General features: G+C 71.5%; 46 protein-coding genes, 5 pseudogenes and 1 riboswitch. Of the genes and pseudogenes, 20 read left to right on the forward strand and 31 right to left on the reverse strand.

Going from position 1 to position 55,268, the window contains the following annotated elements:
• The coding region (locus AOQ53_RS04645; RefSeq protein ID WP_148640288.1) for an amidohydrolase family protein at nt 1–329 on the forward strand (329 nt) is incomplete at its 5' end.
• A gap of 222 nt (nt 330–551) precedes the next feature.
• Nucleotides 552–1,940: a nucleobase:cation symporter-2 family protein gene (locus AOQ53_RS04650; protein ID WP_059415208.1), complete on the forward strand. Its 1,389-nt coding sequence runs from the start codon at nt 552–554 to the stop codon at nt 1,938–1,940.
• 137 nt (nt 1,941–2,077) lie between these two features.
• On the opposite strand, the pseudogene AOQ53_RS04655 reads toward AOQ53_RS04650, so the two are convergent.
• Nucleotides 2,078–2,293 (reverse strand): annotated as a pseudogene (locus tag AOQ53_RS04655) (MFS transporter); the annotation flags it as partial.
• A 31-nt stretch (nt 2,294–2,324) separates the two neighbouring features.
• Between AOQ53_RS04655 and AOQ53_RS04660 the strand changes: the two are divergent.
• Entirely contained in the window at nt 2,325–2,684 is a 360-nt protein-coding gene (locus AOQ53_RS04660; RefSeq protein ID WP_059415211.1) for a winged helix-turn-helix transcriptional regulator, read from the forward strand.
• 1 nt (nt 2,685) lies between these two features.
• On the opposite strand, the gene AOQ53_RS04665 is transcribed toward AOQ53_RS04660, so the two are convergent.
• The 3 genes from AOQ53_RS04665 to AOQ53_RS04675 all read right to left on the reverse strand — a co-directional run bounded on the left by AOQ53_RS04665 (nt 2,686) and on the right by AOQ53_RS04675 (nt 5,109).
• Nucleotides 2,686–3,123, reverse strand: coding sequence for an acyl-CoA thioesterase (locus tag AOQ53_RS04665; RefSeq protein WP_059415213.1), 438 nt, complete (start codon nt 3,121–3,123; stop codon nt 2,686–2,688).
• Nucleotides 3,124–3,188: 65 nt separating this feature from the next.
• Nucleotides 3,189–3,818 carry a hypothetical protein gene (locus AOQ53_RS04670; RefSeq protein WP_059415214.1) on the reverse strand — a complete coding sequence of 210 codons (630 nt, stop codon included), beginning with the start codon at nt 3,816–3,818 and terminating at the stop codon, nt 3,189–3,191.
• 82 nt (nt 3,819–3,900) lie between these two features.
• On the reverse strand, nt 3,901–5,109 hold the full coding sequence (locus AOQ53_RS04675; RefSeq protein ID WP_059415216.1) for a pyridoxal phosphate-dependent aminotransferase: 1,209 nt from the start codon (nt 5,107–5,109) through the stop codon (nt 3,901–3,903).
• 85 nt (nt 5,110–5,194) lie between these two features.
• Between AOQ53_RS04675 and AOQ53_RS04680 the strand changes: the two genes are divergently transcribed.
• Nucleotides 5,195–5,821 (forward strand): winged helix-turn-helix transcriptional regulator, encoded by a 627-nt coding sequence (locus tag AOQ53_RS04680; protein ID WP_059415218.1) that lies wholly within the window; start codon nt 5,195–5,197, stop codon nt 5,819–5,821.
• 37 nt (nt 5,822–5,858) lie between these two features.
• Here AOQ53_RS04680 and AOQ53_RS04685 read toward each other — a convergent pair whose 3' ends face one another.
• Genes AOQ53_RS04685 through AOQ53_RS04695 form a run of 3 tightly spaced genes read right to left on the reverse strand, consistent with a single transcriptional unit; the run spans nt 5,859 to nt 9,464 of the window.
• Nucleotides 5,859–6,650, reverse strand: coding sequence for a hypothetical protein (locus tag AOQ53_RS04685; RefSeq protein ID WP_059415220.1), 792 nt, complete (start codon nt 6,648–6,650; stop codon nt 5,859–5,861).
• The gene (locus AOQ53_RS04690; protein ID WP_099054526.1) at nt 6,650–7,924 is read right to left on the reverse strand and encodes a VWA domain-containing protein; all 1,275 of its coding nucleotides are present in this window, start codon (nt 7,922–7,924) and stop codon (nt 6,650–6,652) included. Before AOQ53_RS04690 ends, AOQ53_RS04685 begins: the two co-directional genes overlap by 1 nt.
• Before the next feature lie 43 nt (nt 7,925–7,967).
• Nucleotides 7,968–9,464: an IucA/IucC family protein gene (locus tag AOQ53_RS04695; RefSeq protein ID WP_059415224.1), complete on the reverse strand. Its 1,497-nt coding sequence runs from the start codon at nt 9,462–9,464 to the stop codon at nt 7,968–7,970.
• A 127-nt stretch (nt 9,465–9,591) separates the two neighbouring features.
• Between AOQ53_RS04695 and AOQ53_RS04700 the strand changes: the two genes are divergently transcribed.
• Nucleotides 9,592–11,262 (forward strand): IucA/IucC family protein, encoded by a 1,671-nt coding sequence (locus AOQ53_RS04700; protein WP_078945154.1) that lies wholly within the window; start codon nt 9,592–9,594, stop codon nt 11,260–11,262.
• 109 nt (nt 11,263–11,371) lie between these two features.
• On the opposite strand, the gene AOQ53_RS04705 is transcribed toward AOQ53_RS04700, so the two are convergent.
• Nucleotides 11,372–12,145, reverse strand: a complete 774-nt coding sequence (locus tag AOQ53_RS04705; protein WP_236711589.1) for a hypothetical protein — start codon at nt 12,143–12,145, stop codon at nt 11,372–11,374.
• A gap of 131 nt (nt 12,146–12,276) precedes the next feature.
• On the opposite strand from AOQ53_RS04705, the gene AOQ53_RS04710 reads away from it, so the two are divergent.
• The 3 genes from AOQ53_RS04710 (at nt 12,277) to cobM (ending at nt 14,831) form a co-directional block, all read left to right on the forward strand.
• Entirely contained in the window at nt 12,277–12,663 is a 387-nt protein-coding gene (locus AOQ53_RS04710; protein ID WP_059415227.1) for a hypothetical protein, read from the forward strand.
• A gap of 159 nt (nt 12,664–12,822) precedes the next feature.
• Entirely contained in the window at nt 12,823–14,085 is a 1,263-nt protein-coding gene (locus tag AOQ53_RS04715; RefSeq protein WP_059415231.1) for a bifunctional cobalt-precorrin-7 (C(5))-methyltransferase/cobalt-precorrin-6B (C(15))-methyltransferase, read from the forward strand.
• Complete coding sequence (gene cobM, locus AOQ53_RS04720; RefSeq protein WP_059415233.1) at nt 14,082–14,831, forward strand: precorrin-4 C(11)-methyltransferase; 750 nt, start codon at nt 14,082–14,084, stop codon at nt 14,829–14,831. The genes AOQ53_RS04715 and cobM overlap by 4 nt, the downstream gene beginning before the upstream one ends.
• Before the next feature lie 28 nt (nt 14,832–14,859).
• On the opposite strand, the gene AOQ53_RS04725 is transcribed toward cobM, so the two are convergent.
• The gene (locus AOQ53_RS04725) at nt 14,860–15,966 is read right to left on the reverse strand and encodes a cobalt-precorrin-5B (C(1))-methyltransferase (RefSeq protein WP_059415235.1); all 1,107 of its coding nucleotides are present in this window, start codon (nt 15,964–15,966) and stop codon (nt 14,860–14,862) included.
• A gap of 84 nt (nt 15,967–16,050) precedes the next feature.
• Nucleotides 16,051–16,209 carry an Arc family DNA-binding protein gene (locus AOQ53_RS40375; protein WP_078945149.1) on the reverse strand — a complete coding sequence of 53 codons (159 nt, stop codon included), beginning with the start codon at nt 16,207–16,209 and terminating at the stop codon, nt 16,051–16,053.
• A gap of 50 nt (nt 16,210–16,259) precedes the next feature.
• Between AOQ53_RS40375 and AOQ53_RS04730 the strand changes: the two genes are divergently transcribed.
• Both AOQ53_RS04730 and AOQ53_RS04735 read left to right on the forward strand, forming a co-directional pair.
• Nucleotides 16,260–17,486: an RNA-guided endonuclease InsQ/TnpB family protein gene (locus AOQ53_RS04730; RefSeq protein ID WP_059415237.1), complete on the forward strand. Its 1,227-nt coding sequence runs from the start codon at nt 16,260–16,262 to the stop codon at nt 17,484–17,486.
• Between the two features lie 69 nt (nt 17,487–17,555).
• On the forward strand, nt 17,556–18,320 hold the full coding sequence (locus AOQ53_RS04735) for a cobalt-precorrin-6A reductase (RefSeq protein WP_059415239.1): 765 nt from the start codon (nt 17,556–17,558) through the stop codon (nt 18,318–18,320).
• A gap of 267 nt (nt 18,321–18,587) precedes the next feature.
• Here the strand turns inward: AOQ53_RS04735 and AOQ53_RS04740 are convergent, their stop codons facing one another.
• Genes AOQ53_RS04740 through cobG form a run of 3 tightly spaced genes read right to left on the reverse strand, consistent with a single transcriptional unit; the run spans nt 18,588 to nt 22,047 of the window.
• Entirely contained in the window at nt 18,588–20,096 is a 1,509-nt protein-coding gene (locus AOQ53_RS04740; RefSeq protein WP_078945150.1) for a precorrin-2 C(20)-methyltransferase, read from the reverse strand.
• Nucleotides 20,093–20,764 (reverse strand): precorrin-8X methylmutase, encoded by a 672-nt coding sequence (locus tag AOQ53_RS04745; RefSeq protein ID WP_174523229.1) that lies wholly within the window; start codon nt 20,762–20,764, stop codon nt 20,093–20,095. The genes AOQ53_RS04740 and AOQ53_RS04745 overlap by 4 nt, the downstream gene beginning before the upstream one ends.
• Nucleotides 20,761–22,047 carry a precorrin-3B synthase gene (gene cobG, locus AOQ53_RS04750; protein ID WP_174523230.1) on the reverse strand — a complete coding sequence of 429 codons (1,287 nt, stop codon included), beginning with the start codon at nt 22,045–22,047 and terminating at the stop codon, nt 20,761–20,763. The genes AOQ53_RS04745 and cobG overlap by 4 nt, the downstream gene beginning before the upstream one ends.
• A 101-nt stretch (nt 22,048–22,148) precedes the next feature.
• Nucleotides 22,149–22,225, forward strand: a riboswitch (cobalamin riboswitch).
• A gap of 56 nt (nt 22,226–22,281) precedes the next feature.
• Between cobG and cobN the strand changes: the two genes are divergently transcribed.
• Entirely contained in the window at nt 22,282–25,908 is a 3,627-nt protein-coding gene (gene cobN / locus AOQ53_RS04755; protein ID WP_059415243.1) for a cobaltochelatase subunit CobN, read from the forward strand.
• A gap of 26 nt (nt 25,909–25,934) precedes the next feature.
• On the opposite strand, the gene AOQ53_RS04760 is transcribed toward cobN, so the two are convergent.
• The 11 genes from AOQ53_RS04760 to AOQ53_RS04810 all read right to left on the reverse strand — a co-directional run bounded on the left by AOQ53_RS04760 (nt 25,935) and on the right by AOQ53_RS04810 (nt 40,041).
• The gene (locus AOQ53_RS04760) at nt 25,935–26,360 is read right to left on the reverse strand and encodes a hypothetical protein (protein WP_236711590.1); all 426 of its coding nucleotides are present in this window, start codon (nt 26,358–26,360) and stop codon (nt 25,935–25,937) included.
• 167 nt (nt 26,361–26,527) lie between these two features.
• Nucleotides 26,528–27,850, reverse strand: a complete 1,323-nt coding sequence (locus AOQ53_RS04765; RefSeq protein ID WP_059415245.1) for an MFS transporter — start codon at nt 27,848–27,850, stop codon at nt 26,528–26,530.
• Complete coding sequence (locus tag AOQ53_RS04770; RefSeq protein WP_063888861.1) at nt 27,847–29,118, reverse strand: ATP-grasp domain-containing protein; 1,272 nt, start codon at nt 29,116–29,118, stop codon at nt 27,847–27,849. Before AOQ53_RS04770 ends, AOQ53_RS04765 begins: the two co-directional genes overlap by 4 nt.
• Nucleotides 29,115–30,431, reverse strand: a complete 1,317-nt coding sequence (locus AOQ53_RS04775) for an ATP-grasp domain-containing protein (protein ID WP_236711591.1) — start codon at nt 30,429–30,431, stop codon at nt 29,115–29,117. Before AOQ53_RS04775 ends, AOQ53_RS04770 begins: the two co-directional genes overlap by 4 nt.
• Nucleotides 30,428–31,663, reverse strand: a complete 1,236-nt coding sequence (locus tag AOQ53_RS04780) for an aminotransferase class V-fold PLP-dependent enzyme (protein WP_059415279.1) — start codon at nt 31,661–31,663, stop codon at nt 30,428–30,430. Before AOQ53_RS04780 ends, AOQ53_RS04775 begins: the two co-directional genes overlap by 4 nt.
• Nucleotides 31,664–31,668: 5 nt before the next feature.
• Nucleotides 31,669–32,985, reverse strand: coding sequence for a pyridoxal-phosphate dependent enzyme (locus AOQ53_RS04785; protein WP_059415247.1), 1,317 nt, complete (start codon nt 32,983–32,985; stop codon nt 31,669–31,671).
• Between the two features lie 67 nt (nt 32,986–33,052).
• Nucleotides 33,053–34,528: a Y4yA family PLP-dependent enzyme gene (locus AOQ53_RS04790; protein WP_059415248.1), complete on the reverse strand. Its 1,476-nt coding sequence runs from the start codon at nt 34,526–34,528 to the stop codon at nt 33,053–33,055.
• A 129-nt stretch (nt 34,529–34,657) separates the two neighbouring features.
• On the reverse strand, nt 34,658–36,532 hold the full coding sequence (locus AOQ53_RS04795) for a dipeptide ABC transporter ATP-binding protein (RefSeq protein WP_078945151.1): 1,875 nt from the start codon (nt 36,530–36,532) through the stop codon (nt 34,658–34,660).
• Nucleotides 36,522–37,358 carry an ABC transporter permease gene (locus AOQ53_RS04800; RefSeq protein WP_059415249.1) on the reverse strand — a complete coding sequence of 279 codons (837 nt, stop codon included), beginning with the start codon at nt 37,356–37,358 and terminating at the stop codon, nt 36,522–36,524. The genes AOQ53_RS04795 and AOQ53_RS04800 overlap by 11 nt, the downstream gene beginning before the upstream one ends.
• The gene (locus AOQ53_RS04805) at nt 37,355–38,338 is read right to left on the reverse strand and encodes an ABC transporter permease (protein ID WP_059415250.1); all 984 of its coding nucleotides are present in this window, start codon (nt 38,336–38,338) and stop codon (nt 37,355–37,357) included. The genes AOQ53_RS04800 and AOQ53_RS04805 overlap by 4 nt, the downstream gene beginning before the upstream one ends.
• The gene (locus tag AOQ53_RS04810) at nt 38,335–40,041 is read right to left on the reverse strand and encodes an ABC transporter family substrate-binding protein (protein WP_059415251.1); all 1,707 of its coding nucleotides are present in this window, start codon (nt 40,039–40,041) and stop codon (nt 38,335–38,337) included. Before AOQ53_RS04810 ends, AOQ53_RS04805 begins: the two co-directional genes overlap by 4 nt.
• A gap of 209 nt (nt 40,042–40,250) precedes the next feature.
• On the opposite strand from AOQ53_RS04810, the pseudogene AOQ53_RS48345 reads away from it, so the two are divergent.
• Nucleotides 40,251–40,361 (forward strand): annotated as a pseudogene (locus AOQ53_RS48345) (HipA family kinase); the annotation flags it as partial.
• 509 nt (nt 40,362–40,870) lie between these two features.
• Here AOQ53_RS48345 and AOQ53_RS04815 read toward each other — a convergent pair.
• The gene (locus tag AOQ53_RS04815) at nt 40,871–42,268 is read right to left on the reverse strand and encodes a hypothetical protein (protein ID WP_059415253.1); all 1,398 of its coding nucleotides are present in this window, start codon (nt 42,266–42,268) and stop codon (nt 40,871–40,873) included.
• A 442-nt stretch (nt 42,269–42,710) separates the two neighbouring features.
• Between AOQ53_RS04815 and AOQ53_RS45805 the strand changes: the two genes are divergently transcribed.
• Nucleotides 42,711–43,463 carry a hypothetical protein gene (locus AOQ53_RS45805; protein WP_236711592.1) on the forward strand — a complete coding sequence of 251 codons (753 nt, stop codon included), beginning with the start codon at nt 42,711–42,713 and terminating at the stop codon, nt 43,461–43,463.
• A gap of 48 nt (nt 43,464–43,511) precedes the next feature.
• The gene (locus AOQ53_RS45810; RefSeq protein WP_236711593.1) at nt 43,512–44,249 is read left to right on the forward strand and encodes an SseB family protein; all 738 of its coding nucleotides are present in this window, start codon (nt 43,512–43,514) and stop codon (nt 44,247–44,249) included.
• A 288-nt stretch (nt 44,250–44,537) separates the two neighbouring features.
• Here the strand turns inward: AOQ53_RS45810 and AOQ53_RS47255 are convergent.
• From AOQ53_RS47255 to AOQ53_RS42655, 3 pseudogenes are all read right to left on the reverse strand, one after another.
• Nucleotides 44,538–44,672, reverse strand: a pseudogene (locus tag AOQ53_RS47255) (phosphopyruvate hydratase); the annotation flags it as partial.
• A gap of 104 nt (nt 44,673–44,776) precedes the next feature.
• Nucleotides 44,777–47,983 (reverse strand): annotated as a pseudogene (locus tag AOQ53_RS04825) (glycosyl hydrolase 115 family protein); the annotation flags it as partial.
• Nucleotides 47,984–48,110: 127 nt separating this feature from the next.
• Nucleotides 48,111–48,271: pseudogene (locus AOQ53_RS42655) on the reverse strand (phosphopyruvate hydratase); the annotation flags it as partial.
• A gap of 177 nt (nt 48,272–48,448) precedes the next feature.
• Here AOQ53_RS42655 and AOQ53_RS04830 point away from each other — a divergent pair.
• Nucleotides 48,449–49,198 (forward strand): hypothetical protein, encoded by a 750-nt coding sequence (locus AOQ53_RS04830; protein ID WP_059415255.1) that lies wholly within the window; start codon nt 48,449–48,451, stop codon nt 49,196–49,198.
• Nucleotides 49,199–49,346: 148 nt separating this feature from the next.
• Nucleotides 49,347–49,550 carry a cold-shock protein gene (locus AOQ53_RS04835; RefSeq protein ID WP_010040284.1) on the forward strand — a complete coding sequence of 68 codons (204 nt, stop codon included), beginning with the start codon at nt 49,347–49,349 and terminating at the stop codon, nt 49,548–49,550.
• Nucleotides 49,551–49,599: 49 nt separating this feature from the next.
• On the opposite strand, the gene AOQ53_RS04840 is transcribed toward AOQ53_RS04835, so the two are convergent.
• Nucleotides 49,600–49,929, reverse strand: coding sequence for a hypothetical protein (locus AOQ53_RS04840; protein ID WP_059415256.1), 330 nt, complete (start codon nt 49,927–49,929; stop codon nt 49,600–49,602).
• A 66-nt stretch (nt 49,930–49,995) separates the two neighbouring features.
• On the opposite strand from AOQ53_RS04840, the gene AOQ53_RS04845 reads away from it, so the two are divergent.
• From AOQ53_RS04845 to AOQ53_RS04855, 3 genes are all read left to right on the forward strand, one after another.
• On the forward strand, nt 49,996–51,048 hold the full coding sequence (locus tag AOQ53_RS04845) for a tyrosine-type recombinase/integrase (protein ID WP_059415257.1): 1,053 nt from the start codon (nt 49,996–49,998) through the stop codon (nt 51,046–51,048).
• Nucleotides 51,049–51,127: 79 nt separating this feature from the next.
• Nucleotides 51,128–52,042 carry a HipA family kinase gene (locus AOQ53_RS04850; protein WP_059415258.1) on the forward strand — a complete coding sequence of 305 codons (915 nt, stop codon included), beginning with the start codon at nt 51,128–51,130 and terminating at the stop codon, nt 52,040–52,042.
• Nucleotides 52,039–52,332, forward strand: a complete 294-nt coding sequence (locus AOQ53_RS04855) for a SelT/SelW/SelH family protein (RefSeq protein ID WP_059415260.1) — start codon at nt 52,039–52,041, stop codon at nt 52,330–52,332. Before AOQ53_RS04850 ends, AOQ53_RS04855 begins: the two co-directional genes overlap by 4 nt.
• 1 nt (nt 52,333) lies before the next feature.
• On the opposite strand, the gene aceB is transcribed toward AOQ53_RS04855, so the two are convergent.
• Complete coding sequence (gene aceB / locus AOQ53_RS04860; protein ID WP_059415264.1) at nt 52,334–53,959, reverse strand: malate synthase A; 1,626 nt, start codon at nt 53,957–53,959, stop codon at nt 52,334–52,336.
• 207 nt (nt 53,960–54,166) lie between these two features.
• The gene (locus tag AOQ53_RS04865; protein ID WP_059415266.1) at nt 54,167–54,781 is read right to left on the reverse strand and encodes a nucleotidyltransferase family protein; all 615 of its coding nucleotides are present in this window, start codon (nt 54,779–54,781) and stop codon (nt 54,167–54,169) included.
• A gap of 207 nt (nt 54,782–54,988) precedes the next feature.
• Here AOQ53_RS04865 and AOQ53_RS04870 point away from each other — a divergent pair.
• Nucleotides 54,989–55,268: DUF5955 family protein (locus tag AOQ53_RS04870; RefSeq protein ID WP_059415281.1), on the forward strand; the 280-nt coding region annotated here is incomplete at its 3' end.

Below are 55,268 nucleotides of genomic sequence, written 5' to 3' on the forward strand. Positions count from 1 at the left end.
AGGAGGCCGCCCTGAACGCCCGCCAGGCGCTGCGCCTGGGCACCTACGGCGGCGCCCAGGTACTGGGCCGGGCGGCGGAGACCGGCTCACTGGAGCCGGGCAAGCTCGCCGACCTCGTGCTGTGGAAGCTGGACACGCTCGCCCACGCCTCCATCGCCGACCCGGTGACCGCCCTGGTCTTCGGCGCGGCGGCCCCGGTCACCGCCTCCTTCGTGGACGGCCGGCAGATCGTCGAGGACGGGCGGCTGCTCACGGCCGACGAGGACGCCATCGCCCGCTCCACGCGGGACGAGGCCCGGCGGCTGGCGAGGATCGCCGCGCAGGGCTGAACACCCCGAGGACTCCGGCCGGGAGGGACGGCTCCCGGCCGGTGGCCGCGGACCCGAGCGGGGTCCACGGCGGCCGTCTCCGGGGCGCACGTGCACGCGTGCGCCCCGGAACGGCCACCCCCCGTCCTGCACGTCCGGTCCCGCACGACCACCAGCACCACCTCCCTGACACCCACGGCCGTCATGTGACGCAGCCGTGTAACCGACCGGAGGGAAGCCGCCGTGGCCGACCACCCCGTTGACGAAAAACTCCCCGCGCTCAAGATGGCGACGACCGGTCTCCAGCACGTGGCCGCGATGTACGCGGGAGTCGTCGCCCCGCCCCTGATCGTCGGCGCGGCCATCGGCCTTACCGCCACCGACCTGACCTTCCTCACCGGCGCCTGCCTGTTCACCGCGGGCCTCGCCACGCTCCTGCAGACCCTCGGCATCTGGAAGATCGGCGCCCGGCTGCCGTTCGTCAACGGCGTCACCTTCGCCGGTGTCGCCCCGATGACCGCGATCGTCGCCTCCACCGAGGACAAGTCCGACGCCCTGCCGATCATCTTCGGCGCGGTCATCGTCGCCGGACTCCTCGGCTTCCTGGCCGCCCCCGTCTTCTGCAAGGCGGTCCGCTTCTTCCCGCCCGTGGTGACGGGCACGGTCATCACCCTGATCGGCATCTCCCTGCTCCCGGTCGCCTTCGGCTGGGCGCAGGGCCCCGACCCGGCGGCGCACGACTACGGTTCGGCGACCAACCTCGGGCTGGCCGCCGGCACCCTCGTCATCGTCCTGCTGCTGCGGCGCTTCACCCGGGGCTTCGTCAAGCAGATCGCGGTGCTGCTCGGCCTGGTCGCGGGCACACTGCTCGCGATTCCGTTCGGCGCCACGGACTTCGGCCCCGTCGCGGACGCGGCGGTCATCGGCTTCCCGACCCCCTTCCACTTCGGCGCCCCGCAGTTCCAGCTTGCCGCGATCCTCTCCCTGTGCGTGGTGATGGTGGTGTCGATGACCGAGTCGACCGCCGACATGCTGGCGCTGGGTGAGATCGTCGACCGCCCGGCCGACGAGAAGACCATCGCGGCCGGCCTGCGCGCCGACACCCTCGGCTCGGCGATCAGCCCGCTCTTCAACGGCTTCATGTGCAGCGCCTTCGCACAGAACATCGGCCTGGTCGCGATGACGAAGATCCGCAGCCGCTACGTCGTCGCGGCCGGCGGCGGCTTCCTGGTGCTGATGGGCCTGTGCCCGATGGCCGCCTCGCTGATCGCCGTCGTACCGCGCCCGGTGCTCGGCGGGGCGGGCGTGGTCCTGTTCGGCTCGGTCGCGGCCAGCGGCATCCAGACCCTGGTCCGGGCCGGCTTGGACAAGGACAACAACGTCCTGATCGTGGCCGTCTCCCTGGCCGTCGGCATCATCCCCATAACGGCGCCGGAGTTCTACCACGCCTTCCCGGAGACGGCGCGGATCGTCCTGGACTCGGGCATCTCGACGGGCTGTGTCGCGGCGGTCCTGCTGAACCTGGTCTTCAACCACCTGGGCCGACGCGACCGGGACGCCCACGACGTGACCCACCCGATGGAGGCGGGCGAGGAGATCACGGGCGTCCCCAGGACCCCGACCGCTCCGTGAGACCGGCGAACACAGCTCCGGACTCCGCTCGGGCAGAGAGGCCGGCCGGTGGCCGTCAAGGGCGCCTGCTCCTGCTCGCCGGTGCGCGAGGGGCGGCGGGCGCGAGGTCCCGCCGCCCCGCCCTTCCGGGCCCTGTCTCAGGCGCGCCGCTCCCGCAGCACCGCCGCCGCCGGCACCAGCGCCCCGGCCGCGATCACCGTCGCCACCCGGAACGCGAGCTGGTAGCCCTCCGCCGTGGCCGCCACCAGCTCCGTGCCCCGGTCGAGCAGGCCGTCGGTGTGCCAGGCCGCCAGGACCGACAGCACCGCCAGACCCAGCGAACCGCCCACCACCTGCGTGGTGTTGAAGAGCCCGCAAGGGAACACCGGTGTTACCTCGCAGGTCGTGAACGCGCACGCATGCCCGGTCCGTGAAGTTCTTGACAGGGTCTCCGGCAAATGGAGCGTCCAGATCCTCGTCGCCGCGGCTCACGGCCCCATCCGCTTCACCGAGTTGGAGCGCAGCATCGAGGGCATCAGCCGCCGGATGCTGACCCTGACGCTGCGCAACCTGGAGCGCGACGGCCTCGTCACGCGCACGGTCCATCCGGCGGTGCCGCCGAAGGTGGAGTACGCACTTACGCCCGTGGCCCGGGAGTTGCACGAGACCCTCCAGCGCCTGACCGACTGGGCCGAGCGCAACAGGGTCTACATCGCCGAGTCGCGCGCGTCCTACGACGAGGAGCACGCGCCGGAGCCGGTCTGACCTAGGGAGTGTCCCCCTGGAGCCCGAACAACCCCGGGTCCGACGCCAGCTTCCTGAAGTGCTCCTGGGGGCCCGGGACCAGCTTGCGGGCCTTCAGGTCCAGCAGGCCGCCGACCGCCGTGATCTCGGCCGCCACCGTGCCGTCGGTCTTGCGGACCGTCTGCTCGATGCGGAAGGTCTTGCCCTCGCCCCAGGCGAAGGCGCAGGTCACCTCGACCTCGTCGCCCGCGAGCAGCTCCCGCTTGTAGCGGATGGTCGTCTCCAGGGCGACCGGGCCCACGCCGCTGCCTATGAGGGCGGACTGGCTGATCCCCGCGGCCTGCAGTAACGACCAGCGGGCGTGTTCGGCGTAGTTCAGGTACACGCTCTGGTTGAGGTGACCTTGTACGTCTGTCTCGTAACCGCGGACGGTCACCGGGACGGAAAACGGCTCGCTCATGGGCTTCCCTTCTCGCACCGGACACTCGTGGCGTACGCAACGATCCCCTGATCTTGGCATGCTCATCAGGCCCGGCGCGGCGATGCCAGGAGATAGCGGGTCCCGGTGCGCGGCTCGCGGTGCTCGCTCACCTGCCAGCCTGCCCCTTCCAGGGTGGCCGCGCAGGCCCGCAGTGTCTCGCCGTCCGGCTCGTACACGGCGACGGCCTCCGGCTGCGGGGTCTCCCGCACCCGGTAGCCCCCGTCGTCCCGCCCGGCCGGGCGGTGTCCGGCCGCCTCCAGCGCGAGTGCGGCGGCTTGCACGAGATGCGTACGCTCCCAGCCGCACGGCCGCTCCACGGCACCGTCCGGGTTGGTCATCCGGCGCAGCTCCAGCAGCCCCTGCCAGGCGCTGTGCACCTCACGGCGCCGGGCGGGTCCGGCCTGCGGCGCCGTCTCCTCCCCGCCGACGCGCGCGGCGAACACACCGGCGGTGGCGGGGGCCTCGGCGGCGGGTTCGGGCACCTGGGTGACGCCCTGCCGTACCCGGTGGCCTTCCGGCGTCAGGAAGTGGTCGTGCGGCGGCCGCGGGTGCCGGAAGGCGAGCCCCCGCTTCACCAGCGCCGCGAGCTGTGCCTCCGTACCCCGCAGCCGGCCGGTCACCGGATCGGCGGCGTCGATGACCCGCCGCTGCGCGGCGGTCGGCGGTCGGGTCACGACGTGCTCCTTTCCGAGCCCGGCCGCCCGGTCCCCTCGGACGGCCCACTGCAACGCTACGACCCGCCTCTGACATCCGCCCCTACTGCCGGTATCCGCCCAGGAAGCGCCCGATGCGCCCGATCGCCGCCTCCAGGTCATCGGCGTAGGGGAGGGTCAGGATGCGGAAGTGATCCGGGGCCGGCCAGTTGAAGCCCGTGCCCTGCACCACCTGGATCTTCTCCCGCAGCAGCAGGTCCAGGACGAACTTCTCGTCGTCGTGGATCTTGTGGACCTTGGGGTCGAGGCGCGGGAACGCGTACAGCGCCCCCTTCGGCTTCACGCACGTCACGCCGGGAATCTCGTTCAGCTTCTCCCAGGCCACGTCGCGCTGCTCGCGCAGGCGGCCGCCCGGCAGGGTGAGGTCGCGGATGGACTGCCGGCCGCCGAGCGCGGCCTGGATGGCGTACTGGGCGGGCGCGTTGGCGCACAGCCGCATGGAGGCCAGCATCGTGAGGCCCTCCAGGTAGTCCTTCGCGTGCTGCCTCGGACCCGTGACCACCAGCCAGCCGGAGCGGAAGCCCGCCACGCGGTACGTCTTCGACAGGCCGCAGAAGGTGAGCACCACCAGGTCGGGGGCGAGCGCGGCGGCCGAGTGGTGCACGGCGTCGTCGTAGAGGATCTGGTCGTAGATCTCGTCGGCGAACACCATCAGGCCGTGCCGCCGGGCGAGGTCCAGGATGCCCTCGACGATCTCCTTCGGGTAGACGGCGCCGGTGGGGTTGTTGGGGTTGATGATGACCACGGCCTTCGTGCGGTCCGTGATCTTCGACGCCATGTCGTCCAGGTCCGGGTACCAGTCGGCCTGCTCGTCGCAGAGGTAGTGGACCGCCTTGCCGCCCGCGAGGGTAGTCACCGCCGTCCAGAGGGGGAAGTCCGGGGCGGGGATGAGGATCTCGTCGCCGTCCTCGATCAGTGCCTGGACCGCCATCGACACCAGTTCGGACACGCCGTTGCCGAGGAAGACGTCGTCGACGCCGACCTCCAGGCCCAGTGTCTGGTACCGCTGGGCGACCGCGCGGCGGGCGGGGAGGATGCCGCGCGAGTCGGTGTAGCCGTGCGCCTGCGGCAGCATCCGGATCATGTCCTGGAGGATCTCCTCCGGCGCCTCGAACCCGAAGAGCGCCGGGTTGCCGGTGTTCAGGCGCAGCACGCTGTGACCGGCCTCCTCCAGCGCGTTGGCGTGCTCTATCACCGGGCCGCGGATCTCGTAACAGACCTCGCTCAGCTTGCTCGACTGCCGGAACTCCATGCGCCGCTTCCCCTCGCCGACTGTGTTGCTTGGTTTTACCAAGTAGCTGCTTGGAAAGTCCAACAACTTGTCTAGACTGCGTCGCATGCCACCTCGCCGAAGCTACGACCAGTACTGTTCCGCCGCTCGCGCCCTCGACGTCGTCGGCGACCGCTGGTCCCTGCTGATCGTCCGGGAGCTCCTCGCCGGTCCCCGCCGCTACACCGACCTGCACGCGGACCTGCCCGGCGTCAGCACGGACGTACTCGCCTCGCGGCTGAAGGACATGGAGCGCGACGGCCTCGCGACCCGCCGTCGGCTGCCCCCGCCCGGCGCGGCCTACGTGTACGAACTCACCAGTCGGGGACGTGAGTTGCTGCCCGTACTCCAGGCGCTGGGGGAGTGGGGCCAGGCGGAACTCAGGGAGCGGCGCCCGACGGACGCGGTACGGGCGCACTGGTTCGCCCTGCCGCTGCTGCGCCTGCTGGACGGGGAGGGACTCGTCGAAGTCCGCCTGGAGGAGGGGCTGTTCCACCTGCACGCCGGTGCCGAGGAGGGACCCGTGTACGGCGACGGGCCCGCCCCCGGGCAGCCGGACGCCCGGCTGGTCCTGGACACCGGCACGTGTACGGCGCTCAGCCGGGGGGAGCTGAGCCTGGCCCGGGCCGTGCGGGAGGGCCGGGTCGAGGTGAGCGGCGAGGGCACGCTCGCCAAGGCACTTCGGGAGGCGTGAAAGAAGGCCCGCAGTCAGCGGGCCTTCTGGAACACCGTCAGGCGCTCGGTGGCACCCGTGACGGGCGTCCCGCGCCGCGCGTCAGCGCGTACCCGGCGACCCCCGCCAGCGCCGCCAGCACGCCGCCCACCCCGGTCCACACCCACCGGTCCGACCACCAGCCGGACGCCCAGCCGTCCTCCGGTTCGAGGTCGGCCAGCACCGCCGCGTTCTCCCGCTGATCCTCGGGCTTCGTCGCGATGCCCGGCACCAGAGGCTCGGACAGCGAGCCGTCCACCGCCGCCGCGCCGCCCATGTCCTTGGAGTCGGCCCGGACTTCGGTGTCGACCGGGAGGCCCAGGTCGGCGGTGGCGACGCCGGTCGCCGTCAGCCGGATGTAGTAGGTGCCGGGCAGCGGGTCGTTCGCCCACGGCTCCGACCAGGCGCGGACCGTGCGCAGCACGCAGGTCAGGTCCACGGAGGAGGCGTCCGCCGCCGCGGTGCGGGTCTGCGCCCCGTACTGGCAGGCCTGGCGGCGGCGCAGGCCGTCGTACACGTCGATCTGCCAGGTCTGCGCGGCGTGGGTGTCCGGCAGCTTCACCGTCGCCCTGACCGTGGGGCGCTGTCCGGTGTCGGCGGGGAACGACCAGTACAGGTAGTCGCCCGTGGAGCCGCTCGCCGTGGCCCGCTGCCCCTGCTCGATCTCCGTGGCCGTACGGAAGGAGGTGCCCGCCCGGGTGGGTGCCGCCGACGAGTCCTGCGACGGACTCGGCGAGGCGTCGGCCGCGGCCGGAGCGGCCGCCAGTCCGAGGGTCAGCAGCGCGGAGCTCAACGCACGTACCGTTCGCATCAGTTGGTCCTCCAGACCGCGACCCGCCAGCGCGAGAGCCAGCCCCAGACGAGACCGGCGAGGAAGCCGGTGAGAATCAGCGCGCCGAGCAGCCACCAGCCGCGGCCGAGGCCGAAGGAGGCCACGTCGCCCGCCTGGGTCGGACCGTCCACGACGTCGACGGTCAGCTCCAGCGGCAGCCCGGGCGTGGTCTTCACCCCGGAGGCCGCCGAGAAGGAGTGGGTGACCGCCAGGCACACCCGCTCCGCGGCCGGCTTGTCGCCGTCGGCGCCGTCACGCTCGGGCTCGGGGTATCTGAGCCCCGTCGAGATCACATCCGTACGGCCGTTGCCCGCCGCCTCGCCGCGCACGATCTCCCGGCCGTGCGCCGTGACCGCCCGCAGCAGCACCCCGTAGCCGGGGTTCACGGCCCGGTCGGCCGCCACGCTCACCGAGGCCCGCAGCTCCTGGCCCGGCAGTACGTCCACCCGGTACCAGCGCTGCTGCCCGAACTCCTCCCGGTCCGTGTACAGCCCGGACTTCAGCGCCGGTGCCCCGGTGCACTCGGCGGCGCCCTCCACCGGCACCGGCGTCACCACCGGATCGGCCGCCCGGTCCACCAACTCGTTGACCCGGTCGGTGAGTTCGTCCTGGTGCTCCACGGACGTGTAGGTGCCGCCGGTGGCCTCGGCGATGCAGCTGAGCTGCCGGCTCAGCTTGGCGGTCGGCACCAGGCCCAGCGTGTCGATGGTCAGGCCGATGCCCTTGGCGGCGATCTCGCGGGCCACCTCGCACGGGTCGAGCGGGGCGCAGGTGTCCTCGCCGTCGCTGATCAGCACGATGCGCTTGGAGCCGTCGCCGCCGTCCAGGTCGTCGGCCGCCTTCAGCAGGGCCGGGCCGATCGGCGTCCAGCCGGTCGGGGTGAGCGTGGCGACGGCCGTCTTGGCCTCGGTGCGGTCCAGCGGGCCGACCGGGTAGAGCTGGGCGGTGTCCTTGCAGCCCGTCTTGCGGTCGTCGCCGGGGTAGTCGGCGCCCAGGGTACGGATGCCGAGTTCGACCTCCTCGGGCGTCGCGTCCAGCACCTCGTTGAACGCCTGCTTCGCGGCGGCCATCCGCGACTGTCCGTCGATGTCCCGCGCCCGCATCGAACCGCTCACGTCGAGGACGAGGTCGACCTTGGGGGCGTCCTGGCCCGTGGGTTCACCGGCGACCGCTCCGGCCGGGAAGGCGAGCCCGGCCGTCAACGCGGCGAGCAGGGCACAGACCGCTGCCACCGGCCGTTTTCTTGTGATCATCGGCGGATCTTATTGATCACCGGGGTGGTGTTCCAAACGGGGCTCAGGCAAGCGGGTTGGGCAGTTCCGCCCACTGGTCCCCGGCCGTCTGCGGCGAGAGCCGCATCAGCGTCAGCGCCTTGGTGGGCAGCGGGTCCGCGCGCAGCGCCGCGAGGTCCGGGGTGCGGGGCAGATCCCGTACGGCCGTCCGCAGCGCCTCCGTGAGCGCCGGCCCCGACCCTGCCGTGCCGGCCAGCGCTCCCGCCACCAGCGAGCCGAACAGCTTGTGCCGCAGCGTGCGTTCGTCGTCCGTGACCATACGGGCGGGCAGGCCGGGCACCGTGATGCCGTGCCGGGCGAGACGGGCGGGGCTGACGCGGATGTCGGCCAGGTCGCGGTAGACCAGCCGCAGCGGATCGCCCGCCGGCGACAGGATCACCAGGAGGTTCTGGCCGTGTGCCTCCAGGGCCACGCCCAGCTCCAGCAGCCGCAGACCGACGGTGAGGGCGAGGCGCGCGAATCCGGCCAGCCAGGCGGGGGAGCGAGGGAGTTCTGTGGTGGCGAGCGCCGCCACGGGCAGGACCCGTTCGCCGCCCGTCGCGTAGGCCTCCGGCGGCTCCCGCAGAACGGCCGCGAAGTCGGGGGAGCCGGCCGCCGCCGCGGCCAGGGTGCGGGTCACGTGCAGCAGGCCGTCGGTGTGCGCCGCCGGCGTCTCTGCGAACTCGGACAGCACCGCGGACGCGGCCACCGAGGGCAGCGAGATGTCCCGCACCGATGACGTCAGCCGGGCACTGAGCGAGGTCTTGACGTGCGGCCCGCCGGGCAGCGCGAGCGTCCGCAGCGCCATCAGGGGATGCCCGGCGCGCCGCTCCTCGCACACCCGCTTCAGCACGTGCGCCGCCTGCCACGGGTGTACCGGGAGCACCACCCGCTCCCCGTCCCGCAGCTCCCGCGGCCACGCCCCCGTCACCAGGCACTCCTCGGCCCGCACCGGCACCAGCCCCAGCTCCACCACGGGCCGGTGCTCGGGCCCGTAGGCGAGCTGCTCGGCCACCGAGAAACCGGGCCGGGACCGGCAGGTGGGGTGGAACGGATGCCCGTCGACGATCCGCTGCTCCCACTCCCAGTCGCTCCCCGGCGACGCGTCCGTGGCGCGGCCCTCCTGCCCCGCCCTCGACAGCGCCAACGAGGCGACACTGTGCCCGAGTTCGGCGGCGAAGGACGCGGAGTGCGGTACGGCGAGGTCCGTCACCAGCCGGGCCGGATCGTCGTACTCCGCCTCGTCGAGCCGTACGACCGTGACGTACGCGCCGGTCGCGTACGGATCCGGCCGCGGGCCGTGCAGCCGGCGGCCGTCGGACAGGTACAGGGTCAGCCCGTCCCGGCCCTGATCGCGGCGGGTGACCCAGGGCAGCGGATCGTGGGCGAGACCGCGCCACAGACGGGACAGCACGGCCGCCCGGGCACCGGGCAGTTCGGCCTCGTACCGCGGCAGGAGACCGGGCCGTACGACGGCCAGTTCGTCGGCGACCTCGGCCTCGGCGGTGGGGAAACGGTGCACGGGCGGGCTCCTCGGGTACGAATAGGGCGTCACGGCGGGATGACGACGGCACGCATACTGATCATCTCCGCCCGGAAGTCCGGAAATCCGGAAGGACCGCAGGGAACGAGTGGAACGCGTGGACCTCATGCCCCCGCCCGACGGCGACGACTCCGCCCACGGCGCATCCGCCTCCGGCGACTCCGTGCCCGGCGCATCGGGTCACGGCGACTCCGTGCCCGGCGCATCGGGTCACGGCGACTCGGCCTCTGGCGCATCCGCCCACGGCGCCCCCGCCCCTGGCGCATCCCCCCATGGCGACCCCGCCCAGGACGACCCGGTCGCCGGCGGTCTCGCCGAACGGGCCGACGCGTACGCCGCCGTGCCGCTGCTGAACTGCCTGCTGCGGGAGGTGGCGCGGCCGGTGAGCGAGACGGGCGAGCACCGGGTCCACCACCTGCCCGGCGGGGACCGCCTGCTGCGCGTGCGCGGCACGCGGCGGCCCGCCGAGCCGGAGGTCCGTGTGGCGGGTGGCTGGCACCGGGTCGGCCACACCGAGCTGGTCAAACTCGTCGCCGAGGAACTGCGCCGGCACACCGGACTGTCCAACCACGAACTGCCCGCCGAGATGATCGACAGCCGGGACGCCGTGGCCGCGCTGCTGGCCGCCCGCGCCCGGGCGATCCCGCCCGACGACCCCTATCTGCGCTCCGAGCAGTGTCTCCTCACCGGCCACACCCACCACCCGGCGCCCAAGGCGCGCGGCGGCGGCCCGGCCGCCGGCTGGCTGCCGTACGCGCCCGAGGCGTACGCCCGCTTCCCGCTGACCCTGCTCGGGCTGCGCGAGGACACCGTCGTCGAAGAGGGCGACACCTCGCCCCTCGACGCCCTCGGCACGGCCCCGCCCGGCTACCGGCTGCTGCCCGCCCACCCCTGGCAGCTCGACCTGGCCGGCCCCGAGCTCGCCGACGCCTTCGCGGACGGCAGACTCGTCCGGCTCGGGACGACCGCCTTCGACACCTGGCCGACGGCCGCGATCCGCACGCTCTACGCGCCCGGGCACGACCTCTTCCTGAAGTTCAGCCTGGACGTGCGCATCACCAACGACATCCGCCGGCTGTGGCGACACGACCTGCTCGCCCTGCGCCGGACCGACGCGGCCGTGTGCGCCGCCTTCGAGACGTTCGAAGGCCCCCCGGCCTGGCTCGGCGACCGCGGGTACCGCACCGCCGACTTCGCCTTCGAGGCCCTGGCCGTCCTCGTCAGGGACGGCTTCGAAGGCCGTCTCCTGCCCGGTGCGACCCCGCTGCTCGCCGCCGGTCTCGTCGAGGGCTTCGACGGCAGCCCCCTCGACCGGACCACCGACCCCGAGGCCTGGTGGGCCGCGTACCTGGCGCAGGTGGTGCCCCCGGTCCTGACGGCCTTCGCCCGGCACGGTGTCGTCATCGAGGCGCATCTCCAGAACACCCTGGTCGCCGTGGACGCCGGCGGCACACCCGTGCAGGCGCTGTACCGGGACGCCGAGGGCGTGAAACTGCTGCCGGACGTGGAGCGGGCAGCCGGCTGGGAGCGGCTCGTGTACTGCCTGGTCGTCAACCACCTCGGCGAGATCGCCGGTGCCCTCGCGGAACGCCACCCCGGCCTCGATCCCTGGCCCGCCGCCCGCCGCGAACTCGCCCGCCACGACGTCCCCGAGATCTCCGCCCTGCTCGCCTCACCCACTCTCCCCGGCAAGACGAACCTGCTGCTCCGCTGGACGGGCGCGGACGGCGCGGACGCGCGCTACCTGCCGCTGCCCAACCCGCTGCGCTGCGCCTGAGAGCCGCTCACCCGTCCGGGCCGGCGGGGCACCGGCGGAGGGCCGCGGTCAGCGCCTGCGGCAGCGCCGCACTGTGCCACGGTCTGCGACTCCCTGACGGCGCCCGGGGTCAGGAGTGACCTGACGCCGCTGCCGCCGGATCGGGCTCCGGGGCGGGCGGGGCCTCGTCGTCCATGTCGCCGCGCAGGGCGGCGATGACGAAGGCCGTCATGGAGGCCAGGCCGAGCAGCGCGAGCGGCCCCCAGATCGCCGGGACCGCCCAGAACGGCCAGCCGTTGGCGGCCTGCGCCCACAGCGTGAAGAGGGCCGCGACGGCCATGCAGACGCCGTGCCAGCGCACCACGACGGCTGCCTTCGCGTGCCGCCGGTCGCCCCGTGCGAACAGGGGCCACGCACCGCCGACCAAGGCGGGCAGACCGAACGCGAAACAGGCGAGCGCGCCGCCGAGGCGGTCCTCGGGCCGGCCCACGGGCCCGTGGGACGTCTGCTGCCGCCGCCCGTCGGCGTCCTGTACCTCGACGACCTGCCCGTGCCAGATCAGGCCGACGACCTTCTCGCCCGGTTCCAGCTCCGACACGACCGGATCGGTCTGCGGGAACGTCACGTCCCAGGGCTTGCCGGAGGGCAGCAGCAACTCCGCCTCCGGCGAGCCGTTCCGCCTCCCGCGGTTCAGGCCGGCCTTGCGGACGGTGAACTCCTGCTCCCACCGGCATCCCGACGCCTTCACCGGGACGGAGGCGCAGACCGGCGCGGCACGGAACTCCCGCTCCCGGTCCAGCGCCCCGCGGACCTCCAGGGCCATGGCCACTCCGACGACGAGCGTCGCGAGCCCCATCAGCAGCCACACCACGCTGCCCGGCCCCTGCCGTCTCCCCGACCCCATCGTGCCCCCACCCCTCGCAGGACTCCGCCCGCACCGTATCCGAACCTGTCCGGACCAGCCCCTGGCGACCCGACGGCCTCATGGAATGATGATCAGCGGCAATGTGAGGGCGGAACGACGAGGAAGCCGGTGTGACCGACGATCCCCTGCACGGAACGGCGCCCGGTCCGGCGCCCTGTCGCATCGTCGTGTGCCGGGACTGCTGTTGTGGCAGTGGCAAGGTGACCGGGATCGATCACGCGGCCCAGACGGAGCGGCTGCGGGCGGCGGGGCCGGTGCGGATCTCCGAGTGTCTCGACGTCTGCGACCAGGCCAACGTCATCGTCGTCCAGCCGTCCGCCGAAGGCCGGGCCGCCGGGGCCCGGCCGGTGTGGCTCGGGCTGGTCAACGACCCGGCCGCGACCGAGGACGTCGTCTCCTGGGTGCGGGAGGGCGGCCCGGGTGTCGCCCCCCGGCCCGAGATCCTCGACCTGTACGTGTTCAGCCCCCTTGGGAGGCGGCGCCCGGACGGGTCATGACCGGTCCGGCACACGAGCGCGGGGAGCCGGGGTGTTCATGCCGCGGGAGCCGGGCGGGCAGCCGGGGACCGGGCGCGATGGTGTACCCGAGCACAGGCGTGCTGGTCAGCGCCCAGTAGAGTGCGCCTCTGTTGCCCCCGAACCCCGAGGTACCGCGCAGTGACCCCCGCACCTGACGCACCGACCGCCGCCGTGACCGTCGTCGGGCTCGGGGCCGACGGCTGGGCGGGACTGCCCGACGCCTCCCGCACCGCACTGCGCGAGGCCGAGGTCCTGATCGGCGGACCCCGCCAGCTGGATCTGCTGCCCCCGGAGTGCACCGGGCAGCGCGTCGCCTGGCCCTCGCCGTTGCGCCCCGCCGTCCCCGGCCTGCTCGCCGCGCACGCCGGCCGCCGGATCGCCGTACTGGCCAGCGGGGACCCCATGTTCTACGGCATCGGCCGCGCCCTCGCCGAGGAGACCGGCGCCCCGCGCGTCCTGCCGCACCCCTCCTCCGTCTCCTACGCCGCCGCCCGGCTCGGCTGGCCGCTGGAGGACGTCGAGGTCGTCACGCTGGTCGGCCGGCCCGCCGCCCGACTGGCCGCCGCCCTGCACGACGGCCGGCGGCTCCTCGTCCTCAGCGCGGACGCCACCACCCCCGGCGAGGTCGCCGCCCTGCTGCGGGACCGGGGCTTCGGGCCCAGCCGGATGCGCGTCCTCGAACAGCTCGGCGGTGAGAAGGAACGCACGACCGACGAGGCCACCGCCGACGACTGGCCAGGGGTGCGGCAGCCCGGTGATCCGCTGAACATCGTCGCCGTGGAATGCCGCCGCGCCCCGGACGCCCTGCGGCTCGGCGCCGTGCCCGGGCTCCCGGACGAGGCGTACGAGCACGACGGGCAGCTCACCAAGCGGCACGTCCGCGCCGCCACACTCGGCGTGCTCGCCCCCGCACCCGGCGAACTGCTGTGGGACATCGGCGGCGGCTCCGGCTCGATCGCCGTCGAGTGGATGCGCACCCACCCCGCGTGCCGCGCGGTCACCGTGGAGCGGGACCCGGCGCGCGCCGAACGGATCAGCCGCAACGCCGACCGGCTCGGCGTGCCCGGGTTGCGGGTCGTCACCGGCGCCGCGCCCGCCGTCCTCGCCGAACTCCCGCCGCCCGACGCCGTGTTCGTCGGCGGCGGTCTCACCGCGCCCGGCCTCCTCGACGCGTGCTGGGAGGCGCTGCCCGGCGGCGGGCGGCTGGTCGCCAACACCGTGACGCTGGAGTCCGAGGCGCTGCTCGCCGACGCCCACCGGCGTCACGGCGGCGAACTGGTGCGGCTCGCGGTGGCGCACGCCGTGCCGGTGGGAGGTTTCACCGGGTGGCGGCAGGCGATGCCGGTGACCCAGTGGGCCGTACGGAAAACGCTCGACACCTCTTCGGGAGCAGACAGATGACCGTGTACTTCATCGGTGCCGGCCCCGGTGCCGCCGACCTGATCACCGTGCGCGGCGCCCGCACGCTCGCCGCCTGCCGGGTCTGTCTGTACGCGGGCAGCCTGGTCCCGCGCGAACTGCTCGCCGAATGCCCGCCGGACGCCCGGCTGGTGGACACCGCGCAGCTCGACCTGGACCAGATCACCGCCGAGTTGCTGCGCGCCCACGAGGAGGGGCACGACGTGGCCCGGCTGCACTCCGGGGACCCCGCCGTGTTCAGCGCGGTCGCCGAGCAGATGCGGCGACTGGACGCGGCCGGGGTGCCCTACGAGGTCGTCCCCGGCGTCCCCGCCTTCGCCGCCGCGGCCGCGTCCCTGAAGCGGGAGCTGACCGTACCGACCGTCGGCCAGACCGTGATCCTCACCCGCGTCGCCAACCGGGCCACCGCCATGCCCGAGGGAGAGGACCTGGCCACCCTCGGCCGCAGCGGTGCGCTGATCGTGCTGCACCTGGCCGCCAAGTACGTGGACCGTGTGGTCGAGGAACTCCTCCCGCACTACGGCGCCGACTGCCCCGCCGCGGTCGTCGCCTACGCCTCCCGCCCGGACGAGCTGATCATCCGCGGCACCCTCGACGAGATCGCGGGGAAGACGAAGGAGGCCGGTGTGCTGCGCACGGCCGTGATCATGGTCGGGCGCACGCTCGGGGCGGAACAGTTCCGGGACAGCCACCTGTACTCGCCGGAGCGGGAACGCCACGTGTGCTGAAAGCGGTGAACGTGTACGGCCCCCGCCGTCAGGCCGGCGCGCTGCGCCCCACCACCGTCCCCGCCCGGTCGATGCAGATCACGTCGACCACGACCGGCGCCCCGCGCAGCACGGCCAGGGCCTCGTCGCGGGCGGTCGCGGCGACCAGGTCGCCGAGCGGGACCCCGGCGGCCAGGCACGACTGGAGCGCGGCGAGCCCGGTGTTGGCGTCCGCCACCTCCCCGGCCAGCGTCTCGTCCGCGCCGCCGCGCCGGGCCAGCTCGGCGAGGAAGCCCTTGTCGACCTGGGAACGGGCCGAGTGCAGGTCGAGGTGCCCGGCGGCGAGCTTGGAGAGCTTGGCGAAGCCGCCGCAGATCGTCAGGCGGTCGACGGGGTGGCGGCGGATGTACTTCAGCACGGCGCCCGCGAAGTCGCCCATGTCGAGCAGGGCGTCCTCGGGCAGCCCGTACTCGGCCACGACCGTCTTCTCCGACGTCGACCCGGTGCATCCGGCGACATGCCTGCGCCCCGCCGCCCGCGCGACGTCCACGCCCCGCCGGATGGAGTCGATCCACGCCGAGCAGGAGTACGGGACGACGATGCCGGTCGTGCCCAGGATGGACAGGCCGCCCAGGATGCCGAGCCGGGGGTTCCAGGTGGAGCGGGCGATCTCCTCGCCGTGGTCGACGGAGACGGTGATCTCGACGTCGCCCGAGCCGCCGTGCCGGGCGGCGACCTCGGCGACATGGTCGCGCATCATCTGGCGGGGGACCGGGTTGACGGCCGGTTCGCCGACGGGCAGGGGCAGGCCGGGGCGGGTGACGGTGCCGACCCCGGGGCCTGCCCTGAACACCACCCCGGACCCGGCGGGCAGTCGCCGTACCGTGACCCGGACCAGCGCGCCGTGCGTGACGTCCGGGTCGTCTCCGGCGTCCTTCACGACCCCCGCCATCGCGAACCCGTCGCCCAGCTCCTCGACGGCCAGCGCGAACGACGGCGTCTGCCCCTTCGGCAGGGTGATCGTCACGGGGTCGGGAAACTCGCCGGTCAGCAGGGCGGTGTACGCCGCCGTCGTGGCCGCCGTCGCACAGGCGCCGGTGGTCCAGCCGGGCCGCAGGCCGGTGCGCTCCAGCTGGGCCCTGCGGCCGCCCTTCACCGGTTTCCTCCGAGCATGCCCCGGTCTTCAGGCCGGGGAGGAATCGGACTCCTGCGGAGCAGGGCAGGGAAAGCCGAATCGCCGTCAGGGCGATTCGGCGTCTGCCACGGCGGCGTCGCGCTCGACCTCCAGCCGATAGACGATCTCGGAGTTGAGGGACCTGCGGGCGGACTTGGCCTGAGCGACAAGCCACTCGTGCAGCTCGGCGGGCAGGCGGAGGGTGATGCGCTTCTCTTCATCCATGACTCCAGAATAGTGGCCTTCTGCCTCTTATTGAGAGGTAGAATGACACCATGGCGACGCGACAGAAGACTTCGGAGGATGCCGGGCACGCCCGGTACACCTACCGGCTTCGCGTGTCGTCGACCGCCCGTACCGCCCTCCTCGCCGAGTGGGACCGGTGCCGCTGGATCTGGAACGAATGCGTCGCCAAATCCCGCGCCGCGCACGCCCACAACCGGGCCAGCCCCGGCGACAAGCTGACGTGCGGCCCGGCCCAGCTCGACAAGATGCTGACCGAAGCTCGCGCCAGGACGCCGTGGCTCCGTGAAGGCGCGTCGGTGCCGCAACAGCAGATCATCCGGGACTTCGCCAAGTCCCGCTCGAAGGCGCTGAAGGACATCGACAAGCGGCTGCCGATGCGGCAGCGCGCGGGCATGCCCCGGCCGAAGAAGAAGCGCGAAGCCCTGCCGACGCTGAACTACACCCAGCGCGGGTTCCGGCTGAAGGACGGCCGCCTCCACCTCGCGGGCGGCATTGAGCTGACCGTGGTGTGGTCCCGCGAACTCCCGGCCGCCCCCTCCAGCGTGCGCGTGTACCGGGACGTGGCGGGGCACTGGTACGCCTCGTTCGTCGTCGCGACCGAGGTGCAGCCGCTCCCCGCGACCGGTGCCGTCCTCGGCGTGGACTGGGGCGTCAAGGAGACCGCCACCACCACATCCGACGCCCACGACCTCCCCCACCCGCAGCACGGGCGAAAGGCGCAGGCGAAGCTGACCCGGTACGACCGGATGGTGGCGCGCCGCAAGCCGAAAACGGGGCAGGCGTCGTCGAAGGGCCACCGCGAGGCGAAGAAGTGGCGCGCGAAGACCTACGCGAAGATTGCCCGGCAGCGGCAGGACACCGCCCGCAAGTGGGCGAAGAAGGTCGTCCGCGACCACGACACCATCGCCGTCGAGGACTTCCGGCCGAAGTTCCTTGCGAAATCCACCATGGCCCGCAAGGCGGCGGACGCCGCGATCGGTGCCACCAAGACGGCCCTGATCGAGATGGGCCGCAAACACGGGCGCGACGTGCGCCTCGTGCACCCCGCGCACACCAGCATGGACTGCGCGTCGTGCGGAGCGAGAACCAAGCACGCACTTCCTCTTTCGGAACGTACCTACACCTGCACCGCGTGCGGAGTGGTGTCCCCCAGGGACAAGAACTCCGCACGCGTGATGCTGGTCCGGGCTGGTCTCAACCCGGCTGGTGTCGAGGGCCTAAGACCTCCGGGAGCGCTGATCCCGGAGGCAGCCTGAGCCAGGAATCCCCTCCCTTCAGGGAGGGGAGGATTCAATTCGCTGCTCATGAACGGACCCCGGACTTTCATGCACGTACTGATTCTCGGCGGCACCACGGAAGCCCGCCGTCTTGCCGAACTGCTCCACGACACGCCCGGCCTGACCCTGACCAGTTCCCTCGCCGGGCGGGTGGCCAGCCCCCGCCTGCCGCCGGGCGAGGTCCGGATCGGCGGCTTCGGCGGGGCGGAGGGGCTGGCCGCGTGGCTGCGCGAGCACCGGGTGGACGTGCTCATCGACGCCACCCACCCTTTCGCCGGGACGATCAGTTTCCACGCGGCGCGGGCCGCCGCCACCGCCCATGTTCCCCTGCTCGCCCTGCGGCGACCCGGCTGGGTCCCCGTAGCGGGCGACGACTGGCACGACGCCGGCTCCCTGGAGGAGGCCGCGCGGCTGCTGCCCGCGCTCGGCCGGCGCGTGTTCCTCACCACCGGGCGGATGGGCCTGGCCGCGTTCGCCGCCCTGGACGACCTGTGGTTCCTCGTCCGGTCGGTGGACGCGCCCGAGGCCCCGCACCCGGCCCGCATGGAGGTGCTGCTCGACCGCGGCCCCTTCACGCTCGACGGCGAACGCGAGCTGCTGCGCCGGCACCGCGTCGACGTCGTGGTGACCAAGGACAGCGGCGGAGCGGCCACCGCCCCGAAGCTGACCGCGGCCCGGGAGGCCGGACTACCGGTCCTCGTGGTCCGCCGTCCCCCGGTCCCCGAGGGCGTCCCGGTCGTGACCGGGCCGGAGGAGGCGGCCCGGTGGGTCGGGGAGTTGTCCCACGGGCGCGGCTTCCCGGCCACCGGCTGAGCTCCGTCCTGGTTCCGTTGGCGGGCCGGCCCGGCCGCGCCTGCTCGGTGCGTGGCCTCTCCTCGCGCCGCGTCCGTGCCGGGGCCTGTGCTGTGTGTCTCCGGCTGGGTGGACGCCGGCCCGATGGGCCGGGGAGGTGCTCCGCCGCCGCGGCTTCCCGGCCACTGGCTGAAAGCCGGCCTGACCGGGCGGCGGGTCGGCCCGGCCGCGCCTGCTCGGGGGCTCTCCGAGTCTCCGAGCAGGCGAGGAGCCGGCCGCCGTGCCCCCTCACGCCTCCGGATAGCGGCGCGGAGTCCACACGATCTCCTCGCCGTCCCCGCGCCGTACGGCCCGGGTCTGGGAGGAGCCGACCAGCAGGATCGTGCGCATGTCGACCTCGACCGGGTCCAGGTCGGCCAGCCGTACGATCCGGACGCGTTCGCCGGTGCCGCCCACGTCTCGCGCCACCACGACCGGGGTGTCCGGCGCGCGGTGCTCCAGCAGCAGCTCGCGTGCCTTGCCCACCTGCCAGGTGCGGCTGCGCGAGCCGGGGTTGTACAGGGCCAGCACCAGGTCCGCCGAGGCCGCCGCGTGCAGCCGTTCGGCGATGACCTCCCAGGGCTTGAGCCGGTCGGAGAGCGAGATGGTGGCGTAGTCGTGGCCGAGCGGGGCGCCCGCGCGGGCCGCTGCCGCGTTGGCGGCGGTCACGCCCGGCAGCACCCGCACCGGGACGTCCGCGTACTCCTCCTGGGACGCGGCCTCCAGGACGGCCGTCGCCATGGCGAAGACGCCCGGGTCGCCGCCGGAGACGACCGCGACCCGCCGCCCGCGCCGGGCCAGATCGAGGGCGAACTCGGCGCGCTCGGACTCGACCCGGTTGTCCGAGCCGTGCCGGACCTGCCCGGGGCGCCGCGGCACCCGGTCGAGGTAGGTCGTGTAGCCGACCAGGTCGTCGGCGGCGGCCAGCGCACCCCGGGTCTCGGGCGTCAGCCACAGCGGACCGGCCGGCCCGGTCCCGACCACGACGACCTCGCCCCGCTCCCGGGACTCCGGCCGCTCGGCACCGGCCTGGCTCGGCAGCACGGCCACCGAGAAGTACGGCACCGACTCCGCGTCCACGTCGGCCAGTTGGGCCAGCCGCTCCCCGGCCATGGTGGCCCGCTCGACGTACCGGGCGTCACCCAGCCGCCCCGAACCCTCCAGCGCGCCGCGCACCTTGGTGAAGGTCCGCCCCAGCTTCATCACCACGGCCGCGTCGGTCGAGGCGAGCCGTGCGGTCAGCTCCTCCTCGGGCAGGGTGCCCGGCAGGATGGTCAGCACCTCCTCGCCCTCGGCGAGCGGGGTGCCCAGCCGCGCGGCGGCGGCGGACACGGACGTGACGCCGGGAATCACCTCGGTGTCGTAGCGGTCGGCGAGCCGCTTGTGCATGTGCATGTAGGAGCCGTAGAAGAGCGGATCGCCCTCGGCGAGGACCGCGACGGTCCGCCCCGCGTCCAGGTGCGCGGCGAGCCGGGCCGACGCCTCGGCGTAGAACTCGTCGATCGCACCCTGGTAGCCGCCCGGATGGTCGGTGGTCTCGGTCGTGACCGGGTAGACCAGCCGCTCCTCGATGTGGTCGGCACGGATGTGCCGCGCCGCGATCGAGCGGGCGATGGAACGGCCGTGCCGGGCACTGTGGTACGCGATCACGTCCGCCTCGGCGATGACCTCGACGGCCCGTACGGTCATCAGGGACGGGTCACCGGGGCCGAGCCCGACCCCGTAAAGCCGCCCCGCTGTGGACTGCTTGCCGCTCACTCTTCCTCACTCGCGATCGCGTTGAGCGCGGCGGCGGCGATGGCGCTGCCCCCGCGACGGCCGCGCACGACCAGGTGCTCAAGACCGGACGGATGCGCGGCCAGGGCGTCCTTGGACTCGGCGGCCCCGACGAAGCCGACCGGCACGCCGATCACGGCGGCCGGGCGGGGAGCCCCCTCCTCGATCATCTCCAGCAGCCGGAACAGCGCGGTCGGCGCGTTGCCGACGGCGACCACCGAGCCTTCCAGCCGGTCCCGCCACAGCTCCAGCGCGGCGGCGCTGCGCGTGGTGCCCAGCTTCGCGGCCAGCTCCGGCACGGACGGGTCGGAGAGCGTGCAGAGCACGTCGTTGCCGGCGGGCAGCCGCTTGCGCGTCACCCCGCTGGCCACCATCTGCACGTCCGTGAAGATGGGCGCGCCCGCGCGCAGGGCCGCACGGGCGCGGGAGACCACGGCCGGCGTGTAGGCCAGGTCCCGTACGAGGTCGACCATCCCGCAGGCGTGGATCATCCGGACCGCGACCTGGCTGACGTCGGCGGGCAGGGCCGCGAGGTCCGCCTCCGCGCGGATGGTGGCGAAGGACTGGCGGTAGATGGCCGCGCCGTCCTTCTCGTAGTCGTACGTGGTCACGGTGGTCTTCTCGCTGCTCTCGGTCGTCGTAGGGGTCATGAGGTGATCTCCGCCAGGGCGGCGGCGAGTCGGGCGGGGTCGTGCATCGAGGTGGTCCGGGGTTCCTCTCCGCCTACGGCGGTGGAGAGCCGGTAGCCGCCTCCCGGTTCGGCGACCACGTCCACGCGGTCGCCCCGGGGGTGTCCGCAACGGCGTTCGCAGCCGGACCAGTACAGGGGCAGGCCGTGCGGGGCGATCGCCCCGAGGGTTTCGGCCGCGTCGGTCCGTACGTCGGCCTGTGACTTGGCGCATCCGGGCCTGCCGACGCAGGCGCCGACGCGCAGCCAGGGGGAGCGGGGGTCAGTGACGAGGCCGGTGGCGGCGAGGCGGGCGAGGGACTCGTCGGCGCGGGTCCCCGGTGTGGGAAGAACCACACCGCGCCACGGCGTCAGACGCAGCTCACCGGCGGCGACATGGGTCAGTTCCCGCCATTGGCGCGCCGAGAGCCGGCCCAGCGGTACGTGCACGGAGAGGCCGTCACCGACAACTCCCGGGGGCGGTCCGTCCGTGCGGCCGGTCTCCCGGCCCCGCCGCTCGTGGCGGATGCCCCCGGCGGTCAGACGCCTGCCGACCGCATCGAGCAACTCGCCCTCGGGAAGGGCGAGTTCATCCACGCGCCAGACCTGCGCCCCGCTCGTCCGGGCCGCCTCCAGGAAGGTCTCCGCGGCCAGCAGCGCGGCCCGGGCCGCTTCCTCGGCGGAGACCTGAAGCGCTTCTCCGGCCGCTCCGAGGCCGAGTCGCGCACCGCCGTCCGCCGTCGCCCGTACCGTCACATCGGCACCCAGACCGGCCACGTCCCCGCGTCCGTCGTCGAGTGCGAACAGGAAACGCCCCGACAGGGCCCGCGCCGCCTGGCTCGCGCACAGCGCCGCGTCGAGGGCCGTCAGCCAGGGCCGTACGTCCAGCGCGCCCCGCCCGTCGAGACCGGACAGCGGCGAGGCCACGATGTTGCGCACCCGCTCGTGCCCGCGCGAGGGCAGCAGCCCGGCGGCGTCCAGCAGCCCGGCCAACTCCCCGGCGCAGCCGTCGTCCAGACCCCGCAGCTGCACGTTGCCGCGCGAGGTCAGATGCAGGTCCCCGTCGCCCAGCCGCTCCGCCACGTCGGCGAGCACCCGCGCCTGCCGCACGGTCAGGACCCCGCCGGGGACCCGGACACGGGCCAGCGCGCCGTCGTCCGCCGCGTGCAGCCGCAGCGTCCCCGGGCAGGCGTCACCGCGGTCCCGGGAGACCGCTGTGGCCTGGGGCGATGAACGGAGGGCAGGCGTGGACATGGCGGCGAGCATACCTACCCTCACACCCGGTGTATGCCCCGCCCTTTTCCCCCGCCCCTTACTATGCTCCTCGGTGGATCATCCGGTCCGCCGACGCCACGACGGCGACAGGGGAGGAAGCCCGGTGCGAGTCCGGCGCGGTCCCGCCACTGTGAGCCCGGCCCACACGGGCCGGGCGAGCCAGGAACTCCCGCCGTCACACCACCAGCCCGGGGCGCGGACACCCCGAGGAAGGCCAGCCGCCGCATGCTGCACTCTGCCGGGGAACACCCTCCGCACCCCCGCATCCTGCTCCTGTCGACCTCCGACACCGACCTGCTCAGCGCCCGCGCGGCCGCCGGCCCGGTCCCGTACCGCTTCGCCAACCCCTCCCGCCTCGACCTCGACGACCTCCCCGCCCTCCTCGACGGCGTCGGCCTGGTCGTCGTACGCCTCCTCGGCGGCATCCGGGCCTGGCAGGACGGACTCGACCTGCTCCTCGCCGACGGCCGCCCGGTCGTCGTCCTCACCGGTGAACAGGCCCCCGACGCCCAGCTGATGGCGTCCTCCACGGTCCCCATCGGCATCGCCGCCGAGGCCCACGCCTACCTCGCGCACGGCGGCCCGGCCAACCTGGAGCAGCTCGCCCGCTTCCTCTCCGACACGGTCCTGCTCACCGGCCACGGCTTCGAGGCACCGGCGGCCGCCCCCACCTGGGGCCCGCTGCCCCGGGAGGGCCGGGAGACCGACGGCCCGACCGTCGCCGTGCTCTACTACCGGGCCCACCACATGAGCGGCAACACCGCCTTCGTCGGCGCCCTGTGCGACGCGATCGAGGACGCGGGCGGCCGGCCCCTGCCCCTGTACGTCGCCTCCCTGCGCGCCCCCGAGCCGGAGCTGATCGAGGAACTCCGCGCCGCCGACGCCATCGTCACCACCGTCCTCGCCGCCGGCGGCACCAAGCCCGCCGAGGCATCGGCCGGCGGCGACGACGAGTCCTGGGACGCGGGCGCGCTCACCGCCCTCGACGTACCGATCCTCCAGGCCCTGTGCCTCACCGGCTCACGGACCGCCTGGGAGGAGAACGACGAGGGCGTCTCCCCGCTCGACGCGGCCAGCCAGATCGCCGTCCCCGAGTTCGACGGCCGCCTCATCACCGTCCCGTTCTCCTTCAAGGAGATCGACGCCGACGGCCTCCCCGCCTACGTCGCCGACCCCGAGCGCGCCGCCCGGGTCGCCGGAATCGCCGTACGCCACGCCCGGCTCCGCCACATCCGGCCCGCCGACAAGCGCCTGGCGCTGGTCCTGTCCGCCTACCCGACCAAGCACTCCCGCATCGGCAACGCGGTCGGCCTGGACACACCCGCCAGCGCCATCGCCCTGCTGCGCCGACTCCGCGACGAGGGCTACGACTTCGGAACGGACACGGAGGTCCCGGGCCTGGCCTCCGGCGACGGGGACGAGCTGATCCGCGCGCTGATCGAGGCGGGCGGGCACGACCAGGACTGGCTCACCGAGGAGCAACTGGCCCGCAACCCGGTACGGATCCCGGCGGCCGACTACCGCCGCTGGTTCGCCACCCTCCCCGGGGAACTGCGCACGGCGGTGGAGGAGCACTGGGGCCCGGCCCCCGGCGAGATGTTCGTCGACCGCAGCCGCAACCCGGAGGGCGACATCGTCCTCGCGGCCCTGCGCTTCGGCAACCTGCTGATCCTCATCCAGCCCCCGCGCGGCTTCGGCCAGAACCCGATCGCGATCTACCACGACCCGGACCTGCCGCCCTCCCACCACTACCTGGCCGCCTACCGCTGGATCGCCGCCCGGGCCGAGGACGGCGGCTTCGGCGCCGACGCGATGATCCACCTCGGCAAGCACGGCAACCTGGAGTGGCTGCCCGGCAAGAACGCCGGCCTGTCCGCCGCGTGCGGCCCCGACGCCGCCCTCGGCGACCTCCCCCTGATCTACCCGTTCCTGGTCAACGACCCCGGCGAGGGCACCCAGGCCAAGCGTCGCGTCCACGCCACGCTCGTCGACCACCTCGTCCCGCCCATGGCCCGCGCCGACTCCTACGGCGACATCGCGCGCCTGGAGCAACTCCTCGACGAGTACGCCCAGATCTCCTCCATGGACCCCGCCAAGCTCCCGGCGATCCGCGCCCAGATCTGGACCCTCATCCAGGCCGCCCGGCTCGACCACGACCTCGGCCTGGAGGACCGCCCGGACGACGACGGCTTCGACGACTTCCTCCTGCACGTCGACGGCTGGCTCTGCGAGGTCAAGGACGCCCAGATCCGCGACGGTCTGCACGTCCTCGGCAACCCGCCGCAGGGCGCGGACCGCGTCAACCTCGTCCTCGCCATCCTCCGCGCCCGCCAGATCTGGGGTGGCGCCACGGCCCTGCCCGGACTGCGCGAGGCCCTCGGCCTGGACGAGTCCGCCGCGACCCGCACGAGCGCCGACGCGGCCGAGGAGCAGGCCCGCGCCCTGGTCCAGGCGATGGACGACGCGGGCTGGGACCCGGCCGCGGTTCCCGCCGAGCACGGCGAACAGGTCGCCGCCGTCCTTCAGTTCGCGGCCCGCGAGGTCGTGCCGCGCCTCGCCGCGACCACCGCCGAGATCGACCACACCGTCCACGCCCTGGCGGGTGGCTTCGTCCCGGCGGGCCCCTCGGGATCACCCCTGCGGGGCCTGGTCAACGTCCTCCCGACGGGCCGCAACTTCTACTCGGTCGACCCCAAGGCGGTCCCCTCCCGCCTCGCCTGGGAGACGGGCCAGGCCCTCGCCGACTCCCTCCTGGAGCGCTACCGCACCGACAACGGTGACTGGCCCACCTCCGTCGGCCTCTCCCTGTGGGGCACGAGCGCGATGCGCACGGCGGGCGACGACGTGGCCGAGGCACTCGCCCTGCTCGGCATCCGCCCCGTCTGGGACGACGCCTCCCGCCGGGTGACGGGCCTGGAGCCCGTCCCGTACGAGGAACTGGGCCGCCCCCGGATCGACGTCACCCTGCGCATCTCGGGCTTCTTCCGGGACGCCTTCCCGCACACCGTCGGCCTGCTGGACGACGCCGTACGCCTGGCCGCCTCGCTGGAGGAGCCGGCCGAGGCCAACCACGTACGGGCCCATGTCCAGGCGGACCTGGCGTCCCACGGCGACGAACGCCGCGCCACCACCCGCATCTTCGGCTCCCGCCCCGGCACGTACGGCGCCGGCCTGCTCCAGCTCATCGACTCCCGCGACTGGCGCACCGACGCCGACCTCGCCGAGGTCTACACCGTCTGGGGCGGCTACGCCTACGGCCGGGAACTCGACGGCCGACCGGCCCGTGAGGAGATGGAGACCGCCTACAAGCGCATCGAGGTCGCCGCGAAGAACACGGACACGCGCGAGCACGACATCGCCGACTCCGACGACTACTTCCAGTACCACGGCGGCATGGTGGCGACGGTCCGGGCGCTGCGCGGCACGGCTCCCGAGGCGTACATCGGCGACTCCACCCGCCCCGAGACGGTCCGCACCCGCACCCTCGTCGAGGAGACCTCCCGGGTCTTCCGCGCCCGCGTGGTCAACCCGAAGTGGATCGAGGCGATGCGCCGCCACGGCTACAAGGGCGCCTTCGAACTCGCCGCCACCGTGGACTACCTCTTCGGCTACGACGCCACCACCGGCGTGATCGCCGACTGGATGTACGACAAGCTCACCGAGACCTACGTCCTGGACCCGGCCAACCGCGAATTCCTCCAGCAGGCCAACCCCTGGGCACTGCACGGCATCGCCGAACGCCTGCTGGAAGCGGAGTCCCGCGGCATGTGGGAGAAGCCCGACCCGGCCGTGCTGGAGGGGCTGCGGCAGGTGTACCTGGAGACGGAGGGGGACCTGGAGGGCGAGGGGTGAGCGCCTGCGCACTCCGTCGCAAGCTGTCAGCTGCCCGTGCCCATCGCCTTGCGCACGGCGTCGCGGGTCCGGTTCCCAGACAGCAGATGGATGTGCTGACGGCAACGAGTACCCGGGTCGCGCGAACTGACGCGAGCTGAGCGTGGCTCCGATGGCGCGGAGCGCAGCCAGGCGGTGATCCACCCGGGCTGCATCGCTGCGTCGAGGAGGTAGGCCGGCCGGATCCGGCCCTTGGGTACGTAGACCAGATCGACGGCCAGCAGGGTCAGGGCGGTGCCGAGACCGATGCGGTGGACCTGGGCCGGGCCCTGCGGGCCCGGAGGGGCCGCGAGCTGGGCGACGCCGGCGGAGACCAGCAGACCACCCGTCGTCATCTGGAGCCAGACGTCGGTCTTCGGACCGAGCACCCACTCGAAGCTGCGCAGATGCAGCAACGGCCACAGCCCGCCCACGACGTTGAACGCGCCGTGCGCAACCGCGACCGTCTCCGTCCGCTGGGGACTCGGGCCCTGGTCAAGTGGCCGTCCCTCCTGCCGGGCCGGCCGGGTGCCCGGCCGGCCCGGCAGGAAAACGCCCAGGGCGGGTAGCGTCGCCGAGGACCTGCCCGCGGTGCCCGGCCTCAGCTCCCCGACTGCTCCACCTCCCGCCGGGGCACGGTCGCTTCACCGTGCGCCACGTCCTGACGCCGGGGGGTCAGCAGTCCCGGCCACGCCGCGACCGCAGCGGCGATAGCGGTGGCGGCCGCCGCGGCGAGGAAGCCGTACGTGGGGCCGTCCCGGCCTTCCACGAGAGCACCCGTCACCGCGGAACCCAGCGCCGCCATGGACAGGTTGGTGGTCGTCAGCCAGGTGTACGCCTCGTTCAGCATGCGCTCCGGCACCAGCGCGCCGACCAGTTCGGCCTCCACCGTCAGAGCGGGGGCGATCACGGCGCCGGAGACGAACAGCAGCACTCCCAGGGCGAGCGAGCCGGGCATCAGGGTCCACAGGGCGTATCCGGCGCTCAACCCGACGAGCAGTCCGGTGAACTGCCGTACCAGCGGCGCCTTGAAAGTGCGGCTGCCGTACCAGAAACCGGCGAGCGCGCTGCCGATGCTCCAGACCGCGATCAGCACGCCCGTCACGCCTTCCGCCGCCGCCCCCTCGTGCTGCTTGGCGAACGCCGCGATGGCCACCGGCGCCCCGCCGAACGAGAAGGCGATGCCGGCCGCACACGACAACAGCGCCAGGACGCCGGGCTCCTTGAGCGGGCCGAGACCGCGCGTCGCCGCCGAGGCGTCGGGGGACGGCAGCAGGGCGCGCAGTGCCCGGCCCCGCGACAGTGCCAGGGTGCCCAGGCCCGTGCACAGGGCGGCGGCGGCCAGCGCGCAGGCCGGTCCCGCGATCGCGGCCCGGGTGGAGAAGAGGTCCCCGAGGGGCCCGCCGATCAGCATGAATCCGGAGAAGATCAGCGGACCGATGACGAACACCAGCTCGAACAGGGTGGATTCGGCGGCCATCGCCGCGGTGCGCACCTCGCTGCGCCCGCTCTCCTCACTGGTCAGGACCGTCCACGCGGCGCGCAACGCAGGGGTGATCGCGGGGAACACGGCACCCGAGAGTGCCGCCATGACGCACAGGACCACCAGCGGCGCCCGGCCCAGCACCGCCCACAGCAGGGCGAGCTGCAGGGCGGCGTAGGCCAGGGCGTAGAAGGGAAGGACCCGCCCGGCGCCGTGCTTGTCGGCGAGTCGGCCTGCGACCGGGGCGGTCGCGGCGGTGGCCAGCGAGATGCTGGCGCCGACCAGACCGGCCTGGCCGAAGCTGCCGGTGGTCTCCTGCACCAGAAGCAGCCAGGCGAGCACGGTGACGCCCTGGCCGAGCCGGGCGATCACACCGCCGGTGAGGAGCAGGGGCGCGCCCGGCACCCGCCATATGCGTGCGTACTGTCCGAAGGCGCTCATGGCATGCTCCCACAGGGCTCGCCGCGGACCTCGAAGTCGCGGGCGGTGGCGATCACGGCCGCTTCCACCTCGGCGCCGGAGCCGGCGCGGAAGCGGAAGCGGCCGCCGACGTGTTCGTAGTAGGCGTCGGCGGCAGGCAGCACCTCGCCGGGGCGGAGCAGCACCTCCGCGTACGGGCCGGGGGCGCGACCGACCATCGATATCGCCTCACGGATGACGCAGGGGCGCGTGGCGGGCGCGGGCACGAGGAGCCAGCCGCCCGTTTCCGCGAACCGCGGGTTCGGCCGGTCCGGCGGCGGCTCGCCGAGGGCGATGCGGAAGGCCGCCTCCATCAGGTCGTACCCGTGCACCTCACGCCAGAGGAAAGGAATCTCGGCGCCGCCGACTCGGGCGCCGATCTCCAGAAAGGCGCACTCGACGGGCCCGCCCGATCCGCCGGCCACGAACAGCTCCAGGTGGAACACGGTCGGCCGGTCGGTCAGGGCGACGAGCACACGGTGTGCGAACTCCCCGATCGCGTCATGGACTTCGGTGCGGTCCTCCTCCACGGAGCCCAGTGCGCGGCCCGCGCGAAAGCCCAGACAGGAGTCGACATAACGGGAGGCCCGCCAGGGCCCGAGGCTGCGGTCGGCGAAGACGCCGTCGACGTGGTACACGGGTCGCGCATCGTAGGTCTGCACGAGCAGCGGCGCATCCGCATCGTCGAACCTCAGCCGCTCGGCGCTCTCGGGGCCCTCCACCAGGACCACGCCGACGCTGGAGCTGCCCATGCGCGGCTTGACGATCACGGGCCAGCCATGGCGCGCTCCGAAGTCCCGCACCGCATCGACGTCCGGGGCCGGTGCGAACGCGGGCAGGGCGAGGCCCGCGTCCGCTATGGTCTGCGCCATCACCAACTTGTCGCGGAACCGGAGGAGTTCGGCAGCCGTGCGTACCGGCCGGCATCCCCGTTCCTCGGCGAGGTGAGCCGCTACGAGCAGATCGTCCTCCTTGAGCGCGACGACCGCGCGCGGCGTCCCATGCCGGGATGCCAGCGCATCGAGTTGTTTGCGTACCTGCGCGAGGTCGTCGGTGGCGTCGACCATGGCGATTTCCGCGGCCTCGGCGGGAACGCCCGTGGCGCCGACGTCGGTGGTGATGTAGGTGACGGCGTGGGTGCGGTGGTCGACATAGCGCTCGTACTCGGCGTAGGGGGCGCGCCAGCGGTGCAGGACGACGATGTGCGGACGGGCGCCGGTCAGGCGGCCGGTGTGGTGCGGGCCGGTCACGAGGCGGCTCCCGCGGGTTCCAGCTCGTAGAAACCGTGCCCGTCCAGGTAGCAGACGGTCGCGAAGTCCCGTTCCAGTACGGCCCGGTCGGGGTGTGCGAGGCCGATCATCATGGGTTCGGTGGTGTCGTCCACGGTCAGCGGGAGCTGCTCGCCGGGCCGGACGAACGTCTGCGCGTTGTGGAAGCTCTCGAGTTCCTCCACGAGGCCGAGCAGCGGGTAGGACTTGAGGGTGCCGCTGACCGGTGAGGTCAGGAACGCCATCGCCACGTGGTGTTCGGTGCGGTGCGGGGCGCCGAGCCGGTGCAGGAAGTCCGTGGGATTGAGATAGGCGTCCACGGTGCGTTCGACCTGGGATTCGCCGGTGGCGAGCCTGGCGTAGTAGGCGGTGTCCGCCCCGCACAGCCGGATGCCGGCCTCGACGAGGCGCGGCCCGTCCGGGGTGAGCATGATCTCCAGGTGTGCGGGGCCGTGCCGCACCTCCAGGGCGTCGAGCACGTCGAAGGCGTAGGCCACGAGCGCGGCGCGGGCCGGCTCGCCGGGTGCGACGGACAGGGCGCCGCTGATGCGGTTGCTGACCCCGTTGACGGAGATCTTGGTGTACTTCCAGACGTCGGTGGCCCGGTGGCCGCCCCGGCAGCTGACGGTGTTGACGACGTATTCGGTGCCGTGCAGGAACTCCTGGGCGACGACGCCCTCGTTGCGGAAGGAGAAGATGTTCACGGCCTGTGCGATGGCGCGGTAGGCGGCCGCGGAATCCTCGGGCGTCTCGCAGAAATGCACCCCGTCGTTGCCGGCGCTGCGAATCGGTTTGACCACGACGCGCCCGCCCAGCTCGCGGTGGAAGTCGGCCAGTTGCCCGGCCGACTCGGCCAGGATCTGCCGTGAGCCGGGGATGCCGGCCTGTTTCACCGTCTCCATCTGCCGGAACTTGTCGCGCCGTGCCGCGCTGTGCGCGGTGCCGTTGGTGGCCAGTCCCAGTAACTCGCTGAGCTGGTCGGCGAGTTCGACGCCCAGCTCGCCACCGGTGAGCACGGCCGCCGGCACGTGGGCGGAGACGGCCTTGGCGGTCTGCTTCAGGTCGCCCTCGTGGACGATGTTGTCCAGGAAGATGTCGGCGCGGAAACTCGCCCGGTAGACAGGGGGCACCTCGGGGGTGCTCTGCACCCGCACGACGGGCCGACCTGCGGCGATGAACGCCTCGGCCAGGCGCATGGTCGGCGCGTACACGTCGACCATGACCACGGGTCCGTCAGCCGTTGTCACGGACCCGTCGGCCTCGTCGATCGCCGACGGATCGGGGGAGATGGTCATGCGCGTGCTCCGTTCCGCCGGTCGAGCGTGGCAAGCACGTCGAGCAGCCGGTCGATCTCGTCAGGGGTGTTGTAGAGATGCAGGCTCACCCGCACCGAGCTGTCGGTCTCGCCGCCGCGAGCCTGGCAGTGGCCGTCGGCGCGCACCATCAGGCCGTGTTCGGCGAGGATGAAGCCCAGGTCGCTGGAGCCGATGTCACGGTGACGGAACGTGACGATGCCCTGTCGGCGCTGGACGTCGGAGTCGGCGGTGAGGCTGAGCGGGCAGCCCAGCACCTCGTACGAGTCGAGCCGCGCGAGGCCGTCGGTGAGCCGGACGCCGAGTGCGACGCTCCACCGGTCGATGTTCTCCAGCCCCGCTGCCTCCAGCCAGTCGAAGGCGGCCTCCATGCTGAGAATGCCCGCGGTGTTGGGGCTGCCGCTCCAGCCTCCCGGCGTGAACGCGGGCCCGCGCGCCCCGCGTGCCCACACCGCCCCCGTGCCCGGCAGGGCCATGGCCTTGTGCCCGGAGAACGCCACGAAGTCGACGTCGAGGTCGGTCGTGGAAACGGGCAGGTGCCCGACGCTCTGCGCGGCGTCCAGACAGATCGGCACGTCGGGGCCGACCACGTCACGGATGCGGTGGACGTTCATGTCGTTGCCGTAGATGTGATGCACATGGGTGGCGGCGACGAACCGGGTCTGGTCGGTCACCAGGCCGGCCAGGGCTGCCTGGTCGTAGTCCTTGGACTCGGCCTCGTAGGGCATGTCGTGGACGGTGATGCGCACGCCGCGCGCCGTGAGCAGCCGCTGGGCCTCCAGCCAGGGCTGGGCGTTGGCCTGGTGGTCGGCGAACGGCACGATGATCTCGTCGCCGTCGCGCAGATGCTCGGTGAGCCAGTCGCGGGCGATGGTGCGCAGGCCCTCGCTGGTGCCGCTGGTGAAGTGGACGGTGGAGCGAGCCGGGTCCGGGTCGTCGAGGAAGCTCTTGACGCGTTCGCGGGTGCGCTCGACCAGTTCGGTGGTGCGGTTCGCCCAGGTGTAGATGCCTCGGCCGGCGTTCGCGTTCGCGGTGACCAGGTAGGTGTGGACCGCGTCCAGGACTGCCTGCGGCTTCTGCGCCGTGGCGGCGCTGTCGAGGTACACCGGGGCGTCGGCGCCCCGGAGGATCGGGAACTGGGCGCGCAACTGCCGCTGCCAGGCTCCGAGGGCGGACAGGGGGTCGACGGGTGCGGTGAGCGAGGTCAGTGACATCACGATCAGTCCCTCACCATCGGCGCGCCGGCGTCGCGCCAGGCGATGATCCCCCCGGCGAGGCTGCGTACCTCGGCGTGCCCCATGCGGGCGAGCAGCGCCGCGTAGCGCACGGACTTCTCCCCGATGGGGCAGGCGAGCAGCACGGGCTGCTTGCTGCCGAACGGCAGGCCCCCGTGGAGGAGCTCGTCGAAAAGCTCGTCCACGATGTTCACGGAGCCTTCGATGTGCAGGGTGTTGTAGGCGAACGAGCCGCGCAGATCGACGATCAGGGGATCGGCCTCGGCGATCCACGCCTGGGCCTCGGCCACGGTGAGGGTGCCCACGGCGGAGACCTCGGCATCGGTGAGGGTGGCGAGGGAGTTGGCGCGCGGCGGCTGGTTGAGCAGCTCGGGGCGGCGATTGCGCACGTAGCTCATATAGCTCTCGACGCGGTCGCACACGATGAACACGGCGCTCTTGCGCTCGGTCAACTCCTCGTCGACCGAGCGCAGATGACGTACGGCGCCGAAGTAGGCGGCGCCTCCGGTGGGTCCGGCGAGCATGCCGCAGCGACGGACGAGGGTGAGCATGCCGTCGATGGCCTCGTCGGCGGTGACGGCCTCGATGGTGTCGTACGTGGTCGGGTCGAACAGACCGACCTCGTTGACCTCGTCGATGTTGCGGATGCCCGGGACGAAGTCGGACTTGCCGGCGACCAGCCCGATCACCCGGGTGTCGGGGTCGTGCGCGCGCAGCGCACGCGCGGCGCCGGTGGAGGAGCCCGCGGTGCCGACGCATGCCACGAACCAGTCAGGTGCGCCACCGAGATCCTTGATGATCTCTGGGCCCGTGCCGGTGGTGTGGGCCTCGATGTTGCGGGGGTTGTAGTACTGGTCGGTGTGCAGGTAGGCGCTGTCCGGCTCGGACAGCATCCGGTGTATCCGGGTCAGCGGATCGTCGGTGTTGGTCGGGTCGAGACACTCGGCCTGTCCGGGCAGTTCCTCGATCTCGGCGCCGAGGAGCAGCAGCAGGTCCTTGATCTCGGGGACCTTCATGCGGTTGGTGACGCTCTTGAACGGAAGGCCGTGCATGCCGGCGATCACAGCGAGCGCCTTGGCCGTGTTGCCGCTGGACAGCTCGACGACGGTGTGCCCCTGTTCACGGGCGGCGGCCAGATGCGGGCGGGCCATGTTCCAGGCGGCGCGGTCCTTGACCGAGCCGAACGGGTTGAGCATCTCGAGCTTGGCGTAGAGGTCGATGTTGCGCAGCCCGTGTATCTCCGGGTCTATGCGGACGAGCGGGGTGTCGCCTATGACGTCCGTGATGCTGTCGTACTTCATGTTTCCCCCGTGGTGATGGCAGCGATCGGTAGCGGTGGTCTCGCGGGTGGCGGTGATGCCGCAGGTCTCACGCCTGGCCGTCCGCCCCGTTCGCACGGGCGGTGGGCCAGTACTGCTCGTCCAGGCACCACCGCCAGCGCCCGGCGTCCTGGAACGCGGCGACCTTGCGGGCGATGGGCTGGTGGAGCGCGTGGTCGGCGCTGAAGTCCATGAAGTAACCGGCGGTGTTGGCGAAGGCCAGCAGGTCGCCGGGGCGCGGGAGTTTGGGCAGGAACACCTGGCGGCGGGTGATGAAGTCGGCCTCCAGGCAGAGGTTGCCGATGAGGTAGACGCCGGTGGGGCCGTCGACGGCCGGCGGGTCGCCGCCGGGGCGTTCGACGAGCACCGGGTCGAGCAGCACGCCGTGCTCCTCGAGGCTGGCGTCGCCCGCGTTCATCTCGAGCCGCACCATCCAGTCACCGTTCGCGTTCTGCCGGGTCTCGAGGACCGTGGCGAGGACGGTGCCGCTCTGGTCGACCAAGGCGCGGCCGGGCTCGATGTACAGGTCGAAGAGGTTCTCCAGGAGCAGGGTGGCGAGCGGCCGGCCCAGGGTCGGGGCTTCGAGGGACAGCAGCTCGTCCAGATAGCGGGGCCCGGCGACGGGACGGTGCGAGGGGTACAGGCCGAGGGCCCCGCGCAGGGTTCCGCCCTCGCCGCGCAGTCCGTACCCGTGGGCCTGCCAGGTGAGGGGCGCTCGCCTGCCGAGTGCCGCGTTGGTCAGTTCGCTGGTCCAGCGCTCCCACTGGTCGCCGTCGTCGAGGTAGTTGACGCCGAAACCACCGCCGATGTCGACGACGCGGGGACGCAGGCCGCGCCGTTGGCACTCGTTCATCACCTTGATGCAGCCCTCCAGGGCCGCGGCCTTCTCGGCGAGGCCGATGGTGTCCAGGTGGTAGGCGACTCCGATGAGTTCGGTGGCGTCCTGGTGGCTGATCACGTCGTCGAGCAGCGCGTCGAGTTCCCTCATCGGGGTGCCGAAGCGGCTGACGCGGGTCAGGACGGTGGTACCCGATGTCTCGAAGTCGCAGAGGCGCACCAGTATGCGCACCTTCGGCAGCCCGAACTTGCGGACCAGCTCTGCGAGTTGGGCGAGTTCGGCGCGCGAGTCGAGGTTGACGGTGATCCCGGACCGTGCGGCGAGCCACAGGAACTCCGGGCTCTTGGGCCCGGTGGCCATGATGCGTTCGGGAGCGAAGCCGGCGCCGAGCGCGTGCTGTAGCTCGCCGAGCGAGGCCACGTCCATGGCGGCGCTGGTGGCGGCGAGGTTGCGCACGAAGGACGAGGCGCGATTGGCCTTGTGGGCGAAATAGACATCGCCGGTTATGTGGTGCTTGCGGTAGACGGTGCGGAACTCATCCACGTTGTCGGCCACCTGCTCGGGCAGCACCACGTTCAGCGGCGAGCCGAGACCGGCGACCAGATCGTGCAGGAAGTCCGGCGCCTGTAAGAGCGAGGCGAGACCGGGCCGCAGGCGCGGAGTCAGATACAGCGGTATAGCGAACAAAAAGGATTCCCCCGTCAAGAGATGCTCAATAGTTGAAACTCGAGCGAACTAGTTGATCAACGCACAGAATTGTGCAGACGGGTCGAAACGGCGACCCGCGAGGATGCTAGGCACCGACATTCATTTCCATCAAGTGTCGACGTGTTGTGATGAATCCCACACTCTGCGGAGTGGTGCACTCCCCATGACCAGGTGGTGACAGGCGACACGGCGCCCGGAGACGGAAGCGATCGGGAGGAGCTCAGGTTCCCGCTCGTGGCACAGCCGCCGCTCGTGCGGGGCGAGCCCGTCAAGCACGGGACACCGCGTGCGGAAGGCGCAGCCGGACGGTGTCGCCTCCGCCAGGGGACTCGGCAACTCCCCGGCCGGAACGGCCCTTTGGTCGCTTCGGTGGGCCCTCACGGCCGGTTCGAGCACGGATGCCCGCAGTCCCCGCGTATAGGGGTGCGCGGGATCGTCCAGGACCTCGGCCGCCGTGCCGATGTCGACGACACGCCCCAGATACATCACCGCGACCCGGTCCGCGTACCGCCGCACCAGCGGAATGTCGTGGGACACGAGCAGATACGACAGGCCGAGCCGGGCCCGCAGTGTGTCGAGCAGCTCCATGATGTCCGCTCGCAGGGCGGTGTCCAGGGCGGACACCGGCTCGTCGAGCAGCACCAGGTCGGGTTCGAGGGCCAAGGCGCGCGCGATGGCGACCCGTTGCCGCTGACCGCCGGAGAGCCGGCCCGGCCTGCGCTCTCCCGCCTCGGCCGGCAGGTCCACCAGGTCGAGCAACTCGCCGACCCGGGCGGCCCTTTCGACGCGTGACCGGCCTGCCGCCCGCAAGGGCTCGGCGATGATGTCGGCGACGGTCATGCGCGGGTCGAGCGAGGCGGACGGGTCCTGGAAGACGATCTGTATCCGGTGGCGGAGCGCTTTGCGGGTACGAGCGTCCAGCAGGGCCAGATCATGGCCGAGCACCTCGATGCGGCCGTGTTCGGGCGGGGCGAGGCGCAGGATCTCCATCAGCGTGGTGCTCTTGCCGCACCCCGACTCGCCGAGCAGCGCGACGGCCTCCCCCGCGCGCACCTCCAGATCCACGCCGTCGACGGCGCGCACCTCGGTGCGGCGGCCCGCGGAACGCACGGAGAACCGTCTGCGCAACCGCTCCACACGCAGCACCTCCGGGGATCGCAGCGTCGGCCGCTCGGCGGCGGTCCCGGGCTGCGGCATGCGGGGGGTGGCATCCAGCATGCGGCGCAGCGGACCGTCCTCCGGCGCGGTGAACAACTCGGCCACCGTGCCCTCTTCGGCGATCAGGCCGTCCCGCATCACCGCGACACGGTCGCAGGAGCGGGCGACGACGCCCAGATCGTGGGTGATCAGGAGCAGGGCGGCCCCGGTAGCGCGCCGCGCCTCGTCGAGCACATCGAGGATCTGCGCCTGGACCGTGACGTCGAGGGCGCTGGTGGGCTCGTCGGCGATGATCAGATCCGGCTCGTTGGCCATGGCCATGGCGATGGCCACGCGTTGCCGCATCCCGCCGGAGAACTCGTGCGGATACGCCCGCGATCGCGCGGCCGCGTCGGCTATGCCGACGCGGTCCAGGAGTTCCACGGCGCGCCGCCGTGCCTCGCTCCGCCCGACCGCGCGGTGCACGGTGATCGCCTCCGCGATCTGCGCGCCGACGGTGAACACCGGTGTGAGCGCGGCAAGGGGGTCCTGGAACACCATGGCGATGCGGTTGCCGCGCAGCCGCGACAGCTCCCGGTCACCCAGACCGAGCAGTTCGCGCCCCTGGAAGCGCACCGAGCCGGTGGCCCGCGCGCCTGTCGGCAGCAGACCCACCACGGCGTTCGCGGTCATCGACTTGCCGGAGCCGGACGCTCCGACGAGACCCAGGGACTCGCCGGGCCCGAGCCTGAGGTGCACACCGCGCACGACGGGAGTGCGCGCCGCCCCGACCCGTACCACCAGGTCCGTCACGTCGAGCGCGGATGCCGTGACGTCAACCGCCATGTCCCTCTTCCTCCCCCAGTGACGCGCGCAGTGCCTCGCCCAGCAGCCCCACCGCGGTCACCGTCGCTACCAGGAAGCCGACCGGCGCCAGGAACACCCAGGGGTAGGTGAGGGCCGATCCGGTGCCGGTGGCGAGGAGGGTGCCGAGCGAGACGTCGGGCGGTTGGATGCCCAGGCCGAAGTAACTCAGCCCGGCCTCCCCGAGGACGGCCGTGCCGACGTTCACCGTGCAGTCGATGATCAGCAGGGGAGCCATGTGGGGCAGCAGATGCCGCGCGATGACCTGTGCGGTACCGAGTCCCATGAACCGAGCGGCGTGTACGAAGTCCCGCTCACGCAGGCTGAGCGTGCGTGCCCGCACCACGCGCGCCGTCAGCATCCACTGGAAGGCGGCCAGCACCAGGACCAGCCACACCCAGCTGCGGCCGCGCAGCGCCGGCGACACCACGGCGACGACAAGGACGGCGGGCAGCACGAGCAGCGCGTCCGTGGCCCACATCAGCAGCCTGTCCACCCGGCCACCGACATAGCCGGCGACCGTGCCGACCACGGCGGCGAGCAGCGTGGACACCAGGGCCACGCACACCCCGACCAGCAGCGACTTCTGCAACCCGCGCAGACATTGCGCGAGCAGATCCTCGCCGAGCCGGGACGTGCCCAGCCAGTGCTCGCCGGACGGCGGGGAGAGCAGCGCCGAGTGGTCGAGCTCCTCATGCCCGTACGACGCCGTCAGGGGTCCGACGAAGGCCGCACCCCAGAGCACGACCAGCAGCGCCACCCCGGTGATCGCCTGGGGACGGCGTAACGCGGCCAGTGCCGCCTTCACGAGACGCCCCTGCGCACGCGCGGATCCAGCACGGCGAGCAGCGCGTCCGCGAGCCAGCCGGCCACCGTGACCAGGACCGCGAGGAACAGGGTCACGGTGGCGACGACGTTCGCGTCCTCGTCCTGTATGCCGCGCAGCAGCCAGTCCCCCATCCCGTGCCAGCCGAAGATGCGTTCGGTGAACACCCCGCCGGCCATGTGCAGTCCGAACCCGAAGGCGATCAGGGCCGTCATCGGGATCAGGGCCATTCGGAGTCCGTGGCGCATCACGGCCTGCCGTCTGCGCAGCCCCTTGGCGCGCGCGGCGCGCAGATACTCGCTGCCGAGCACCTCGAGCATCGCGGCTCGCTGGTAGCGGCTGTAGTACGCGATCTGGGGCAGGGCGATCGCCAACGTCGGCAGCACCAGGTGCCGTAGCCGGTCGCCGAACGCGGCCGCACCGGACAGGTCGGATCCGGGCGTCGACTCCGCCGAGAAGTACAGGAGTTGACTGCCGGCCGCTTCGTTGACCGGCAGCCAGGCGATCTTGAGCAACGTGCCGAGTACGAACACCGGCACGGCCATCACCGTCAGCGAGAGCACCATCGTCACCTGGTCCGTGACCCCCCGTGCCCGTAGCGCCCCCCAGATCCCGAGCAGCACCCCGCCGATGACGGCGAGGGCGCTGCCCGCGAGGAACAGCCGGACGCTGGTGCCGGCGCGGCGCCACACCTCGTCGGCCACCGCCGCACCGCCGACCGTCTCGCCGAAGTCTCCGCGCACCGCGCCGGAGAGCCAGTCGGCGAAGCGCGCCACGATCGGCCGGTCCAGGCCCAGTCGTTCCGCGCGGGCCGCGATCACGGCCTCGGGCGGGGGCGGTTGGTGGCCGCGCAGTTCGGCGAGCGGGTCGAAGCCGAGCGAGGCCAGGGTGTACGCGATGAAGGTCGCGGCCAGACACAGTGCGGCCCGCCCGACCAGCCGGCGCAGCAGGTAGCGGCTCATTTCTCGAAGCCGGCCTGCGCAAAGTCGTACGAGGCGAGGCCGCGGGCTCCGTAGTTGGCGAGGCCGGAGCGGACGGCGTAGCTTCCCGAGCCCGCGTACAGCGGCAGATGGTGGGCGTGCTTCCAGGCAAGCACATCGATCCGGTTGGCGATGTCCTGACGTTTCCGCAGATCGAGTTCGCCGAGCCCCTGGTCGTAGAGCCGGTCGATCTCCGGGATGTGGATGCGGCCGAAGTTGGAGCCGAAGTCCTTGCCCCGGGGTTCCTGGAAGACGGGTCGGTCGTGGGCGAACGGCGCGGCGGACTTGGTCCACTCGAAGGCGATCAGGTCGAAGTTCCCCGGCAGCAGATAGTCGTCGTAGAACTTCTCCAGGGGTACGGACTCGATGCGCGCGTCCACGCCGACCGCGGCGAGCTGGTCCCGAACGATCCCGGAGACGGTGCGTCCCGTCGGCGTGGACTGAGCGACGAAGCGGAGCCTGAGGGAACGGCCCTCCTTGGCGCGGTGCTTGCCGTGGGGCTTCCAGCCGAGCCGGTCCAGGGCCCTGCGTGCCGCGTCGCGGTCGTGCGGCAGGACATGCGCGTTGTCCCGGTAGCCGGAATCGGTGGGCGGCAGGATGTGGTTGCCGACCGGCTTCGCACCCGGGACGATCTTCCCGAGCAGGGTGTCGGTGATCTCCTGCGGGTCGACGGCCTGGGCGATCGCCCGACGAAGCTCCTCGTCGCGCAGCAGGGCACCGTCGCCGCCGTTGAAGGTCAGCTGCCCGGCGACGCGTTCGGGTGCCTGCCGGATCTCCACACCGTCCATGCTCTGGGCGCGGGTGAACAGATCGAGGTCGGCGCCGATCGGGTACAGGTCGATGCCACCGGACGCCAGCTCGTCGGCGCGCGCGGCCGGGTCGAGGACACGCAGGATCACCCGCTTCAGCGGCGGCCGCTTGCCCCACCACTCCGAATTGCGCTCCAGCGTGATGGTCTTGCCCGTGTTGTCGATCGTGGCGATCCTGAACGGTCCGGCGGTAACGGGGGCCTGCGTGAGCCAGCCTTTGTTGAACTGCTCCGGGCCGCGGGTGAGTTCCTGTGGAACGAGCAGGTTGAACAGCCCCTGCCACTCGGCGAACGGCCGGCGCAGCGTGACCACTGCCTCCTTGTCGGACGCACCGCGCTTGATCGACCTGATGTCCTGGTACCCGACGTTGCTGTATCCCTCGTAGCGGGCGTCCGCGCCGCTGAGAGCGCGCCACTGGCTGCGCAGGTCCTCCCAGGTGATCGCCCGGCCGTTGCTCCAGGTCGCGCGCTCGGCGATCCGATAGGTGATCGTCTGCGGGCTGGTGGAGGCGAGTCGGGCCGAGGTGAAGAAGTTCCGGTTCAGTCGGGGTCTTCCGTCGGCGCCGTCGGTGAAGGCGCTGGGCAGGATGGCGTCGGCGAGCTGCCAGGTCACCACACGAGCGCCGTTGACCTGCACCGGGTTGTAGTTGGTGGGCAGGGCGTCGACGGGGATACGCAGATCGCCGCCGTCACGCAGCGCGGACAGCGGTTTGCTGTTGATGTCCTGCAGGCGCGGCGCGTTTCTGCCCTGGTCACCGGCTCGGCCGCCGTCAGGTGCGGCCGAGCAGCCGGCGACGAGTGCCGCACAGACGACGCCGACGGCGCCGACGATCCGGTGGCGGCCCCCTCGTCCGGCTTCCTTCGATGCCCTGGCCATGGTCGCACGTCCCCCTCCGTGTGAGCGATGGCGCTCCGTGATGCCGCCATGACAGAGGACCATATACGATTATGAAGATCATGTTCATTAAGTGCACGTGAGCCCTGGCTCGGGTACTCCTCTCCGTTGATCACACCGGGCTACTATGCTCACTTCATGCCGGAGGCCGGAAGCAAGGGGCGGACGGCCATTGACGGACTGCTGAGGACATGCTGAGAGAGGTCACCGCGACCCGCTACGTCGCACCCCTGACGTCCGGCGGATCCGTACCCGGAGTCGTCGAGGCCGACGACCTGGGCACCTACGTCGTGAAGTTGTCCAGCTAGTGGCGCCGAGCTGCGGCTATTCGGCTACATCCGTGGCTGACCTGGACAGATGAGCCTTTCAGTGTCTTTCACGGGCGTGCCGTCTTATGCGGACGATCCTCCCCACGCGCTCCCCAGCGGCGCGGATCCTCCCCAGATTCTCCCCAGGAAGGGCGGCTGCCACGTGCAGCGTCGAGCGGCAACCATCGCTGCCGTAGACACACTCAGTTACTGTTGGGCGGAGAGCTTCGTCCACTTTGCTGCGGGCAGTTATCTCGGCAGAGAGAACCCGGTGGCCTGCGGAGACGGGCGTCGCGGGCCTCGGGCTCCTCACGTGTTGATCGATGTTGGCATCGGCCATCTCGACGTTCGTGGTCTCCCGCGGCAAGCCCGACCTCTCATGAGCCGGGTCAACACAGCTCGGCCCGGATCTGGCCGGCGCGGTGCGCGAGATCCGCGACCGGCACGAGCACGTGAAGGCCGTCGGGGAGCCTGAACCTGGTGCAGATCCTCCTGCGTGCGATTCAGAGTGGGCGCCTTCTGCGGATGGGCAGGATGCTCAGGGCCATGACGGTGCCGTCGTCGTGGAACGAGATGGGGCCATTCCATTTCCCGCCTTCATGGGAGTTGCGTTTGGCGCGGAGTTCGTAGGCCGCTTGCCGGTACTCTTCCACACGGCCTTTTTTGATCAGTTCATACAGCCGCGAATCCGTTCCAGAGAATGCCTCGATCCGTGCGCTGCCCATGCGGAAGACGTGGTCCGTGCCGACGAATTTTGTGTCGCCGACCTCGATGTCCGCGTCGTCGACGCTCGATGTCGCGGCGAAGGTGGGCACGTCGTAGTGCTCTCGTCCTTGGCGTGCGGTGAGATACCGGGCTGTGTTTTTTCCTCCGCCCGAGAATGCGGTCAGACCGGCGGCTGCGGTGCGGGCCAGGAGCTGGCCGAACCAGGCGAGGTCGTCCTCGCCCACCTGGAAGCCGTCGACCGTCCGCGCTCGTCTGCCGTCGCGGGCCGGTATGCGAATGGCGTTGGGGTAGGGGATTCCGGACTTGTCCTTGATCTCTTCGTCGGCGTTGCCCGGTGCGTGGGGTATGCGCAGGGGGAGCAGAGCCTCGCCGGGGGATTGCAGGGCATTGACCGCGATGCCGCCCTGTCCCATGAGCTCGGTGGACAGCATCAGACACGGTGTCGTGTTCCACTGGCCGATTTGCATGCCCTCGGTCAGTTCAGCTCCCTTGACCAATTGCTGGATCGTGGTGCTGCGGGTCCGGCCGGTCCGCTTGCTCGGCTTCTGGTGGTTTCCCCGGCAGGCCACGCAGGTGACTTTCGACGGCTCGCCGGGCTTCCATGCCTCGATGAGGTAGTCGGGGCGGGGCCGTGAGGTCTTGTTCCGTTGTGAGACGCTCAGGGGCCAGCCGGCCCGCAGCACCGTGCTCGTGTCGACGACCGAGACGATGTGGTCCGGGTAGCGTTGCTGCACGATGTGCTCTGCGACGGCGAGCCCGAAACCGACGGCCAGCTCTCGGGCCTGCATACCCTTGTACCAGCGCTCGGACGTGCGGCCCGTGTCGGTGAGATCCATGGCTCCGGCGCGATTGCCGTACAGCGCCTCGCAGAACTTCAGGCTCAGCCAGTGTTCCGCGAGCCCGCGCCCCATTCCCTGGCTGGCCAGCATGTAGCCGCGTGCCAGGGCGTGCAGCACCTGCCACGGAGTCAGTTCGATGCACGGGCCGTGCTCGGCTCGCGCGACGGGCCGCAGGTCGGGCTTCCTGCGTACTGCTTCCTGGCCCTTCTCCCGGCGCTTTTTGTCGATGGCCGCCGCCGCGGATTCCACATGCGCGGCCAGTTCTGTCGTCGAGTGGACGTGAACGCTCGTCGATCGGCTGAGTGCGTTCAGGATCTGTCGTGCGGTTCTTGCCATGCATCCCCCCACGGTGTCCATGTGCCCGGACCGGCCGAAACGGTAGATCGGAGCATCGGGGCGCATACAAGTGCGCACGGTCAGTCACGGTGCAGAACCGCCCACAACAGGCCGCGTATGACCAGCCGCGACGCACGGCATGCCGAACGTCCGACGATCGGCAATCGTCAACCGGGCGCAGCCCGAGTGCCCTCGTGTCGGGGGATGTTCGGGATGAGCCGGGCAGTCATGCCCCGCCGATCAGAAGGAGGCGGGCATGGACCCAAACGGGCATCAAGATGGTGCAAGACGGGGCACAGAACAGTCACAGGACCGATCCCTGGCGCAGCCGCACAGTGGGGGACGCCAGGACCACGGCAGTGCGGTCGCGGATCTGGCGGGCGAGTTCGGAGCAGAGTTGGTGCGGGCCATCCGCACGGGGCTGGCCCAGGGCGCGAGCCCCATGAACGGTGCCCGGGGGCCGTCCAAGCTGAGCTGGTATGCCTTCGCGACCGAGTACGCGCGGGCGCACTGGCCCGGCCGTGCGGCGAAGACCCGGGACGAGGTCAGCGAGGCGCTCACCGTGATCACCATGGCGATGTGCTGGGACATGCCGGGCCGGCCGAAGGGGCAGCTGCTGCGCCGTGCGCTGCGGCACTGGGCTTTCGTCGTACCCGGGCCGGAACAGCGGGAGCTGCCCGCGGAGGACCGGCTGGTGCTGCAGTGGGTGGCGAAGGCGTCCCGGCCGCTGGTCGACCTGCACGATCCGATCCTGGCGCGGGACGTGCTGGAGTCGCTGCGCCGCAAGCTCGATGGCGGTGAGGCGGCGGTGGAGACGATGCCTCGTAAGCGCAAGGTGCTGGTGCACGCCCTGCACTACGCCGTGGAGCGGGGGGAGTTGGGCAGTCATCCGTTGGAGAAGATCCGCTGGCGGGCACCCAAGCCAGCCATCGCGGTGGATCCGCGGGTGGTGGCCAACCCGTACCAGGCGCGGGATCTGCTCAGCGCCGTCTCCTATGTGGGTGGCTACCGGCGGGCGCGTGGCCGTCGGCTGGTCGGGTTCTTCGCCGGTATGTACTACGCGGGTCTGCGTCCGGAGGAGGCGGTTGCGGCGGCGCTGCCGGACTGCCGCCTGCCCCGAACCGGCTGGGGGCGGTTGATCGTGCACCGCACCCGTCCGCAGGCGGGCAGACGGTGGACCGACACCGGCGAGTAGCACGACGACCGCGGGCTGAAGAACCGCCCCCCGGGCGACATCAGGGTGGTGCCGCTCCCTCCCTACTTGGTGGCCCTGTGGCGCGAGCACGTCGCCACTTTCGGGACCGCCGACGACGGTCGGCTTTTCTTCAGCGAGAGCGGCCGCGTCGTCGCCTACACCACCTACGACCGCGTCTGGCACGAAGCCCGCGACCTGGCCCTGCCGCCCGCCCTCACGAGCACTCCGCTTGCGAAGCGGCCGTACGATCTGCGGCACTCGGCGCTGTCCACGTGGCTGTGCGCTAGTGCGGACCCCGCTGAGGTCGCCCAGCGGGCCGGCAACAGCGTCGAGGTCCTGCTGAGCCGGTACGCGAAGTGTCTGTATGACCGGCAGTCGATCAACAACGAGCGCATCGAAGGGCTGGCATGCCTTCACGGGCCGTGGGCACGCGAGAGCCGCGCAATGGCCGAGACGGGCCCGTCCCGCGTGGCAGGTCCACTGACACAATGGGGGCGCACCATGCCCGACGTCCCTGATCGCCCGACTCTCGGGCAGGTGCAGGAGGCGCTGAGGGTGCTGACGGACGACTCCGCGGGTGTGGAGCCGTTGCAGTCGGCCGTGGACGTGCTGGCCGAGGCGCCGGTCCTCGTACCGGTGGTCGATCCCGAGGACTACGCGCAGCCGGACCGGGACCCGTGGCCGCTGGTCCTGCCGGTGCTCGAACAGGCCGACGGAGCTCAGGTGGTACCGGTGTTCGCCTCGGAGGAGCGGTTGGGTGCGGCGCTGCCGAACCTCCTGTCCTAGCGGCTGGCGCCGTTGGGTCGGCTCGCCGCCGACTGGCCCGACAGCGAGCTGCAGCTGGCCATCGACGCCGGCCACCCCGACGCGCTGACCCTGACCGCCGAGGGAGTCCGCATCCGGCTCGCCCGTCCCTGACGCTCACCCAACGCGGCCGCAGTTCAGCGGTGGCAGCACGACCAAGGGGGGTGCGCCGCCCGTCCATGGAACCAGCATGCGCGGGAGCCAGCCAGTACCCCAGCTCGATGGGTGGGTGCGGCGCTCATCATGGTGGTCTGTGCCCGGGTGTCCTGCCTATGCGCTGGAGGAGAGGCCGAAGACGAGCGTGGGGTCCGACTCGGCGATCTCGATCAGCCGGTTGTACTTGGCGACGCGTTCGCCGCGGGCCGGTGCGCCGGACTTGAGCTGGCCGCCGCCGGTGCCGACGGCAGTGCGCGATGGCGGTACTTCAAGACCTCGTCCGGAAGCGGCGCCACCGCGGCCTTCTGCACAGCTTCACCCCGTGCGATGTTGTTGGGGCTCTCCGCCGGGCCGACGAGGCCGTCGCCGACGGCACCGCTGTCGGTTTCGATGACGATCCGGTCGAAGAGGATGGCCGCGTCCGACCGGTAGACCACGAGGTCGTGCCAGCCCGGCGCCGGGACGTCGATCGTGAACGTCAGGGGCTCGATCCCCCGCATGACGTTGTCGCCCCAGGCATTGCCGCAGCTCGTCTGTGCGCAGCCCCGGAGGTTGGCCGAGGCCGGGACCTGGTCGTCGATCCCGATCGCGGTCCGTGAGCTCCGGATCGTGCCGTCGTCCTCTCTTCCCTCGTTCAGGGTCGGCACTCGGTAGAAGGTTCCGGTGAACCGACCGCTCGACGTGAAGTGCACCCGGTACTTCAGGTGCGCGGTGGTCGTGAAGTCCGCGTCGACCCTCGGCGCGGTCTCCGGGAACGCCTTCATGGCGTCACCGCGCTGAGCCATGCCCTCGACCGGGCGCCACCTCGCCCCGTCGGCGCCGGCCACGTTCTCGGCGAAGTGCTCGGCCTCGACAGTGACGTAGCCGTTTGCCTCGATGTGCCCGGGCGTACAGCGCTTGGACGGGGACGGCCGACACCCTTCAGGCCGGCCGCGGAAGCCCACAGTGGCCCTTTCCGCGTCCACCGTGAACGTCGCGACCGGAGCGCCGGTCTTCTCGCCGTCGCCGGCGTTGTAGACCCGGATCGTCCCAGTCGCGCTCGCATCGAGCCGCGCGAAATCGACCGTCACGGTGACACGTTGCTCGGAAGCGGTCCTGCCCGAGACCTTCGAGAGGGTGATCCACGGGGCGTCCGCCTCGGCGACCCACTCCTCGGCGACGTCGTTCTTGGAGAACACGTCGAAGAAACGCTTGTCCTTCGGTGACGCCGAGTTGAACCGCAGCGTGCCGCTGCCCGGCACCTTCTGGCCCTCCGCGTTGGCGCCCACCCCGTCGGACGGTGACGCGACGGTGGCGTACCGGTCGTCGGTGAGCATCACCACGCCCTCGTTGACGCCGCCGTAGTAGGTGATCGGATGGCTGTGACCGATCGCCTCCTTCCACTTGCCGCCGCTGAGCGTGTCCCAGTGGGCTTCGTCGGACCGGATGCGGTCGCGCGCGTTCTTCGACAGCAGCGCGTAGATCCTCGCGCTGCCGTAGCGGCCCTGCTCGGCGTACAGCTGGTTCTTCCAGTAGTAACCGATCTGCTCGGCCATGTTCCGGTACGAGCGAACCCGGTGGACGACCTGCTGGTAGAACGCGGATCGGTGGCGTTTGGGCAGTTTGTCCGAGACGCCTTCGACTCGGTCCACCAGTTCGTTCGCCTCGTTGATGTAGCGCTGGAGCTCGTCTCCGTCCGACGTCGCGCTGAAGGGGAACGAGCGACTGCCGGGGAAGCCCGCCGAGTGGACGCCGGAGGGGTTCTGCGTGCCCCAGAACTCGGCACGTTTGGTGCTTTCGAGCGTCGAGAACCTGTCGAGCGCGTCGGCGACCACGGCCGCCCTGCGCCCGGTGAGCCCGAAGTCCCGCTTCACCTGTTCGACGAGGAACTTGCTCTCGATGTTCGTGTCGTCATACCCGTCGACGTCCCAGGCGAGCTTCGCGAACAGTTCGGTCTTCATCTCGCCGGGCTTGATGTCGCCGACATTGAGGATCCAGTACCGTCCCGCGTCGGTGTTCCACGCTCGGTGGAGCTGCTCGACCATGAGCGACATCGGCATCGAGTTGAGCCAGAGGTAGCTCTTCGGGCTGCCCCAGTAAGAGCTGTGGTAGTAGATCCCGTTACCGCCCGATCTGGCCGCTTCGGACTTCGTCGGCACCTGGCGCAGGTAGCCCTGGTTGTCCTCCGCCCACATCAGCGTCACGTCTTCGGGGATGTAGGCCTTCAACCCGTTGTTGTAGAGATCGGCCATCTCCTTGTACGGGATGAACACCTGCGGCACGGCGTCAACGCTGCCGTAGACCTCCTCGATCAGTTTGCGCTGCTCGGTGATGGCGTCGCCGACCATCTCCACCCTGTCGGCGAATCCGTACGGATTGCCGGGGGTGAACGCGGGCGCGCCGTCGTGCACGCCGCGCATGCCCAGCGCGAGGATGCTCTCGAAGTCGGCGTTGGCGACCAGGCGCTCGCGCCAGTACGCGATGATCGCGGGCTTGTTGATCGAGTAGTCGAAGGCCGACCGGTAATCCGAGCCCTTGATGTCGAGCGCCTCCTTGTTGCGCTCGTAGAACGGTCGCCACTCCTCGACGTTGCTGCGCAGCATCAGCTCGGCGTGCGAGGACGACATGACCACGCCGTACGCGGCCGCCTCGCGCGCGTTGACCGGCGTGCCGGCGTCGAACATCCCCGTGTCGGTGGCCGCGTTGAACGACGTCGTGCCCTCGTGCATCGCGGGCCACAGCGTGTTCAGCCTGAGGCGGAGCATCATCTCGTAGACGTGTCTGTAGTAGTTGACCTCGGGCGTCCCCCTGTCGGTGGGGAACTTTTCCTTCGCCCAGTCGATGGTGCGTTCCTCGTCGTTGATGAAGATTCCCCGGTACTTCACGTCGGGGCCGTCGTCGACCTGCGGGGAGTCGTCGACGACGATGCGGTCCCGCTGCCCGACCGGGACGTCGCTGTACCAGTACCACGGGGACACGCCGATGTCCTCGGAGACCGAGTAGATACCGTAGATCGTCCCGCGGGCGTCGCTTCCCGCGATCACGAGAGCGCGGTCGACCCCGGCGACGGGGTCGTCCACCTTCTTGATCGCGTACCCCTCCCACTCCCCGGTGATCCGGGCGGCCTCGTCGAACTTGCCGGCGCCGATGATCCCGTCGATCAGTTCGCTCTGACCGATCACGCCGATAATGATCGCGGTCTTCACGCCGTCCGCCTCGGTCAGCAGAGCGGGGACCTTGCTCTGGTCGGCGTTCGCCAGGCGTGCCTTCTTGGCCGCCTCGTCGTCGACGAAGCGCCGCTGCACCTCGCCGGCGTCGATCGCGCCGGTCACCATCGCGACGTCCTGGCGCAGATCCTGAACCGCGCGGTGCACCTGTCTGTAGTCGCGATCGTCGTGATCCCCGCCGTAGGACGGGTCGATCAGGACGGGAGTGGTGGCGGCACCGTCGTAGATGGTGAAGTCGGTCTCGGCTGCTTGCGCCGGGATCGGCCCTACGGCCGCCAGCAGGGCGGCGAGCAAAGCGCCGGCCGTCAGAGCCGCGAGGAAACTCTTCCTCGCAAGTCCAGCCATGTTTGGCATGCGCCTGACACCTCTCGCGTAAGTGATGCCCAGAGTCTGAAGCTTGGTGCCCCTGTCCGCCCGTTCATGCCAACCGCGTGACCGCGATCATGTCTACGCAGCCCCAGCGCTCACGTCAAGAGATGGCGCAGCCTTCCTCTCCTCCCGGGTCGGCGATGAAGGTGTCCTCGGTCTCGCCGGAGCGGTGGGAGACCATCTGGGCGTAGCCGGCCTCGCGGCAGATGCGCATGCGTCCAGGGTCTCGGTGACGGTGCCGATCTGGTTGACCTTGATCAGGGCAACATTTGTCGGCGGTTTCCGGCAGCACTTAGCGATCACTCGGGTCGGAAATGTCGATGAGAAGTGGCTCTGGCTCAACTTGTGTGGTGCAGTGACTTACCGTGATGGCGGAGCTTCTGGTAATCGAACGTGAAGTTGCCTGAAAACAGCGGGACTTGATGCCCTTCAGGGTGAAGGTGCGGGGCCGTGAACGAGGTTCCGCCCTGCTTGCCGGAGATGCTGTTCATGTCGCTCGCCGAGGTGGTGGTGACGTCGGTCGATACGAGTGGCGAGGTGATACGGGTTGAGGCTCGCAGTGCGGCCGACGGTGCCGGGTGTCCCGGCTGTGGTTCCTGGTCGCGCCGTGTTCACGGCTCTTACGGCGGTTTCCCGGTGATCTGCCGGTGGTCGGTAGGCCCGTTCGCCACCGTCCTCCACGAGTTCGTGCTCACCAGGCAGTGCCCCGGGATGACCAAGGTGCTGGGCATCGTGGCCGCCTCACTCGCGCTGTCGTTCGGCATCGGCATGCTCAGCGGCGGGCAGCAGCACTTCGAGGACTTTCCCGCACGTGCCGCGATGCTGATCCCCTTCGGGCTGGCCCTGTCCGAGCACGCCCGCCGGGCCGACGATGCTGCGCCACCGCGCCGGCCCGCCGCCGCCCAGCTCGGTGGCCATCCCGTCGGCGATACCGCGCAGACCGACGAAGGCGAGGGCGGCGGTCACCAGGCCGAGGTCGATTCCGCAAGCTGGCCCGCCTTCCCGCACGGCAGTCCGGTGCCCGGCACCGCGTGTGCCGGGCACACTGTCACCTGTGCGGATGCCGTTGGGGCCCTGCTGGTAGCCCTCACAGTGCGGACTCCCACGTCGTCGCGGATCCGGCCGCATCCTTCGCGAGGCGACGTGCGGAACACTGGCCCTGGCGCGTTTTCGCTAGCGGCTGCCGTCAGGCCGATATAGCGTTGTGATCAGCAGTCGTGGTTCCGAAGTCCCGTTCGCCCGTGATCGCCATCACGGGCGTTCTTGCGTTTCAGCGCCTCTCCGGACCAAGGCGATCACCTCCCGGGCGCGCAGGGTGCGGGCCCGGTTTCCCTCGAAGGAGACGGTCATGGCCAAGGGCACTGTCAAGTGGTTCAACAGCGAGAAGGGCTTCGGCTTCATCGAGCAGGAGGGCGGTGGCCCCGACGTCTTCGCCCACTACTCCAACATCGCCGCCCAGGGCTACCGCGAGCTGCAGGAGGGCCAGAAGGTCGAGTTCGACGTCACCCAGGGCCAGAAGGGCCCGCAGGCGGAGAACATTCGCCCCGCCTGATCGCGCCGTCCTGATGATGCCCGGCGTCCCGGCTGCGGAACGCCGGGCATCAGCCGAGGCTCACCCACAGGCTGTGAATGATGCGCGGATTGCGCGCAAGTAGCGTGGTGTGCCCCGTCGCCGAGACCACGCGCCCCTGGCCGCGGCCGACGAAGTCGCCTGCCGCACCCAGCGTTCCCTGCGCGCCGCCGAACTGGCCGTCGGGCGCCCCCGCTCTCAGGCCGAGCGCGCCGAGCGGGCTCATGATGTCTATGCGCCAGAAAACCGCCTGGTCGCCAGCACCCTGGACAGCTGCTGGCAGACGCGCCTGGCCGAGGCCGAGCAGGCTCTGCGACGGGACCGTGGTGGCACAGGTCCTTGAGAGGAACGGGCGTGGCATGTCCTGACGGCAGACAGTCGCGACGCTGTGTGGGTTGAAGGACCGGGATGAGCTCAGCCAGCGAGAATCCGACAAAATAAACACCGCTTCTCGGGTACACAACGGGCGCCGGGCAGAGGCGGTGTTCCGAAGACCCAGGACAACCAGGAGCGGAGAGCGCGCCTTCACATCATTCCGCACTTGGGCCAACTCGCCCTCAGGAACATCGCGGCGGCGGATCTGCGCGCGTACATAGCCAAGTTGGAGTCAACCGTCTCCTCGGTCGACTACCAGCGCGGCATCCTGTCGGAGCTCTCCTCCATTCTGGAGGCGGCCGTCGATGACAAGCGGCTTGCCCGGAACCCCATGCGCGCGAAGTCCGTGCGGTGGCCCAAGGCGCCACAGGAGCGACGCGAGGCTTGGCCGTTGGAGAGGGCGCTCCGAGTCCGCGACGTCATCAACCCGCGCAACCGGATAACCGTCGTCCTCGGTCTGGGGTGCGGGCTCCGTCAGGGCGAGGTGTTCGGATTGAGCCCGGAGGACATCGACTACGCGAGAGGCGTGCTCCATGTCCGCCGCCAAGTCCAAGCGATCAAGGGGAGGCTGTACTTCACCCTGCCGAAGGGAAAGAAGACCCGTGTCGTCGACATGCCCTCCTCGGTGGCCGAGGAGCTCAAGCGTCATGTCGAGGCGTTTCCGCCGGTGAAGGTGGAGCTCCCGTGGGGGAAGCCGGAGGCGGAGGGGCAGCGGAGGAAGTTCTCCCTGCTGCTCACCACACGATTCGGCAACGCCATTGCGGTGAACACGTGGAACACCTACACCTGGAAGCCCGCGTTGGCCAAGGCCGGCGTCATCCCGCCGCGTGTCAAGGGAGCGAAGGACTGGCAGTGGGAGGCTGCGCCGAAGGATGGCTTCCATGTGCTGCGGCACACCTATGCATCGATCATGCTGGAGGCGGGAGAGTCCGTGGTGACCGTGGCGCGGTGGCTCGGGCACTCCTCGCCGGCGATCACCCTCGGTTACTATGCTCACTTCATGCCGGAGGCTGGCAGCAAGGGGCGGACGGCCATTGACCGACTGTTGGAGAGGCAGGGAGATTTGCATGCCAGTCGAAACTCCCCAGATTCTCCCCAGGGCTGATGACGCGCAATTCCCGCTGCCGGGCACCTCCGAGGTCGACCGTGGATTGCAAGGTCAATGAAGTGGGTGGCCTGAGAAAATGCTAAGAGAGGTCACCGCAACCCGCTACATCACACCCCTGCGGTCCGGCGGCTCCGTCCCCGGGATCGTCGAGGCCGACGACCTCGGCACCTACGTCGTGAAGTTCACCGGCTCCGCGCAGGGCCGCAAGGCGCTGGTCGCCGAGGTGATCGTGGGGGAGCTGGCCCGCGCCCTCGGGCTGCGCTTCCCCGAGCTGGTGCTGGTGCACTTCGACCCGGTGATCGCGCAGGACGAGCCGCACCAGGAGGTGCGGGGCCTGCACGCGGCCAGCGCGGGTGTGAACCTCGGCATGGACTACCTGCCGGGCGCCCGGGACTTCACGCCGGAGATCGCGCGGGTCTTCCCCGTCGATCCCCTGGAGGCGGGGAGGATCGTCTGGCTCGACGCCCTGACCGTGAACGTCGACCGCACGGTCCACAGCTCCAACCTGATGGTCTGGCCCACCCTGGGCGTCGCGCCCCCGCGCCTGTGGCTGATCGACCACGGTGCCGCGCTGGTCTTCCACCACCGCTGGGACGGCACCGACCCCGCCAAGGTGTACGACTTCCGGCACCACGCCCTCGGCCACTACGGGCCCGACGTCCGGGCCGCCGACGCCGAGCTCGCTCCCAGGGTGACCGAGGAGCTGCTGCGCCGGATCCTCGCGGAGGTTCCGGACGCCTGGCTCGCGGACGAGCCGGGCTTCGCCACCGCGCAGGAGGCACGCGAGGCGTACGTGTCGTACCTCCACGCGCGCGTGCGGGACTCCGGAGCCTGGCTGCCCACCGACTTCCCAGGCCGGGAGGAGCTCGCCGCCGAGGAAGCCCGCCGGGCGGCGCGCGGCCGGCAAGGACGCCCCGCATGGCTCCGGCAGGTCCCCGACCTGCACGGCAAGCCCGCGGCCGAACAGGATTGGTCGGTGCACCTCGGATGAGTGGCCGTGTCGAGATCGAGTACTGCACTCAGTGCCGCTGGCTGCCCCGCGCGGCCTGGCTGGCGCAGGAGCTGCTCACGACGTTCGAGACCGAGCTGACGGAACTGGCGCTGAAGCCCGGCAAGGGCGGGGTCTTCGTCGTCCGCGTCGGCGACGAGGTCGTCTGGGACCGGCGCGAGCAGGGCTTCCCCGAGCCGACGGCCGTGAAGCGGGCCGTACGCGACCGAGTGGCCCCGGGGAAGCCCCTGGGCCACTCGGACAAGCCGTCCGCCGAGCCGTCCGCGGACTGAGTCAGCCCTTGAGCTGCTCGTACGCCGGGAGCGTCAGGAAGTCGGCGTAGTCCTCGTCGAGGGAGACCGTCAGCAGCAGGTCGTGCGCCTGCTGCCAGTTGCCGGCCGCGAAGGCCTCCTCGCCGGTCTCGGCCTTGATGTTCGCCAGCTCCTCGGCGGCGACCTTGCGGGCCAGGTCGGCGGTGACCTGCTCGCCGTTGTCGAGGACGACGCCCGCGTTGATCCACTGCCAGATCTGGGAACGGGAGATCTCGGCGGTGGCGGCGTCCTCCATCAGGTTGAAGATGGCGACCGCGCCGAGTCCGCGCAGCCAGGCCTCGATGTAACGGATGCCGACCTGCACGGCGTTCACCAGACCCGCGTACGTCGGCTTGGCCTCCAGCGAGTCGATCGCGATCAGGTCGGCCGCCTCGACGGCGACGTCCTCGCGCAGGCGGTCCTTCTGGTTGGGCTTGTCGCCGAGAACCTTGTCGAAGGACTCCATGGCGATCGGCACCAGGTCGGGGTGGGCGACCCAGGAGCCGTCGAAACCGTCGTTCGCCTCGCGGTCCTTGTCGGCGCGGACCTTCTCGAAGGCGACCTTGTTGACCTCCGCGTCCCGGCGGGAGGGGATGAACGCCGCCATGCCGCCGATCGCGTGCGCACCGCGCTTGTGGCAGGTACGCACGAGGAGTTCGGTGTAGGCGCGCATGAACGGGGCCGTCATCGTCACCGCGTTGCGGTCCGGCAGGACGAACTTGGCGCCGCCGTCCCGGAAGTTCTTGACGATGGAGAACAGGTAGTCCCAGCGGCCCGCGTTCAGCCCGGAGGCGTGGTCGCGCAGCTCGTAGAGGATCTCCTCCATCTCGTACGCGGCCGTGATCGTCTCGATCAGGACCGTGGCGCGGACGGTGCCCTGCGGGATGCCGACGTAGTCCTGCGCGAAGACGAAGACCTCGTTCCAGAGGCGGGCCTCCAGGTGCGACTCCGTCTTGGGCAGGTAGAAGTACGGGCCCTTGCCCAGGCCCAGCAGGCGCTTGGCGTTGTGGAAGAAGTACAGGCCGAAGTCGACGAGCGCGCCGGGCACCGGGGTGCCGTCCGCGTCGACGAGGTGCCGCTCGTTCAGGTGCCAGCCGCGCGGGCGCATGACGACCGTGGCGAGTTCCTCGTTCGCCTTCAGGGCGTACGACTTGCCCGACTTCTGGTCCGTGAAGTCGATGTTCCGCGTGTAGGCGTCGATCAGGTTGAGCTGGCCGAGGACCACGTTCTCCCAGGTCGGCGCGGAGGCGTCCTCGAAGTCCGCGAGCCACACCTTCGCGCCCGAGTTGAGGGCGTTGATGGTCATCTTGCGGTCGGTGGGGCCGGTGATCTCGACCCGCCGGTCGTTCAGGGCGTCGGGGGCCGGGGCGACCTTCCAGGAGTCGTCGGCGCGGATCGCGGCGGTCTCGGGGAGGAAGTCGAGGGAGGAGGTGCGGGCGATCTCGGCGCGGCGCTCGGCGCGGCGGGCGAGGAGTTCGTCACGGCGGGGCGTGAACCGACGGTGCAGCTCCGCCACGAAGGCGAGCGCCGCTTCGGTGAGGACCTCCTCCTGCCGGGGCAGGGGCTCGGCGTCGACGATGGCCAGCGGGGACGGCGCTGGTGCGGACATGAACGGTCACTTCCTTCAGCGAGCTACGAAGACGAACCGGCGGTTCGGCACCGGGTGCCAGTCTTCCCGGATACGGCGTTCGGCGCCCGCGGAGCCCTCGGGCGCTTCTGGACAGTGGATACTAGTTTCCTCATGGTGGAAGTTCAATCGTCTGTTGATGTCGAGAGTCTCTGGGTCGAGGCAAGGTGGCGCTCCGTGCCACGCCGTTCACTCAAGGTGGGCCAGATCGGCCTCCGTGTCGATGTCGAAGGGCCGGGCCACGTCCCCGCACTCGACGAGCGTGATCCCCGGCTCGTGCTCCTTCAGATAGGCGCGTGCCCCCCGGTCCCCGGTCGCAGTCGCGGCGATGCCCGCCCAATGAGCCGCACCGAACAGGACCGGATGGCCGCGCACTCCGTCGTACGCGGCCGACACCAGTGACTCCTCGTCCTCGTACGCCCCGAGGACCCGGGCCACCGCCTCAGGGCCGATACCGGGCTGGTCGACGAGCGAGACCAGGGCGGCCGCCGCGTCCGTACCGGCGAGCGAGTCCAGCCCGGCCCGCAGGGACGTCCCCATGCCCTGTTCCCAGCCGGGGTTCGCGACCAGGACGCATCCCGGCAGCGCGGCTCGTGCCCGGACCTCGTCCGCCCGGGCGCCCAGCACCACATGGACCCGCTCGCAGCCGCCTTCGCGCAACACCCGCACCGCGTGCTCCACGAGCGGCCGTCCCCGGTGGGTGAGCAGTGCCTTGGGGCGCCCGCCGAGCCGCCGCCCGCCTCCGGCGGCGAGCAGTACCCCCGCAACCGCACGCGCCCTGTTCGTCGTCCTACGTGTCGTCATGGATCCTGCATACCGCACGACATGCCGCACGACCTCAGGCCGAGAAGTTACGCAGCGGAGCAAGTCGATGACGCAATGGACTGGCGCCTGGTGGCCCGCGTCGTTTACTGTCGCCCGCACCGACCGGCCGGGCGGCCGGTCGGCGCCCGGTGTGGGGGACTTCGCGTCGGAAGGGCACGCGCACGACGGAGTGCGAGGGGGAGGACTGTGTTGCGGAGCGTTGAGCAGAGGCGGCAGGGGCCTGTGACCGGCGGCGACGAGGATCCGCGCGTGACGGAGCTGCGCTCCGCCGTCGCCCGGCTGCGCCGTCGGCTCGCCGCCCATCCCGGCGAGTTCGCCGACCGGGCCATCGCCGAGGAGGAACTGGCCGCCCTGGACGCCATGGCGGCCGACGGCACCCCCGAGATCTCACGGCTGCACCGCTCCCTCCTGCTGATCGCGGGCGCGATCGGCTCGGTGAGCGCACTCGCCCCGGAACTGGCGGAGG

The organism is Streptomyces azureus (assembly GCF_001270025.1).
Lineage (GTDB): Bacteria > Actinomycetota > Actinomycetes > Streptomycetales > Streptomycetaceae > Streptomyces > Streptomyces azureus.

Coding starts and splice junctions, on each gene's coding strand:
- AOQ53_RS04665 (WP_059415213.1), bottom strand. CDS start 3,123: ATGAGCGAGCCGTTTTCCGTCCCGGTGACCGTCCGCGGTTACGAGACA.
- AOQ53_RS04675 (WP_059415216.1), bottom strand. CDS start 5,109: ATGGAGTTCCGGCAGTCGAGCAAGCTGAGCGAGGTCTGTTACGAGATC.
- AOQ53_RS04680 (WP_059415218.1), top strand. CDS start 5,195: ATGCCACCTCGCCGAAGCTACGACCAGTACTGTTCCGCCGCTCGCGCC.
- AOQ53_RS04685 (WP_059415220.1), bottom strand. CDS start 6,650: ATGCGAACGGTACGTGCGTTGAGCTCCGCGCTGCTGACCCTCGGACTG.
- AOQ53_RS04690 (WP_099054526.1), bottom strand. CDS start 7,924: ATGATCACAAGAAAACGGCCGGTGGCAGCGGTCTGTGCCCTGCTCGCC.
- AOQ53_RS04700 (WP_078945154.1), top strand. CDS start 9,592: ATGCCCCCGCCCGACGGCGACGACTCCGCCCACGGCGCATCCGCCTCC.
- AOQ53_RS04705 (WP_236711589.1), bottom strand. CDS start 12,145: ATGGGGTCGGGGAGACGGCAGGGGCCGGGCAGCGTGGTGTGGCTGCTG.
- cobM (WP_059415233.1), top strand. CDS start 14,082: ATGACCGTGTACTTCATCGGTGCCGGCCCCGGTGCCGCCGACCTGATC.
- AOQ53_RS40375 (WP_078945149.1), bottom strand. CDS start 16,209: ATGGATGAAGAGAAGCGCATCACCCTCCGCCTGCCCGCCGAGCTGCAC.
- AOQ53_RS04730 (WP_059415237.1), top strand. CDS start 16,260: ATGGCGACGCGACAGAAGACTTCGGAGGATGCCGGGCACGCCCGGTAC.
- AOQ53_RS04735 (WP_059415239.1), top strand. CDS start 17,556: ATGCACGTACTGATTCTCGGCGGCACCACGGAAGCCCGCCGTCTTGCC.
- AOQ53_RS04745 (WP_174523229.1), bottom strand. CDS start 20,764: ATGACCCCTACGACGACCGAGAGCAGCGAGAAGACCACCGTGACCACG.
- cobG (WP_174523230.1), bottom strand. CDS start 22,047: ATGCTCGCCGCCATGTCCACGCCTGCCCTCCGTTCATCGCCCCAGGCC.
- cobN (WP_059415243.1), top strand. CDS start 22,282: ATGCTGCACTCTGCCGGGGAACACCCTCCGCACCCCCGCATCCTGCTC.
- AOQ53_RS04765 (WP_059415245.1), bottom strand. CDS start 27,850: ATGAGCGCCTTCGGACAGTACGCACGCATATGGCGGGTGCCGGGCGCG.
- AOQ53_RS04775 (WP_236711591.1), bottom strand. CDS start 30,431: ATGACCATCTCCCCCGATCCGTCGGCGATCGACGAGGCCGACGGGTCC.
- AOQ53_RS04780 (WP_059415279.1), bottom strand. CDS start 31,663: ATGTCACTGACCTCGCTCACCGCACCCGTCGACCCCCTGTCCGCCCTC.
- AOQ53_RS04785 (WP_059415247.1), bottom strand. CDS start 32,985: ATGAAGTACGACAGCATCACGGACGTCATAGGCGACACCCCGCTCGTC.
- AOQ53_RS04795 (WP_078945151.1), bottom strand. CDS start 36,532: ATGGCGGTTGACGTCACGGCATCCGCGCTCGACGTGACGGACCTGGTG.
- AOQ53_RS04805 (WP_059415250.1), bottom strand. CDS start 38,338: ATGAGCCGCTACCTGCTGCGCCGGCTGGTCGGGCGGGCCGCACTGTGT.
- AOQ53_RS04810 (WP_059415251.1), bottom strand. CDS start 40,041: ATGGCCAGGGCATCGAAGGAAGCCGGACGAGGGGGCCGCCACCGGATC.
- AOQ53_RS04815 (WP_059415253.1), bottom strand. CDS start 42,268: ATGGCAAGAACCGCACGACAGATCCTGAACGCACTCAGCCGATCGACG.
- AOQ53_RS45805 (WP_236711592.1), top strand. CDS start 42,711: ATGAACGGTGCCCGGGGGCCGTCCAAGCTGAGCTGGTATGCCTTCGCG.
- AOQ53_RS04835 (WP_010040284.1), top strand. CDS start 49,347: ATGGCCAAGGGCACTGTCAAGTGGTTCAACAGCGAGAAGGGCTTCGGC.
- AOQ53_RS04840 (WP_059415256.1), bottom strand. CDS start 49,929: ATGCCACGCCCGTTCCTCTCAAGGACCTGTGCCACCACGGTCCCGTCG.
- AOQ53_RS04850 (WP_059415258.1), top strand. CDS start 51,128: ATGCTAAGAGAGGTCACCGCAACCCGCTACATCACACCCCTGCGGTCC.
- AOQ53_RS04855 (WP_059415260.1), top strand. CDS start 52,039: ATGAGTGGCCGTGTCGAGATCGAGTACTGCACTCAGTGCCGCTGGCTG.
- aceB (WP_059415264.1), bottom strand. CDS start 53,959: ATGTCCGCACCAGCGCCGTCCCCGCTGGCCATCGTCGACGCCGAGCCC.
- AOQ53_RS04865 (WP_059415266.1), bottom strand. CDS start 54,781: ATGACGACACGTAGGACGACGAACAGGGCGCGTGCGGTTGCGGGGGTA.